The 57671-nt window shown below is 70.6% G+C and carries 46 protein-coding genes (2 of these 46 cut by a window edge); 34 read left to right on the top strand and 12 right to left on the bottom strand.

The window, feature by feature from the left end:
- From eccD to ACH34Q_RS09410, 8 genes are all read left to right on the top strand, one after another.
- On the top strand, positions 1 to 453 hold the 3' end of the coding sequence (gene eccD, locus ACH34Q_RS09445) for a type VII secretion integral membrane protein EccD (RefSeq protein WP_395982411.1). It extends 915 nt beyond the left edge of the window; 453 of the gene's 1368 nt are visible here — the last part of the coding sequence; its start codon lies off the left edge, out of view; its stop codon occupies positions 451 to 453.
- 7 nt (positions 454 to 460) lie between these two features.
- Positions 461 to 1903, top strand: a complete 1443-nt coding sequence (gene eccB, locus ACH34Q_RS09440) for a type VII secretion protein EccB (protein WP_395982410.1) — start codon at positions 461 to 463, stop codon at positions 1901 to 1903.
- A 228-nt stretch (positions 1904 to 2131) separates the two neighbouring features.
- On the top strand, positions 2132 to 2452 hold the full coding sequence (locus tag ACH34Q_RS09435; RefSeq protein ID WP_395982409.1) for a WXG100 family type VII secretion target: 321 nt from the start codon (positions 2132 to 2134) through the stop codon (positions 2450 to 2452).
- Positions 2453 to 2487: 35 nt separating this feature from the next.
- Positions 2488 to 2778: a WXG100 family type VII secretion target gene (locus tag ACH34Q_RS09430; RefSeq protein ID WP_395982408.1), complete on the top strand. Its 291-nt coding sequence runs from the start codon at positions 2488 to 2490 to the stop codon at positions 2776 to 2778.
- A 104-nt stretch (positions 2779 to 2882) separates the two neighbouring features.
- Positions 2883 to 3446, top strand: coding sequence for a hypothetical protein (locus ACH34Q_RS09425; protein ID WP_395982407.1), 564 nt, complete (start codon positions 2883 to 2885; stop codon positions 3444 to 3446).
- 137 nt (positions 3447 to 3583) lie between these two features.
- The gene (locus ACH34Q_RS09420) at positions 3584 to 4714 is read left to right on the top strand and encodes a hypothetical protein (protein WP_395982406.1); all 1131 of its coding nucleotides are present in this window, start codon (positions 3584 to 3586) and stop codon (positions 4712 to 4714) included.
- Positions 4715 to 4988: 274 nt separating this feature from the next.
- Positions 4989 to 6335, top strand: coding sequence for a S8 family serine peptidase (locus ACH34Q_RS09415; protein WP_395982405.1), 1347 nt, complete (start codon positions 4989 to 4991; stop codon positions 6333 to 6335).
- A gap of 51 nt (positions 6336 to 6386) precedes the next feature.
- Positions 6387 to 7484 (top strand): glutamate--cysteine ligase, encoded by a 1098-nt coding sequence (locus tag ACH34Q_RS09410; RefSeq protein WP_395982404.1) that lies wholly within the window; start codon positions 6387 to 6389, stop codon positions 7482 to 7484.
- A gap of 9 nt (positions 7485 to 7493) precedes the next feature.
- Here ACH34Q_RS09410 and ACH34Q_RS09405 read toward each other — a convergent pair whose 3' ends face one another.
- Positions 7494 to 7883 carry a hypothetical protein gene (locus ACH34Q_RS09405; RefSeq protein ID WP_395982403.1) on the bottom strand — a complete coding sequence of 130 codons (390 nt, stop codon included), beginning with the start codon at positions 7881 to 7883 and terminating at the stop codon, positions 7494 to 7496.
- Positions 7884 to 8931: 1048 nt separating this feature from the next.
- Here ACH34Q_RS09405 and ACH34Q_RS09400 point away from each other — a divergent pair.
- Genes ACH34Q_RS09400 through ACH34Q_RS09390 form a run of 3 tightly spaced genes read left to right on the top strand, consistent with a single transcriptional unit; the run spans position 8932 to position 10871 of the window.
- On the top strand, positions 8932 to 9246 hold the full coding sequence (locus ACH34Q_RS09400; RefSeq protein ID WP_395982402.1) for a hypothetical protein: 315 nt from the start codon (positions 8932 to 8934) through the stop codon (positions 9244 to 9246).
- Positions 9247 to 9270: 24 nt separating this feature from the next.
- On the top strand, positions 9271 to 10332 hold the full coding sequence (locus ACH34Q_RS09395; protein ID WP_395982401.1) for a WXG100 family type VII secretion target: 1062 nt from the start codon (positions 9271 to 9273) through the stop codon (positions 10330 to 10332).
- A complete protein-coding gene (locus ACH34Q_RS09390) occupies positions 10332 to 10871 on the top strand; it encodes a hypothetical protein (RefSeq protein ID WP_395982400.1) in 540 nt (179 codons plus the stop codon). The genes ACH34Q_RS09395 and ACH34Q_RS09390 overlap by 1 nt, the downstream gene beginning before the upstream one ends.
- 33 nt (positions 10872 to 10904) lie before the next feature.
- On the opposite strand, the gene ACH34Q_RS09385 is transcribed toward ACH34Q_RS09390, so the two are convergent.
- Positions 10905 to 11423 (bottom strand): hypothetical protein, encoded by a 519-nt coding sequence (locus ACH34Q_RS09385; protein WP_395982399.1) that lies wholly within the window; start codon positions 11421 to 11423, stop codon positions 10905 to 10907.
- Positions 11420 to 11845 (bottom strand): YbaB/EbfC family nucleoid-associated protein, encoded by a 426-nt coding sequence (locus ACH34Q_RS09380; RefSeq protein WP_395982398.1) that lies wholly within the window; start codon positions 11843 to 11845, stop codon positions 11420 to 11422. The genes ACH34Q_RS09385 and ACH34Q_RS09380 overlap by 4 nt, the downstream gene beginning before the upstream one ends.
- Before the next feature lie 320 nt (positions 11846 to 12165).
- Here ACH34Q_RS09380 and ACH34Q_RS09375 point away from each other — a divergent pair, with 320 nt between their 5' ends.
- The 14 genes from ACH34Q_RS09375 (at position 12166) to ACH34Q_RS09310 (ending at position 33351) form a co-directional block, all read left to right on the top strand.
- Positions 12166 to 12561, top strand: a complete 396-nt coding sequence (locus tag ACH34Q_RS09375; protein ID WP_395982397.1) for a YbaB/EbfC family nucleoid-associated protein — start codon at positions 12166 to 12168, stop codon at positions 12559 to 12561.
- The gene (locus tag ACH34Q_RS09370) at positions 12558 to 12857 is read left to right on the top strand and encodes a hypothetical protein (protein WP_395982396.1); all 300 of its coding nucleotides are present in this window, start codon (positions 12558 to 12560) and stop codon (positions 12855 to 12857) included. The genes ACH34Q_RS09375 and ACH34Q_RS09370 overlap by 4 nt, the downstream gene beginning before the upstream one ends.
- Positions 12858 to 12866: 9 nt before the next feature.
- Positions 12867 to 23780 (top strand): ADP-ribosyltransferase, encoded by a 10914-nt coding sequence (locus ACH34Q_RS09365; RefSeq protein ID WP_395982395.1) that lies wholly within the window; start codon positions 12867 to 12869, stop codon positions 23778 to 23780.
- A 31-nt stretch (positions 23781 to 23811) separates the two neighbouring features.
- Complete coding sequence (locus ACH34Q_RS09360; RefSeq protein WP_395982394.1) at positions 23812 to 24678, top strand: hypothetical protein; 867 nt, start codon at positions 23812 to 23814, stop codon at positions 24676 to 24678.
- A 121-nt stretch (positions 24679 to 24799) separates the two neighbouring features.
- Positions 24800 to 25216, top strand: a complete 417-nt coding sequence (locus tag ACH34Q_RS09355) for a hypothetical protein (RefSeq protein WP_395982393.1) — start codon at positions 24800 to 24802, stop codon at positions 25214 to 25216.
- A gap of 9 nt (positions 25217 to 25225) precedes the next feature.
- The gene (locus ACH34Q_RS09350) at positions 25226 to 26269 is read left to right on the top strand and encodes a glycohydrolase toxin TNT-related protein (RefSeq protein ID WP_395982392.1); all 1044 of its coding nucleotides are present in this window, start codon (positions 25226 to 25228) and stop codon (positions 26267 to 26269) included.
- Positions 26253 to 27797 (top strand): glycohydrolase toxin TNT-related protein, encoded by a 1545-nt coding sequence (locus tag ACH34Q_RS09345; protein WP_395982391.1) that lies wholly within the window; start codon positions 26253 to 26255, stop codon positions 27795 to 27797. Before ACH34Q_RS09350 ends, ACH34Q_RS09345 begins: the two co-directional genes overlap by 17 nt.
- The gene (locus ACH34Q_RS09340; RefSeq protein ID WP_395982390.1) at positions 27794 to 28267 is read left to right on the top strand and encodes a hypothetical protein; all 474 of its coding nucleotides are present in this window, start codon (positions 27794 to 27796) and stop codon (positions 28265 to 28267) included. Before ACH34Q_RS09345 ends, ACH34Q_RS09340 begins: the two co-directional genes overlap by 4 nt.
- Before the next feature lie 44 nt (positions 28268 to 28311).
- On the top strand, positions 28312 to 28797 hold the full coding sequence (locus tag ACH34Q_RS09335) for a hypothetical protein (RefSeq protein ID WP_395982389.1): 486 nt from the start codon (positions 28312 to 28314) through the stop codon (positions 28795 to 28797).
- Entirely contained in the window at positions 28794 to 29624 is an 831-nt protein-coding gene (locus tag ACH34Q_RS09330; protein WP_395982388.1) for a hypothetical protein, read from the top strand. Before ACH34Q_RS09335 ends, ACH34Q_RS09330 begins: the two co-directional genes overlap by 4 nt.
- 13 nt (positions 29625 to 29637) lie before the next feature.
- Positions 29638 to 30897 (top strand): hypothetical protein, encoded by a 1260-nt coding sequence (locus tag ACH34Q_RS09325; RefSeq protein ID WP_395982387.1) that lies wholly within the window; start codon positions 29638 to 29640, stop codon positions 30895 to 30897.
- 12 nt (positions 30898 to 30909) lie between these two features.
- Positions 30910 to 31323 (top strand): hypothetical protein, encoded by a 414-nt coding sequence (locus ACH34Q_RS09320; RefSeq protein ID WP_395982386.1) that lies wholly within the window; start codon positions 30910 to 30912, stop codon positions 31321 to 31323.
- Between the two features lie 97 nt (positions 31324 to 31420).
- Positions 31421 to 32941: a MinD/ParA family protein gene (locus ACH34Q_RS09315; protein ID WP_395982385.1), complete on the top strand. Its 1521-nt coding sequence runs from the start codon at positions 31421 to 31423 to the stop codon at positions 32939 to 32941.
- Positions 32938 to 33351, top strand: a complete 414-nt coding sequence (locus ACH34Q_RS09310; protein WP_395982384.1) for a hypothetical protein — start codon at positions 32938 to 32940, stop codon at positions 33349 to 33351. Before ACH34Q_RS09315 ends, ACH34Q_RS09310 begins: the two co-directional genes overlap by 4 nt.
- A gap of 94 nt (positions 33352 to 33445) precedes the next feature.
- On the opposite strand, the gene ACH34Q_RS09305 is transcribed toward ACH34Q_RS09310, so the two are convergent.
- Positions 33446 to 34288 (bottom strand): hypothetical protein, encoded by an 843-nt coding sequence (locus ACH34Q_RS09305; RefSeq protein ID WP_395982383.1) that lies wholly within the window; start codon positions 34286 to 34288, stop codon positions 33446 to 33448.
- A 465-nt stretch (positions 34289 to 34753) separates the two neighbouring features.
- Between ACH34Q_RS09305 and ACH34Q_RS09300 the strand changes: the two genes are divergently transcribed.
- Positions 34754 to 35482, top strand: coding sequence for a hypothetical protein (locus ACH34Q_RS09300; RefSeq protein WP_395982382.1), 729 nt, complete (start codon positions 34754 to 34756; stop codon positions 35480 to 35482).
- Between the two features lie 184 nt (positions 35483 to 35666).
- On the opposite strand, the gene ACH34Q_RS09295 is transcribed toward ACH34Q_RS09300, so the two are convergent.
- Positions 35667 to 36620, bottom strand: a complete 954-nt coding sequence (locus ACH34Q_RS09295; RefSeq protein ID WP_395982381.1) for a DUF6177 family protein — start codon at positions 36618 to 36620, stop codon at positions 35667 to 35669.
- 117 nt (positions 36621 to 36737) lie between these two features.
- Between ACH34Q_RS09295 and ACH34Q_RS09290 the strand changes: the two genes are divergently transcribed.
- Entirely contained in the window at positions 36738 to 38180 is a 1443-nt protein-coding gene (locus tag ACH34Q_RS09290; RefSeq protein WP_395982380.1) for an LCP family protein, read from the top strand.
- Between the two features lie 213 nt (positions 38181 to 38393).
- Positions 38394 to 39362, top strand: a complete 969-nt coding sequence (locus tag ACH34Q_RS09285) for a glycosyltransferase (RefSeq protein WP_395982379.1) — start codon at positions 38394 to 38396, stop codon at positions 39360 to 39362.
- An 8-nt stretch (positions 39363 to 39370) separates the two neighbouring features.
- Here ACH34Q_RS09285 and ACH34Q_RS09280 read toward each other — a convergent pair whose 3' ends face one another.
- A complete protein-coding gene (locus tag ACH34Q_RS09280; RefSeq protein WP_395982378.1) occupies positions 39371 to 42682 on the bottom strand; it encodes a hypothetical protein in 3312 nt (1103 codons plus the stop codon).
- Between the two features lie 122 nt (positions 42683 to 42804).
- On the bottom strand, positions 42805 to 43923 hold the full coding sequence (locus ACH34Q_RS09275) for an alpha/beta hydrolase (protein ID WP_395982377.1): 1119 nt from the start codon (positions 43921 to 43923) through the stop codon (positions 42805 to 42807).
- A 105-nt stretch (positions 43924 to 44028) separates the two neighbouring features.
- Between ACH34Q_RS09275 and ACH34Q_RS09270 the strand changes: the two genes are divergently transcribed.
- Positions 44029 to 45474 (top strand): family 43 glycosylhydrolase, encoded by a 1446-nt coding sequence (locus tag ACH34Q_RS09270; protein WP_395982376.1) that lies wholly within the window; start codon positions 44029 to 44031, stop codon positions 45472 to 45474.
- Between the two features lie 16 nt (positions 45475 to 45490).
- Here the strand turns inward: ACH34Q_RS09270 and ACH34Q_RS09265 are convergent, their stop codons facing one another.
- The 5 genes from ACH34Q_RS09265 to glf form a co-directional block, all read right to left on the bottom strand.
- A complete protein-coding gene (locus tag ACH34Q_RS09265) occupies positions 45491 to 46990 on the bottom strand; it encodes a sulfatase (protein WP_395982375.1) in 1500 nt (499 codons plus the stop codon).
- 8 nt (positions 46991 to 46998) lie between these two features.
- Positions 46999 to 47742, bottom strand: coding sequence for an ABC transporter ATP-binding protein (locus ACH34Q_RS09260; protein ID WP_395982374.1), 744 nt, complete (start codon positions 47740 to 47742; stop codon positions 46999 to 47001).
- Between the two features lie 73 nt (positions 47743 to 47815).
- Positions 47816 to 48688: an ABC transporter permease gene (locus tag ACH34Q_RS09255; protein ID WP_395982373.1), complete on the bottom strand. Its 873-nt coding sequence runs from the start codon at positions 48686 to 48688 to the stop codon at positions 47816 to 47818.
- Positions 48685 to 50718 (bottom strand): glycosyltransferase, encoded by a 2034-nt coding sequence (locus ACH34Q_RS09250; protein ID WP_395982372.1) that lies wholly within the window; start codon positions 50716 to 50718, stop codon positions 48685 to 48687. Before ACH34Q_RS09250 ends, ACH34Q_RS09255 begins: the two co-directional genes overlap by 4 nt.
- A 32-nt stretch (positions 50719 to 50750) precedes the next feature.
- Positions 50751 to 51902, bottom strand: coding sequence for a UDP-galactopyranose mutase (glf, locus tag ACH34Q_RS09245; protein WP_395982371.1), 1152 nt, complete (start codon positions 51900 to 51902; stop codon positions 50751 to 50753).
- Positions 51903 to 52154: 252 nt separating this feature from the next.
- Here glf and ACH34Q_RS09240 point away from each other — a divergent pair, with 252 nt between their 5' ends.
- The 5 genes in view from ACH34Q_RS09240 to ACH34Q_RS09220 are tightly spaced (at most 14 nt apart) and all read left to right on the top strand, a layout consistent with a single transcriptional unit that may run on beyond the window.
- On the top strand, positions 52155 to 53399 hold the full coding sequence (locus ACH34Q_RS09240) for a hypothetical protein (protein WP_395982370.1): 1245 nt from the start codon (positions 52155 to 52157) through the stop codon (positions 53397 to 53399).
- 14 nt (positions 53400 to 53413) lie between these two features.
- Positions 53414 to 54577: a hypothetical protein gene (locus ACH34Q_RS09235; RefSeq protein WP_395982369.1), complete on the top strand. Its 1164-nt coding sequence runs from the start codon at positions 53414 to 53416 to the stop codon at positions 54575 to 54577.
- Complete coding sequence (locus ACH34Q_RS09230) at positions 54570 to 55490, top strand: glycosyltransferase (protein WP_395982368.1); 921 nt, start codon at positions 54570 to 54572, stop codon at positions 55488 to 55490. Before ACH34Q_RS09235 ends, ACH34Q_RS09230 begins: the two co-directional genes overlap by 8 nt.
- The gene (locus ACH34Q_RS09225) at positions 55481 to 56617 is read left to right on the top strand and encodes an acyltransferase family protein (RefSeq protein WP_395982367.1); all 1137 of its coding nucleotides are present in this window, start codon (positions 55481 to 55483) and stop codon (positions 56615 to 56617) included. Before ACH34Q_RS09230 ends, ACH34Q_RS09225 begins: the two co-directional genes overlap by 10 nt.
- Positions 56614 to 57671: the 5' portion of an acyltransferase family protein gene (locus tag ACH34Q_RS09220; RefSeq protein WP_395982366.1), read on the top strand. 103 nt of this gene lie beyond the right edge of the window; 1058 of the gene's 1161 nt are visible here — the first part of the coding sequence; the start codon lies at positions 56614 to 56616; the stop codon falls past the right edge of the window. Before ACH34Q_RS09225 ends, ACH34Q_RS09220 begins: the two co-directional genes overlap by 4 nt.

The raw sequence follows: 57671 nt of genomic DNA, 5'->3' as shown, positions 1-57671 counted from the left end.
ACCGGCGCGGCCGACAAGTACGCGACCGGCCTGGTGGCCTGCATCGCGATCACCGCGCTGGGTGCGCTGATCTTCCTGTTCGGCGCCGGCGGCTGGGCGGCCACCGCCACCACCGCCGCGATGTCGCTGTCGCTGCTGCTGCGCTCGCGGGTCTTCCGCAGCGTCGCCCAGCGGTCCTGGCTGCTGGTCTCCGGCCTGATCGGGCTGGGGCTGCTGACCATCGGCACCGCGCTGGACCACAGCCAGGCGGTCTCGCTGGCCGCCGCGCTCGTCCCGCTGCTGCTGATCGGCGGCATCGTGGTCGGCATCGTGATGTGGCTGCCCGACCACCGGCCGACGCCGTTCTGGGGCCGGGCCGGCGACATCATCGACATGATGGTCGTCATCACGCTGATCCCGCTGGCGCTGGCCGTGCTCGACGTCTACTCCCGCGTCCGCGGGCTGGCCGGGTGAACGGCTGATGCAGAACCGCCGAGACCTCTACCAGGCGCATCGCCTGATGATGCAGCGCGTCGGGCTCGCCCTCCTGCACGGCGAACCCGACGTCGCCGAGTCCCCCATGCGCCGGCTGTCGGTCGGCGTGCTGATCGGAGTGGTGGTAGCGGTCCTGGTGGCCGGTGTGTTCGGCATCATCGGGCTCCTCAAGCCGGGCGGCGCCAAGGGCCTGGACAAGGGCGACGTGGTCATCATCGAGAAGGAGACGGGCACCAAGTACGTCTACGACACCAACTCCAGGAAGCTGCTGCCGGTGGCCAACTACGCCTCGGCGCTGCTGGCCGTCAACAAGAAGGGCACCAAGTCCCGCTCGGTGTCGCGCAACTCGCTGAAGGACTTCGAGCGCGGCCCGATGATCGGCATCTCCGGCGCCCCCGACTCGCTGCCCGACGCCAAGCAGCTGATCCGCGGCCCCTGGTCGGTCTGCGTCCGCGAGGCCGACGGCGGCAACGGCGTGCGCAGGTCGATGACCGCGCTCGCGGCCGGCAAGAAGATCGGCGGCCGTACGCTCCCGGCGGGCGAGGCCCTCGTGGTGCAGGCGGCGAACGAGAGCTGGGTCCTGTGGAAGGACCGGCGGATGAGCCTGAAGCTGCCGGCGGCCCAGATCTCCGCCCTCACCGGCGGTGCCGCGCCCGTACAGGTGGCCCCCGCCTGGCTGAACTCCATCCCGGCGACCGGCGACTTCGCGCCCCCGCAGGTACCCGGCCAGCGCGGTAAGGCGGTCGGCGGCCCCGGCAACCAGCCCGGCAGGATCGGCCAGGTCTTCAAGGCCGACACCGGCGGCGGCACCAACTGGTACGTCCTGCTCGAGGACGGCCTGTCCCAGATCTCCCAGACCCAGGCCCGGCTGCTGCTCAGCGACCCCGTGACCAAGACCGCCTACCCGGGCCGGCTGGCCGAGGCGCTCCCGACCGACCTTCCGTCCGCCACCGCGCTGCAGTCGCGTACCCGCCTCTTCAGCGACGCGCTCCCGGCGGCGATGCCCAAGTTCACGGCGTGGACCCCGACCGAGCCGCTGTGCGCGGTCTACTCCGGCGGCGCCTCGGCGACCGCCCAGCTGACCGTCGGCGGCACGCTTCCCGCACCGTCCCAGACCGCCCTCGGCGTCGGCACCTCGGGCGGCGGCGCGGCGGTCGACCAGCTGGTGCTGCCGCCCGGCGGAGCGTCATTGGTACGACTTACTCAGAGCGGCGGCCAAGCCAATACCGCGGGTGCCGCCGGGTCGTTGTCCATCATCAACGACCAAGGCATTCGATACGCCATTCCCTCGGCCGAAATTGCCGCCAATCTAGGTTATGACGCATCGAAGGCCGCTCCGGTTCCCGCGAGTGTCCTACATCTCATCCCCGCAGGTCCGGCCCTAGATCCCAAGGCGGCCACGATGCCCGTACAAAGGGCCAGTTCATGAGCATGATGGAGTGGCAGGCTGCCTAAGCGACCGGGGCCGTAGCCGGGAAGTTAGAGACCTGTGATGGCTATTTCCCTCGACAATGCGTGTGCTGCCCCCTATCGTGAGTGAGTAATTTGGGTCACCGGAGGCGTCCCCCAGCGGCCTCTCCCCGCCGAGGCGTGCGCGGCTGGTTGGTACGGGGGCATGACGGACCGCGTGATCGAACATCGCAACCGGAGGTGAACCATGGGCCAGCAGTCCGCACAGGACAGAGAGGCCATGGGCCAGGCGGCCCAGCGGATCGAACAGTCCGCCGGCATCGTCAAGGGCCTGCAGACCAAGCTGGACAGCCAGAAGTCCCAGCTGATGGGCGGCTGGCAGGGTGCGGCCGCAGGCTCGTTCGACCGGGTCTTCATGGAGTTCCAGACATCGATGGGCAAGGTGCAGCGCGAGCTGGAGGGGATGTACGAGAAGCTCGTGCAGACCAAGATCCAGTACGAGTCGACCGAGCAGGAGCAGGAGGACGCGGCCAACAAGATCGCGGGCCTGCTCAACGGCACCACCTGATCGTTCCCGACTGGATCTGACATCGGAGGATTCTGATGAGCTACACCAAGGCGAACTTCGGCGCCCTGCAGCAGGCCCAGGCGGACTTCACGCTCGCCTACCGCGCGCTGACCGATGAGCTGGACGACCTCGAGAAGAACCTCGAGAGCAAGCTGGCCCAGTGGGAGGGCGCGGCCGTGGAGGCCTACTGGATCCACAAGCGCGAGTGGGACAAGGCCGCCGCCCACATCGGCACGGTCCTCAACCAGCTGGGTATCGTCATCGGCGACGCCCACACCAACTACTCCGGCGCCGAGCAGGTGAACCGGGGTATCTGGGGAGCCTGAGCCCGCGTGCTTTGCGATGTCGTGCGGATCCCATCGGCGGGTCCGCACGACGTCGTCTACCAGCGAAGGCGACGGTTCCACGGAAGTATTCTGGAGTGTGACCAATGGGTGATCACCGCAGCACGACCGGAACGACCAGCTACACGTACGACGACGACCACCTCCCCGAGTATTCCGACGAGCGGATCAGGGAGCTCTACAACCATTACCAGGAGCAGGGGACGCTCGGCGACCACCCGAGGCTCCAGCACCAGCACAACATCGTCACCATGGGTGAGGAAACCCCCAAGGTCGGCGACTACCAGGGGAACACGCGGACGAGCGACCCCAGCACCAAGTGGGGCAAGGAAGCCAAGGACGGCTACGAAGTCGACCCCGAGGAGCTGCGGAACCTCCGCACCACCATCCTCAACGAGCTCGACGACCTCAAGGGCAAGCTGGACGCCGTGAAGGGCCTGAAGGGCTTCACCGAGGAGAAGGTCGGCGGCGGCTCCATCGGCAACACGTGGGTGGGCATGGCGACGAAGGCCAGCACGGTCTTCGGCGAGAACTACGGTCACATCGTGGCCAGTATCGAAGGCGTCGCGGCGAAGCTGAAGGCCTCCGCGGACGCCTACGAGAACGCTCACGACTCGACGAAGAAGTCGACCGAGAACGTCCAGGCATAGAACTGAACTTGTCGCTTTGTCGGTAGGAGAACCGGACGGGGCGAGCTTCCCGGACGCAGGGAGAACGATGGCTCCCTTCCCTGCGTTCTCGCGGGTGTCCGGGCGAGTGCGGGTGTTACTGCGAAAGGGCAAAGGCGATGGGTGAACAGTGGCTTAAGAAGAACATCTACGACAGCAAGGCGGAGGCCAATCCCCAGGCCGCCGGTGATATCAAGTTCAGCCAGGTCAAGGAGATCTTCAAGAAGATCGACCCCGGACCGGTGAACGACGCCTCCAGCGCGTACATCGCGGCCTCCAACGCTTTGGCCGCGTACACCAAGACGCTGGAGGGTTACGCCGACAAGCTGATCAAGCATTGGCAGGGCGAGAACGCTCAGAAGGCCCTGGACCAGCTCGGGCAGGTGCACCGCACCGCCGCCAGGATGTCGGACATCAGTCTCAAGACGTCGAACTCGTTCAAGTGGTACGGCACCGAGATCCTGCCCCACTACAAGTCCGTCGGCGAGACGATGGAAGACGGCTGGGACGACGACGACGGCGACGACAATCGCTGGGCAAAGGACAAGCTCGAAAAGCTGTACATGCGGACGGCGGAGTCGCATAACAACGTTCCGCCGGAAGTCGAGGAAGACCTGCCGGACACGAAGGGCGGTAACGAGCCGCCACCTGGGGGCGGCGGCATGCCCCCTGGCGGAGGCGGCGGCAGTATGCCGGGTGGTGGCCCCGGTGGCATGCCGGGCGGCGGTTCGGGCCTCGACGGCGGCAAGTTCCCTGGCGGAGATGGCAGCCCCTTCGCCAATCCCGACAGCGGCAGGAACCCCCACCTCAGCCCGAGCGGGATGCCCGACTCCAGCAATCTCGCGGGAATCGGCGGCGATCCAGGTTCCGGCTCCGGCCTCGGCTCGTTCGGCTCGGGCGGAGGCAGCAGCCTGTCGAGCATGGGTGACCCCGGCGGAATGCCTCCCGGTGGTGGCGGCGGTGGCGGCATGCCTTCTGGTGGTGGCGGCAACCTTCCCGGCGGCGCGGGCCCCGGTGGCATGGGCACCGCCGGCGGCGGTATGGGCCCGGGGGCCATGGGCGGCATGGGCGCCGGCCGGGGTGGAGCGGGCGCGGGCCGCATGGGCGGTATGCCGATGGGCGGAATGCCCATGGGTGGTGGCGGCGCCGGCAACCAGGGCGGCCAGGACCGCGAGCGCGAGACCTGGCTGACCGAGGACGAGGATGTCTGGGGTGCGGACGACGACACCGCCCCGCCGGTGATCGGCTGACTGCCATCGGTTGACGGGTTTCCGGGCCGGCTCACGTCGGCCCGGACCGGCAACCTGGCCGGATGGGTGAGTCGGCAGGGTCGGCTGACGCGGCCGATCGACTGGCGGTACGGTGTCGGACGCATGTGGCGGCGAGCGTTCTCGCGCCCACCTCGCGGCAGGGAAGGTTTGGAAAGTGCGAAGGCTGATTCGGTTCGCTTCAGCGGTGTCGGCGATCGCCCTGGTCATGGCTCCGGCGACTGCGGGTCAGGCCGCTGCCGCGCAGGCCTCTCCCTTGACTGAACGCCAGTGGTGGTTCGACACGTGGGGTATCGAGAACCTGGTCTGGCCGAAGACCAAGGGTGCGGGCGTGACCGTCGCGGTGCTCGACACCGGTGTGGAGGCGAGCCTTCCCGACATGAGAGGGGCGGTCGTCCCCGGCAAGGCCTTCCGTGTGAGCGGAGACGGCAGCAGCGACACTGAGGATGACGGAGACTTCGGCCACGGCACGGGCATGGCCAGCCTCATCGCGTCCAGGGGCACCAAGACCGGCTTCACGGGGGTGGCCCCGGAGGCGAAGATCATGCCGCTGGCGACACCGGGGGTCGCCGACTCGTCATCCCCGGACGCGATCCGGTTCGCGGTGGACAACGGCGCTAAGATCATCAGCGTCTCCCTGGGATCGCCTTCGGAGACCCATCAGCACCAGTGCCCGGCGGACCTGCTCTCCGCCGTCGCGTACGCGGCGAAGAAGGACGTCATCATCGTCGCCTCCGCCGGCAACGAGGGTGCCAGCGGCAACAAGCCGATCTACCCCGCCTCCTGCCCTGGTGTCGTCGCGGTCGGCGCGATGGACAACCGGGGGCAGGCCTGGGAGAACACCCAGCGGCAGGACTACGTGACCCTCGGAGCGCCCGGAGTGAACATCCCGGCGCTGAGCCAGGACGGCAGGGTCTGGCCGAACGGCGAAGGCAGCAGCCACGCCGCCGCCCTGGTCGCCGGCGGGTTCGCCCTGCTGCGCAGCGAGTTCCCGCAGAAGTCGGCCAGGGAGATCGTGCAGCTGGCCACCAATACCGCCAAGGACTTCGGCCCGCCCGGTAAGGACAACACGCTCGGCTACGGCGTGCTGAGCCTGCGCACCGCGCTGTCCAAGCAGGTGCCCGCCAGCGCGCCCAACCCGGTGTACGAACGTCTCGACAAGGTCATGGGGCAGGTCAACGCCCAGAAGCCGCCGAACGCCAAGGCCGCGGAGGCCGCTGAAGAGTCGTCAGGGATGAGCCCTCTGATTCTGGTCGGCGGCGCCGTGGTCCTGATCGGCGCGGCTCTGCTGGTGGTCTTCCTCTTCCTGCGCCGTGGCAAGCGCTCCGGACCGCAGATCCCGCCCAGCCCGCCATCGCATCCCGGCTACGGCCAGGGCGGCCCAGGCTCGTTCAACGCGGGTCCGCCGCAGCCGCCCGGTCCGGGTACGGGTCAGCCACAGCCTCAGTACGGGCCGCCCCAGCACGGGCCGCCCCAGCACGGGCCGCCCCAGCACGGGCAGCCTCAGTATGGGCAGCCGCCTCAAGGACAGCCTCCGCAGGGCCAGGCTCCGGTGAGCGGCCCGCCAGGACCTCCTCCGGGTGGTACGCCTCCGCAGGGCTGACCGATGAGCGCGGCATGTCCGTGACCGTCAGGCGGCCGTGAGAGGACGGGCATGCGCTTCGGGGTCGAAGAGGAGTTCTTCGTCGTCGATCCGGCCGACGGCAACGTGGTCCCCAGGGCCGACGCCGTGGTGGTCGAGGCGAAGAAGCCGCTCGGCACCAGGGCCGACGGCGAGGACACCGAGTTGCAGGTGGAGAGCCGGACACGGCCCTGCACCACCGCAGCCGAGGTCACCGATCAGCTCCGCGAAGGCCGTTCGTGGCTGGCGTTCGCGGCGGCTCGGGAGGACCTCGCCGTGATCGCCGCCGGTACACCCGTGCTGGGCGCCGCCATCCCTTCCCCCCTCGTCGCTGGGCCGCGAGCGGAACTCGGCCGTGCGGTCGCCCGGGGCCTGCTCGACGAATACGCCATTTGCGCGGTGCACGTACACCTGGAGATGCCGGACCGGGAGCACGCGGTGCTGATGAGCAATCATCTGCGGCCCTATCTCCCCGTACTGCTCGCCCTCACGGCGAACTCTCCATACTGGTCCGAGCGCGACACCGGATACGCGAGCTGGCGCACGCTCCTGTGGAGCCGTTGGCCGGTCGCGGGGCCGCCTCCTTACCTGCGTTCCGCGGCGCACTACGACGGACTGGTCGAGGCGCTGTGCGAGGCTGAGGCGATCACCAGTGAGCGCGGCGTCTACTGGGACATCCGGCCCTCGGCGCAGCACCCGACGCTTGAGATCCGGGTCGGCGACATCCCCATCACATACGAGGAGTCGGCGTCGTACGCCGCGCTCGTGCGCGCTCTGGCCGTGAGCCTCCTGCCTGCGGTCGAACGGGGTGACCCGGGCCCGGCCCTCGAACCCGAGTTGATGCGCCTCGCCTACTGGCGGGCGGCGCGAGACGGATCGTCCGGGTCTGGGATCGACGTTCGCACCGGCAAGGCGGTGCCGGCCGGGGAGCTCGTACGGCGCCTGGTCGACGCCGCGCGACCGGGGCTGGAGCAGCATGGCGAACTCGGCCTTGTGACCCGCTGGCTACGCCGTCTCGATGAGAAAGGCGACGGTGCGCAACGGCAACGCCGGATCGCGGCCGAGCGTGGGTCCCTCCGCGATGTCGTGCACCATCTCATCGAGCAGACCGGAAAGGGCACGTTCCTCTGATTGCGGGGATCAGCCGACGCACTCCTTGCACGAGGTCAGGGCCGTCAGTGTCTCCCGGGTTGCCGTCTCTGCTCCGGCACGGGCCGTGGGGGTGTCCATCGGCATGACCTCGTCCTTCTCGTCCGCCGGCTGGACGGTTCCCGCGTACTCGACCGTTATCAGTACATTCCGGGAGCGGGCCGTCACGAAGACCTTTCCCGTACGCACGAACGAGTCGCCGCTCTGGATCGGCCGGGCGAACGCCTGCTCACCGATGTCCTTGAGGGGAAACGGCTGATCCAGCTCCAGCCCTACCGAGCCACCCGTACTACGACCCGATCCGGTACGCGCGGCGCCCCATTCGGTCTCGTACGCCTCCTGGGCGCGGGCCGTTCCGCCCTTGTCATCCTCATCCAGCATCAGCCGTACACCGATGTCGAGCTGGTGTGACCTGAGGGTCCCGCTGGAGTCACCTTGCAGGGCTTCTTTCCAGACGCAGGCGCCGGCACGTTCACCGGCCACGGCTTTCAGGCCAGAGGGCTTCTGGACCTCCGCTCTAGGAGCCAACCTCTGCACGGTCCCTGGAGAGAGTGAAGAGCAGATGTCGGGCAGCGAACGGAAACCGGCCTGGGCTGAGCCGCCGTCGTTCCCCGGCCAGAGGAAGGCGACCCCACCCGTTAGGACGGCGACGGCCACGACGGCTCCGAGCCACAACGGGCGCCGCCACAACGGGGTTCGGACCTCGGCCTCGGGCCGGTCGTCCGGTGCCTCGTTCGAGCCGTCGACAAGCCGATCCGGAGCGACGAACAGAGGACGTTCACTCAAGTCCGCCGCCTCGGATGGGCTCGGCTCATTCGTCACAGGTGCTCCAGGAAGTCCACGCCGCCAAGACGCTACGACCCTAGCCTCGTCCAGGGGCCGGCGCGGCGGCGGTCATGACCAGTCATGCGAGCCTCCACAGGACAGGATGGCTCCAGAGACCCGCGCTCGCTGGCGAAGGGTGATGGCCCCTGCTTCGCGGTCCACAGCCCGGAGGGGCCCCGCGATCAGAGCCGGTTGGCAGTAGTCGACCGCGTGCCGTTGGTGGCTGGTCGCCATCCCCAGATGCGGTGGATCGCCCGGTGCCGAGGGGAGGACGGCGCTGCGATACGGCTTCTCCACGCATGACAGGCCCGAGATCACTCGCAGTTCGGCCGCGGATTGTGAGTGGGAGCCGGTGAAAAAAGGAATTGCGTTCGAGGGAACTGGAACCGCTTGATCGAGAGAGGACATCTCATTAGGGTGGTCCGGATCCCCCGCCAATGGAGACATAATGTCGCCACCTGAGAACCGTGTTTCGGACATCATTAATCAGTCCACCCCCGCAGCGCCCCCTCAGCCGTGTTCTCCTGACGGTGGGCCTTCAGCGCCGCCACCGCGGAGCAGCGTGCGGCCGACCCCGCCGACCTCGCCCTTCGGGAGCATGCCGGTGAGCGGCGCGATGGGGGAGTCGAAGTTCAACGCCGACAACATCGAGCGTTTCGGCGGCAAGTTGATCGTCAATGTGGGCGGCTACCTCAAGCAGGCGCGGCTGGACATCAACGATGCTCCCCGCAGGGTCGAAGCCAGTAGTTTCACCACCTTCTGCCCAAATCTCGCACATGCCTACATTCAGGCGACCGAGTATGCGGACGTCGATCTGATCACGAAGGAGCGAGTCCTGCTCGATGTCGACGAGAAACTGAAGACCACCGCCAAGATCCTTCGTGAGGCGGAAAAGAAGAGCACGGTACGCGGCGCCTGACAAGGATTGGACGGACAGCTCCCGATGGACTTCTTCGGCTCTCTCGAGCAGGTTGCCAAGGTCGCATTCTATGAGGCGTCCTTCGGTGCCATATTCGTCTCCGGTGCCTGGCCGAGTGTGGCGATCATCTATGGAGCCCAGTCCAACCCGGGTGAGCTCTGGGAGGCCGCAGGAAAGTGGGGCGACGTTGCCGACCGCTTGTCCGATGCCTCTGACGAAGTGGATGCTCAGCTCAAGACGCTCAGCGAGTCTGACTGGTCGGGCAAGGATCGCGACGCGTTCGAGAAGCAGTTGAACGATTACCAGAACCAGATTTGGCTCTCCCGTGCCTTCGCCTGGTGCATGCAGATGATTCTCAAACTCATGACCCTGCTCATCTCGGCGTTCATCATCATGATGGCCGTGCTCGCAACCATTCTGATGGGTTTTGCGGTCGCGATAATCGCGCTATGGGTGGTAAGTAAGATTCCCTTCCCGCCTACGAAAGCGGCGGCAGAGGCCGCGCTTGCCAGCGTCAAAGCTGCTTCGACCGCATTCTCGATCAAGATGAGGGCCATGTTGCGGGCGGGAGAAAAGGCACTCACCTCGGCAGGCAATGCTGCCGCCGGTACCATCGCCGGGCTTATGGCCATCGATGTCATGGGGCAGATGCTGACCGGGAATACCCGGGCTTACGGCGATTTCGTGCAGGCTACCGTGAAGAGTGCTGATGACGTCGTCGCCGGGCGCCTGTCCTTGCTGGAGCAGAAGCTCACCGGGCAGTTGATGAGGGGCTACACCGTCGGAGGGCTCAAAATCGGCAACAAGATGGTCCTGCCGATCCAGCGGATTCCTCAGCAAATGCGTCCCTGGATCCAGCCGGGCACCGCTTTCACTAAGGGGTTCGCTGATGTGGGCATGCCCTTGGCCGGAACTGACCCCGACAGCCCTATCCAGGTCAATGAGAACAGTCCACTGCCGGGCGGATCTCCCTCCATGACCAGACCATTGACGGACGCGGCGGCCAAGTATGGCGAGGACGGCAGCGAATATGTCGGGGGCAGTGACGCGCTTCCCGGCAACGTCGCCCCCAAGGGGGGCTCCTGATGTCCCATCCCGAGGGCCTCTTTCTCGACAAGGACAGCCAGCCAAGCATCCTTAGTGCGGTCGGCGTCTTTCTTGGTGGGGTGGCGGCGGGTGTGCTCGCCTATTTTGTAGGTGGATGGATCGGTATCGTGATCGCGGTTTTCGCGGCGTTGCTCGCCGCCGCCGGGGTGGCCATATTCTTGGGGACCCGCCATCCTGAGTGGTATCAGAGGACCATGCTGACCGAGCGTGGCCTGATCCAGTCACACAAAGGCAAGCAGACGGAGGTGGTGCCCGTCGAAGCGATCGAGGCGGTAGGGCTGCACGTAAGGTTCGAAGAGCTCGTGCAGCTCGTTCTGTGGTACGACCGCTCGATGGTCACCGAGTTGCCTTTTGCCTGGCGCATCGCCGAGTTCTCCCCCGGCGTGCTTCGTTTGGACGTTGTGAATCCTGAGTTGAAGAAGCGGCAAATGGGCTATCTCGGCCTGGCCGACGTTCGCGAGGTCAGAGAGTTCGTCGAGGCGCATGGCCTTGGGGAGTGGCGGCACGAGCGCGCGTGATGGGTGCCCCAGTATGGGGTTCCGGAACGGACGTCAGATTTGCGGCGGGTTGAGGTCGGCTTCCATGGCGGCGACCGTGAAGCCGACGATCAACCTGGTCCAGTCGTCCGTGAGATTCGGTTCGAGGTCGATCGCCCACGTATCGCCCTGGAGGACGGTGGAGGCCACCTTCTGGTCGTCCGCCTCGAAGACCTCGTACTTCTGCCGGGCATGGCTACCCCGGATGGCGCCCAGGATGTCGCCGGCGCCGTCGAGCACGTTGAAGGCCTCGCTGGTGAGGCGTAGTCCGCCTTGGGATTTGATCGTGCCGACCCGCTGGTCCTGGCCGTCCCACACTGGAACGGTCTTGACCTTCCTGCCCTCCGGCCGTTCGATGCTGAGCAGCACTGAGCCGTCCGGGCGGATGAGCCGTACCTTCTGGTCGGTGGTCATGAAGAGTGTTCGCCATGTACCTCGGGGATAGCGGAGGTCCGCGAAGCTCGTACCGTCCCAGTCCTTGAGGTCGCCGTGTGAGTACAGGAGCTCACGGGTACCCAGGAGCGCGTTCGTCATTTTTCGAAGGTCCTGCGGAGCTGTTCGAGGAGGGCCGTGGTGTCCTTCATCGTGTCGCCGAACATGTCCTGCAGCTCGTCCATCTTGCTCTGCATCTCCTCCTGGTCGGGGACCGCGCTCATCGGGTCGCCGTCCTCGCCGAAGATCTCCTTCATCAGCTCACCGGACCTGCGCTCCAGGTCGGCCTTGGCTTCCCGGGAGGTCTCGACGATGAGCTCGGAGAGCTGGTCGGCTCCCAATCGCATCGCGCGGGGATCGATCTCGATTCGGTGCAGCCCCTCGCCGTTCCACTCCACCGTCACCCGGCCGTCGGCGGATTCGGCGCGTCCGATCAGCTCGGCCGTGCGCTCTTGGAGCCTGTTGGTGTCGGCAAGATGCTGCTCGGAGGCCTTGAGCATCTTCTCGAGATCGAGCTCGAACATCGGATACCTCTCCTGGCGGACAGCGCTGCCCGCATCAAGGTAACGCCACCCCTACCTTCCGTGAGGAACGTTCGACAACTCGGTTCATTTAGCGTGGGCCATGTCACTCGTGTCGCCGGCGGTCGGCCCGAACCTCCATGATCGTTGCTGCGTCCCATGCGGTGGACGGACGTCTCCGTGAGAGGCACACCCCATAGCGTGACGTTTGGCGACATAGAGGTTGCGTGGGGTTGGTCTTGCCGCGAGGATGGCTGACCATCTGTGGACACGGAGGCTTGCGGGCTTCAGGTTGACGATCGGCTTGTGAGGGGTTCTGCTGCATGCGCGAGGAATGGCAGGCGCACATCGATGAGCTGCTCGAACGGTACAAGGAGCAGCGTCAGCAGCTGAAGGACCTCCAGGAGAGGATCGAGTCGCTGGGGGCCACCGGCGAGGCGGCGGACGGGATGGTCAAGGTCACCGTCGGCGCCCAGGGCCAGGTGACCGAGGTGGAGTTCGACCCTCGCGTCTACCGCAAGCTGGCGTCCGAGGAACTGGCCGAGGCTGTGCTGGCGGCCTCGCAGGACGCGAACCGGAAGGTGGCCGAGCAGCGCCGCGAGGCGATGGCCGGCTCTGTACCCGACGAGGTCCTCGACGGGGACGTCGACAAGATGCTTCCCGCGGACCTCACCAACATCGAGGCGGTCGTCCAGCGCTACGGGCTGCGTGGCAAGTGAGCTACGAACTCAAGGTAGAGCGGGATGCGCTCAAGCGGGCGGGCGGCGGTTTCAAGGACGGCGCGCAGTCGCTGACCCAGGCAGGGGCGAGCCTCGACGGCAAGCTGTCGGCCGAGGGCAAGTGCTGGGGCGCGGACGAGACCGGCCAGGCGTTCGAGAAGGACTACCTGAAGAACGCCACGGACGTCATCAAGATGATCGAGTCGGTCGCCAAGAACGTCGCGCAGATGAAAGAGGGCATCGACCGGATGGCGGGCACTCTCGGGGACGCCGAAGACGCGTCCGGGGGTCGATGACCCATGGGGATGGAGATTCCCGACTCGGTCAAGTGGCTCTCCTGGATCGTCGGCTCGGACTGGCCTGAGGGTGACGAGACCGCGATGCGCCGCTGCGCCGACGCCTGGCGGGAGGCCGGCGTCGACGTCAAGGAGATCGCGGACGAACTGACGACGGCGGCCACCAAGGTCCTGTCGACCGTCGAGGGCGATGGGGCCGACTCCTTCCGGGCCAACTGGGAGAAGTACGTCGATGTCGATCCCCAGATCTTCCCCAAGCTGATCGAGGCGTGCGACCAGCTCGGTGAGGCCCTGGACGGCGGCGCACTCGAGATCGAGTACGCCAAGTACATGTTCATCGCCCTGCTGATCATCACGGCGATCGAGATCATCATGCTGATCAACGCGGCGTTCGTGACGTTCGGCGCGTCCACGGCGGCGATCCCCGCCGCCCAGATCGCGGGGCAGATCGCCAGCCGTGCGATCAGCCAGACCCTGCTGAAGGCCATCGGCCGGGGCATCCTGATGGGCGTCATCGAGGGCGTCGGCCTCGACCTGGCGATCCAGACGCTGCAGATCGCTCAGGGCAACCGCGACGGCGTCGACTGGCAGAAGACCGGCATGGCCGCCCTCGACGGTGCCATCGGCGGCGCGATGTCGGGCGGCATCGGGCACGGACTGGGCAAGACCGGCCTCGGTGACAACGCCGCCGACAGTGCGCTGGGTGCGATGGGGCGGGGGGCACTGCGCGAGGGCCTGTCCGAATCCCTCAGCGGCGTCGGCTCGACCGTCGCCTCCGCGGCGATCAGCGGCGAAGCACTCACGGCCGAAGGGCTGGCCAAGGGTGCCACCTCCGGCGCCTTCGGTGGCGCGGTAGGCGGCGCCAAGGGCGGCCTCGACCTGCACCTTCCTAACACCAACCCCGAAGGCAATGGTCCGGGCCCGGGACCGGAGCCGGGACCTGATCCTGGTCCGGAGCCAGGGCCGGATCCTGCGCTTGGGCCGGAGCCTGGACCCGGACCCGGACCCGAGCCTGGACCTGGGCCTGGGCCTGGGCCTGGGCCTGGGCCTGGGCCAGATAATGGTCCGGGTCCGGCTCCCGGCCCCGGTCCGAGTAGTGGCCCAGGCACCGATCCAGTGGGCGGGCCCGGCGGCGGCCCGAGTGGCGGCCCGAGCGGCGGTCCTGAAGGTGGTCCGGGTGGTGGCCCCGGCGGCGGGCCAGGTGGTGGCCCGGGCGGCGGACCGGGTGGCAACGACGGAGGAGGCGGCCCACAGGGCGGAAGCCAGCAGGGCGGCGGCCCGCAGGGTGGCGGCGAGGGTGGCGGCAACCGGATCGCGGCTCTGCTGGGTGGCGAAGGCGGAGGAGGCGGCGGCGGTTCCTCGCTTGCCGGCGTCGGTCCGTCCGATGGCGGTGGCGGCCCCGCGGCAGGTGGTCCCGGAGCTGGTGGCGGTCAGCCCGGCGGTGGCGGTGTCCCCGCTGGAGGTGCCGCGCCGGCGGCCGGTGGCGGCGCCCCAATGGGTGGGGCTGTCGGTGGCGTCATGGGTGCCCCCGCAGCCGGACCGAACGTTGGAGGTGCTCCTGCCGGAGGTGCTCCGGTAGGTGGAGCGGCTCCTGGCGGTGCCGCACCAGGCGGTGGCGGCGGACGTTCTACGCCCACCCCCTCCTCCACTAGTTCTCCTGGATCCACCAGTGGTGCCGGGAACGCGCCTTCTTCCGCTAGTGATCCTTCGGGTACGTCGACGCAGAATCCTGCCGATGGCCCCGGCCCGCAGCCTTCGGCAACTCCCGAGACCGGTCCGTCCCAGGATGCTTCGGACGGCGACGGCGCCCACACCCCCGACCGTTCGACGGACTCCGCCACTCCGGGCGCCGAGCCCAGGAGCGAGAACGGTCCGGGTGCCGATCGGCCTGGTGACGCCGACCGTACGTCCGACACTGAGCGTCCCGGCGACACTGACCGGCCTGGTGACGCGACTCGTACACCGGAGACGGACCGCACCTCGGACAGCGACCAGGCGGGCGAGCCGGATCGCACCCCGGATTCCGAGCGCACACCCGAAGGGGACCGCACGCCCGAGCGCACGCCCGAGCGCACGCCCGAAGGGGAGCGCACACCCGAGCGCACGCCGGATTCCGAGCGTTCGGACACGGAACGTACGCCCGACCCGGAACGGGCGCCGGACACGGATCGCACGCCGGAGGCGCAGCGGTCGGAGTCGGATAGCGACCGGGCGACCGAGCCGGACCGCACTTCCGATCCTGAGCGGACGCCGGATTCCGAGCGCGCGCCGGAAGGGGAGCGGACACCGGACTCGGAGACGTCCGAGCCGGAGCGGGCGCCGGAGGCCGAGCGCACACCCGAGCGCACACCCGAGGGGGAGCGCGCGCCCGACACCGGCGGGGAGCCGGACGGCTCGCGCGAGCCTGATCGGCTTGCGGACGGTCCGGACCAGACGGACGGATCCTGGTCGTCGCCGAGTGGGGCTCGGACGGATTCCGAGGCCGATGGTCCGGGGACCTTCGGCGTGTTCCCGATGCCTATGGGTGGCATGCCGGGATCCACGCCGGGCCGCCCGTCGAGCGGGACGCCTGCCGGGCGTTCCACGCCTCCGTTGCGTACGACGCCCACGGAGCCGAGCGGTATCGGCATGCCGGAGCCCGCGAGGGCGGACGCGTCGCGGACGGACGCTCCCGAGGAGACGCCGCAGCAGCCTTCGCCGGGACGGGACGAGCGCGACGGCCGGCAGGACGAACCCGGCCGGCAGGACGAGACCGCGGCGCAGCCCGCGCGGCCGCTCACGACCGATGAGCGGATGCAGGACGCCCACGACGCGATGTCGCAGGGCGCGGTCACGTTCCCCGACAACGAGGCCGCGAGCCGGTACGGCGCCGATCACTGGAACGGCTATGCCGACGGGCTGCCCGAGGCGCAGCGGGACGCGCTCCGCGACTACACCGACTCGCCGCCGACGAGGCCGACGTACCAGGACATCAACGGGCAGCTGCGGGACGGCGGCGCGCTCGATGAGGATGTGCGGAATCACATCATCCAGCTGGACGAGGCCCTGGCCGGGAATCCGGTACCGGAAGACGTGGTCATCACGCGCGGTACCGGTCTCGGGCACATCGACATGGACCCGGCCGACATGGTCGGGCAGACGTTCAGCGATCCCGGCTACATGTCCACGTCGCTCGGCGGTCCCGCGGGCGCCTTCTCCGGCAACGACGCGATCCTGCACATGCGGGTCCCGGCGGGGACCCCTGCGCTGTGGGTAGAGAACGTTTCCGCCTTCGGTGGTGGCGAGCGCGAGCTGCTGCTCGGCCGCGGCATGACGTTCCAGGTGGACGACGTCGTCTTCGCCGATGGGCAGTGGCAGGTCTACGGCAGCTTCGTTCCGACCGAGGCGCCGGCCATGTCCGATGGCGGTACGTCGGGTGCGGCCACGCCGGAGGGGGACGGCCCGCCCGCGAGGACGGGAGACGACGCTTCGGAGGGTGAGACCGGCAGTGGAGCGCCGTCGCCTGATTCGGACGCGGCGTACTCGGACGGCCTGCTGAGGGGCACTGGTCCGCTGGACGACGCGCCTGCGGATCCGAGCACCACTCCGAGTCCTGACCGCGCCGACCCCTCCGCTTCACGCGAGGAGTCCGCAGAGTCGGCCACGCCTGGTACGGACCCGAATCGGGCCGAGACGCCCGGTACGGATCGGGACAGGACCGATGAGGCCGCCGGTGCGGACCGGGAACGGTCGGAAACGCCTGAAGAGGGCCGGCCGGATCCCAGGGAAGGTGGGCAGACTCGTACGCCCACGCCTGACCGTACGGACGCCGACCCCAGCCGGACCGACGATGTCGACCCCGACCGGGCTGATCCCAATCGGACCGACGACGCCGAGCCCAGCCGGACCGACCCCGATCGGACCGACGACGCCGACTCCGGCCGGACCGACTCCGGCCGGACCGACTCCGACCGGACCGACAACGTCGATCCTGACCGGACCGACGATGCCGATGGGACGCCTCCGCGGCAGGACGTGCCGGAAGGTCTGCCGGACCGTCTGCACGACGCGTGGCGCAACAGCGATGAGACGCCGGCGGGACGGGCGTTCTATGGTCCGGACGAGCCGGGCATGCGCGGGCTGGCGCGGACGGTCCAGGCCGATCCCCACCGGTTCGTCATCGACGGGCATGGTGACCGGGACGGGCTGATCGTCGACGGCCGGCGGCTGAGCGCGGCGGACGTCGCGGATCTCGTCCGCAGCGACCCGAACTGGAACGGCCGTGATCTGCTCATGATCACGAACGAGTCCGGTAGCGGGCGGTTCACCACGGATCTGGCCCATCAGCTCGGTGTACGGGTCGTCGCGCCCACCGGAGCCGTCGATCTGGACGCGGCCGGAAACGTCACCTCGAACGGCTGGACGGTGGCGGGCGACAGGCCCCCGGCCCCGACGCCCAGCGCGCCCGTTCAGGATCCGGTGCAGCGGTTCGGTACCGACGAGGAAGGCCAGGCGTACGGCGACGCGCGGCTCGCGGACGTCTACCCCAGCCTTCCGCCGCACCTGCAGAACGCGTTGTACCAGTACACGGTGCAATCGATGGTCAACGGGTTCCTGCGGCCGGGCACCGATCTGCCCGGTTACCTGAACTTGCTGCGGAGCGATGACCAGAGCGCCCGGGCGCTGTGGAACATGAACGGCGGCTCCTGGCCGACGGTGGACGGCCTGCGGAACATGCAGGCCAATCCGAACCTCACCCCGGAGCAGCGGGGCCTGATCGACCATGTGCTGAACTCGCCGGAAGCGCGGGAGCGGCTCCAGCAGATCATCACCAACGGCCAGTACCACAACTTCCTGCACGGGCACTTCGGCGAGCCGCCGACGGTGGACGCGTTCAACCGGCGCATCGCCGAGCTCGACCAGGCACTGAACCAGCCCCTGCCGGAGCCGCTGCAGACCGAGCGCGGCCTGCACGACGTCAACTTCATGACGCTTCCCGACGGCACGCCGCTGGGCGGTCGCGACGCGATGGCGCTGGTCGGTTCGATCCAGACCGAGCCCGGATACATGTCGACCTCGCTCGGGCGGGATCCCGCCGTCGTCGACGACAACCCGTTCACGTACCGCCTGCACATCGACCTGCCGGAGGGCTCGCACGGGGTCTGGATGGGGCTCAACAGCCACTATTCCGACCAGCGCGAGCTGATCCTGCCCCGGGGCGTCCGCTACCAGATCACGCATGTCGATCCCGATGCCAGGGATGCCGACGGCAATCCCATCGTCGAGATGCGCGCCACGGTGATCCCGCCGGGCATGCCGGATCCGCCTCCGCCGGGGTCGGCCGACACGTCCGCTCCGCACTCCGGTACGGATCCGTCCGCGGCTCCGCGCGGTGGCGACGGCGCGGCCCCACGGGGTGGTGACGGCGCCGCTCCGCGTGGCGGTGACGGCCCGGCCTCGCGTGGCGGTGACAGCGCGGCCTCGCGGTCCTCTGACGACGGCGCGGCCTCGCGCGGCGACGGGGCGGCTCCGCGGTCGTCCGCCGGCGACGGTACGGGGCGTGCCGACGATGACGGGGCCGATCCTCATGACGGCGACACGGGCGGGACGCCTCCGGACGGACTTCCCGATCATCTGCACGACGTCTACCAGGGCAGCCAGGAGACTCCGGCGGGGCGCGCGTTCTATGCCCCCGGCGAGGGGCCGATGCGGGATCTGGCCGGGCGGGTGCCGGCCGACCCTGACCGGTTCATCATCGACGGCCACGGCGATGCCGACGGGATGCGGGTCGGCGACCGCCGGCTCAGCGTGGACGATGTCGCGGACCTGATCCGCAGCGACCCGAACTGGAACGGCCGCGAGGTCATGCTGCTGTCCTGCGAGACGGGCGAGGGCGGCTTCGCGTCCGAGCTCGCGCAGCGGCTCGGTGTGCCGGTCACGGCTCCGCGCGGGCTCGCGTGGTCCGACAACGACGGCAACGTGTACGCCTCGTCCGGCCACCAGGGCCCGGACGGCCGTACGCGCCCGGACCTGCCGCCGAACGGCGGTTGGACCACGCACACCCCGGACGGCGGGCGCGTCCAGGCGGGCCGGGACGGTCATGCCCCTGGGCACCCGGTCTCCGACCCGGTCGCCGCGTCCAGGCGGCCGGACGCGGGTGAGACGACGCGTGCCTCGCCGCAGCAGAATCCGTGGAATCCGCCGCCGGGGGCGAACCGGGCCCAGACCGCGGACCGGAGCCTGCGGCCCGACCAGCGTGCCGCGGACATGACCGGCCTGCCCGAACGGGCGGCCAGGTACCGCGTCCTCGCGCTGGACGAGCACGGTAATCCCGTCATGGAGAACGGGCAGCCGGTCGTTCGTTCCATCGTCTACACCGATGAGACCGGCCAGGTCACCCACGTCACGAACCCTCAGGCCGAGGGCGAGCCGAACGCGCTGCGCAACCCCAACGAGAACATCGACCTCACCCAGCCGGAGCCGGGTGTCGTCCATCAGATCGACTTCGGCCGCGGCGACCCGCATGTCTTCGTCGGTGGGGACGACGGCCGCTCACCGGCGGCCGCTCCCTTCGATCCGCCGACCCACGTGCTGGGGACCGACCCGCCGCGGCCGCTGAACGACGCGACGGTCAACGACTTCGATCCCGCCACGGGGCCGTACAGCGCGCGGCAGCCGCTGCCGGAGAATTCCAGGATCGCGGTCTACGACAATCATCAGCCTCCGCGCCTGCACGGCATCTTCTGGACGGACGGGAACGGCGAGATAACCCACGTCCGTACCTGGTACGGCGATGAGGACGGCGCCGCCAATTACAATCCCGAGCTCGGCCTGCTCAAGCACAAGTCGGCCGGGGTCCCGCTGCCGAACGCGCATTACATGGTCGAACCGCGCGACCGCTTCAAGGACGTCCAATCGGCGGACTTCGATCCTGGTGACGCCGTTCGCCGCGGCGACCTGGGTGCCCAGGTCAAGCGGGACGACGACCCGGACTCGATCGATCTCGGAAATCCGGACGCCGGCAACACCCGGGCACAGCCGGACTACCAGGTCGCACCGGGCACCTTCCTGTTCCATACCGACGCGAACGGGCAGGCCGACGCGGCGACCGGACGCCCCGATTTCGAGGGTGACGAGGGTGCCCGGTACGGGGCGCAGGGCAAGGTCGGCAAGCTCGGCCCGGGCGAGTATTCGGGGACGCCCTTCAACGGTGGCCATATCTTCGGCCACCAGGGAATGGGCCCCAGGGAGCGCATCAACTACTTCCCGCAATGGGAGGTCGAGAACCAGGGGAAGAACGAGCAGCAGGTCACGCGTCCGCAGAGCTGGTACGGCCTGGAGGAGCATCTGGCGGGCCTCGCCAACGACCAGGGCAACAGCATCGTGGTCGACCGGTTCGAGTTCTTCGCGGAACCGAACACGGGGCCCGACGGCAGGCTCGCCTACACCCCGCAGGTCGTCCATGCCCGCTGGGCCCAGACCGATTTCAGTACCGACCCGCCGACCACCACCGTTCACTACCGGACGTTCTACAACCTGCCGCCCCATCAGCTGGGGACGTCGCCGACGTTCCCCGCCGATCCGGACAAGACGCCGTCGCGGCCGTTCGGCTACGCGGACCCGGCGCCCCGGTCGAGCGATTCCGGCAACACCGGCAACACCGGGGACTCCGGTGAGCCGCCGCAGGCCGCGGCGCGTTCGGCGGATCCGGTCCCGGAGGCGGAGGGGGCCGCTCCCAGGCAGGCCGCGGACGACGGCCCCGCCTCCGATGGCGACACACCGGACGGCCCTGCTTCCGAAGGCGGAACACCGGACGGTCCCGTCCCGGACGGGCGTACACCCGACGAGGTGATGCGCCGTATCCACGAGGACCCGCGCGTCCAGGACATGCTGGATCGGGCCGCGGCCGCCGACGGCAACCTGCACTCCAATCTGCAGGCGCAGCTGCGGGACGTACTGCCGAACCACCCGGAACTCGCCCGGATCATCGCCGGTGACGGGCTCGGCAGCCTTGAGGGCTCGCTTCGCGATTCGCTGCTCGCGCGTCCCAAGACGCTGCACAGCCTGCTGAAGCACCCCGAGGCGATCGCGATCCTGAACGACTCGGTCGCCGAGGTCGAGCGGCGCGGTCCCCAGGCCGTGCTGGACGATGACGGGTCGCGCGCCCAGCCGACCCCGCTGACCGACGAGCAGAAGGCGATCAGCGAACGGCTGACCGAGTCCGTCGCCCAGAACCGGGCCGAGGGGGAGATCCAGGATCCCGCCAAGGCTCCGTCCCAGCCCGGGTTCGATCCGCCGGACGACTACCGCGCCATCGACGTCAAGAGCGACCCCGAGGCCGCGCGCGGCCACCCTTACCTCGACGGGTATCTGGACGGGCTGTACGACGCCATGCGGCAGTCCGAACCGCTGCTGCGCGCTCTGGTCAACGACCCCCGGATCCGCGAGCTCGGCGGCGACCCGCACATGCGGCCCGACGAGAAGGACCGGGGACGCGCCCTCGACAAGATCATCGGTGACTACACCGGCGACGCGAGCAGGCTCAGCGACCTGCTCGGCGGCAAGATCCAGTTCGCCACGGTCGACGGTCTGTACCAGGCGCTGGGCAGCATCCAGGACATCGCGCGGTCGCACGGCGTGGAGATCGTGTCGATCAAGGACCGGATGCAGAACCCGGTCCCGAGCGGTTACCGCGACGTCCAGCTGACCGTACGGATGCCGAACGGGCACATCGGTGAGCTGCGCCTGCACCTGTCCTCCATCGACGACGTCGCCGACTACGAGCACTCGCTCTACGAGGTGCGCCGGGACCTGCCGGTCATCGCCGCCGAGCAGGGAAGGGCGATCACCCCGGAGGAGGACGCGCTCAACCAGGCCATCCAGCAGCGGGTGATCGACCGGTTCCAGCACGCGCTGGACCTCGCGCTCGACCCCTCCGCCACCCGCGACCGCACCGAGCCTCAAGCGGACCGTACGGAGACCCCGGCCGATCCTGCCGCGTCCCAGGCCGACCGTACGGAGCCCCCGGCGGATCGTACGGAACCCCAGACGGAAGCGCCCGCGCAGGAGCGGGGGCCGGATGGGCCTCCGGACCGGCGCGAGGAGTCCTCGTCCGGTGATGACGTGGGCGACGGGCCGGGGGAGACGCCTCGTTCGGCCCCGGCTCCCCGCCCGGAGGTGGCCTCCCAGTACGGCTGGTACCAGGAATCACCGATGACCACGGGGAACCCGCCGGCGTCCTCCGCTCCCGCCTCCCCCGCCACGCCCGGCGTGACGCCTGAGGAGACGGGCCGGGACGTCCGCGACCAAGACGCCGGTGGCCCGGAGGTCCGGGATCAGGCCGATCCCGCTTCACATGACGCTGACGGCGACCAGGCCGATCCGAACTCGCGCGACCAGGACCAAGCCCAGGACGAGGACCAGGGGCAGGGCCAGGGCCAGGGCCAGGACTCCTCGGACGGGGTGCCGGCGGACCTGCCGCAGCACCTGCATGACCTGTACCGCGACAGCGAGGGCACTCCGGCGGGCCGGGCGTTCTTCGGCCCGGACGAGCACGCGATGCGCGATCTGGCGCGGCGGGTGGCACCCGATCCGGACACGTTCGTGGTGGACGGCCACGGCGATCCGGACGGGATGCGGGTGAACGGGCGGCGGCTGAGCGTCGACGACATGGCCGCGCTCATCCGCAACGATCCGGGCTGGAACGGCCGCCAGGTGATGCTGCTGTCCTGCCGTACCGGAGAGGGCGACTTCGCATCCCAGCTCTCCCAGCGGCTCGGCGTGCCGGTGATCGCTCCGAACGGCCTGGCCTGGTCCGACACCGACGGGAACGTCTTCGCCTCGTCCGGGCGGCCGGGTCCTGACGGGCAGCAGCGGCCCACCTGGCCGCCGGACGGTGGCTGGAACACGCACCGTCCCGACGGCAGCACCGTTCTCGCAGGCCAGAACGGCTACGCGCCCGGCCATGGGGATCGCCAGGCGGGCGCGCCGCGTCCCGACGAGGCGGGCGCGCGCGGCCTGGGCGACTGGTGGCGGCGGATGACGGGTTCCGACCCTGACGCCGACCATCCGGAAGGGCGCGTGGACAGGAACGGCGTCCGGCGCTTCGACACCGACGCGCAGGGCGAGCGGTACGGGGAGAACAGGCTCGGGCATGTCCTCCGCAACCTGCCTCCAGTGCTGCGGCAGGCCGCGCACTGGTACACGGTGCAGTCGTACCCCAACACCTTCCTGCGTCCGGGATCGCCGCCCATCCAGGCGTCCCTGGACCACCTGGAACGGGAGTACGGCAACGCGTACCACCTCATGCATCTCAACGGTGGTGCCATGCCCACGATGGCGGATCTCCCGCGCCTCGCGAGCATGCCGGGGCTCGATCCGTTCCAGCGCGATCTGCTGCGCGGCGTGATGGCCTCGCTGTCGCCTGCGAACCGGCTCGAGGAGCTGGGAGGCAACTTCGCCCAGTGGGGCCTTCTGCACTCCTACTTCGGTCAGCGGCCGAACGAGGCGCTCGTCCTGCAGCGGATCAACGAGATCGACCACGCGCTGAACCAGCCGCTCCCCGAGCCGGTCCAGGCGCTGCGCGGGCTGCACGACGTGCGGTTCATGATGGCGAGTGACGGGCAGCCGCTGGGTGACCGGCATCCGTCCCTGCTGCTGGGCGAGGTACAGACCGAGCACGCGTACATGTCGACCTCGCTGGGGACGAACACGACGACCGTCGACGGCAAGGGCTTCGACTACACGATCAGGTTGTCGGTGCCGGCGGGGACGCCCGGCCTGTGGATGGGGACCGGCAGCGCGTTCCCCGACCAACGCGAGCTGATCTTGCAGCGCGGCGCCCAGTACCGCGTCACGGAGGTCGTGCAGACCGGGTATAACGACCGGGGACAGCCCACCTTCGAGGTCCATGCCCAGGTCCTGCCGCCGGGGGGCGCTCCATGAACGACGACGTCGAGTTCGGAGGGTGCGCGCGATGAGTGACCTGCCGCCGCCGGGAGCCCCGGGGGGTCCGGGAGCCCCGAGTGCCTTCCCAGGGGTCCCCGGCCTGCCGCCGCTCCCTTCCGGCGGGGCGAAGCCGCCGCGGGAGAACTATTCGGGCTGGACCCGCGACCCCGTGGTCCATCTGCCCGTACTGCTGAGGGGCAGGGAGATCGGGCGCCTGTGGGCCTCCAAGACCCGGATGGCGGCGGGCTTCCTGCGCCTGCCCGAGGTCGTGGACGAGGTCTGGGACGCCCTGGTCGTATGGTCGGACCGGCTGCACGAGGACTACGCGAAGGGCCTGCCCGCCCTGGAGGCCGTCGAGCGCTGGCGCGGCGTTCCGGAGGATCCGGCCGGTGGCGGTGTCCCGGCGGACGCCGAAGCGCGGGAGGCACCGAGCCTGGCGGCGCTGTACGCGCTGATCGATCCGGCGAATCCGCCGCCGCCGGGGCCGCTGATCCAGGACGGGACGTTCCCCGACGGCACCCCGGCGGACCGGTCGCAAGGCTGGGGCCCGCTGATCAGCAGCGCGCCGCCGACGTACGCGCGGGAGACCGGCGGCCCGATCCGGTACGTGCCGGTGATGCTGCGGGACACCGTCGCCGGCTATCTCTGGGCGTCGGCCGACGGGCGGGCCGCCGGTTACCTGGAGCGGGCGGCGGCGGGCGAGGCCGGACAGGTCGCGGGCGGTCTGTGGCGGCTGCGGCTGAGCCGGGCCTTCGCCGCGGGCGTGCCGGCGTTCGAGGCGCTGCGGCGCTGCCGGGAGTCCGCGGCGGACGAGCTGTCGGGGGTCATCGGCCCGGAGGCCCGCGAGCAGGACCTGCCGGATCTGGCGGCGTTGCGGGAGCTGGCCCGGCGGTAGCCTCACCGCGTCGGCCGGCGCCGTCCTGAACGGGCGCCCGCCGGGACGGCCGGGGAAGCGCCGGGACGGCCGGGGAAGACTGGAGGCCGATCGTCTCCGGAGCGGAATCAAGGAGCGGATCGTGGCGGCGAGATATCCCGAGTATTACCTGTACGAGGAGACCCCGGTCGTCTTCGTCGAGCCTCCGGGCGGCGGGCTCGACTGCCTGGTCCTGTCGTCGAGCACCGGCGGGTTCGAGCGGGATCTGGAGTACGTGACCAAGATCCGGTTCGGGACGACCGCCGATATCCGGACGCTCTCGCGGACGGAGTTCGTCCAGCGGGTCGAGGAGTTCCGCGGCCGGTGGCTGCGCGGCGACGGGCCGGTCTTCGCCCTGTACGAGACGATCGGCGGAATCGAGCAGAACGCGCGCGACGAGGCCCGCCGGCTGACCGACGAGGAGGCCGCGCTGGTCCATACGCTCCGCCTGCGTACGCACGAGCTCTTCGAGGCCGGTCTCCAGGCAGAGGGCCGTCCGGGGACTCCCGGGGAATCCTGAGTCTTGTCCATGGTCCAGGGCAGAGAGCCGGATCCCGTGAACCCCGCCGTCGTCGGTGCCGACGCCCTTCCGGCGGTTCCGCAGGACGAGCACGAGCTGGCGGGGGCGCTTCGTCCGGAGAGCGCCTGGATGTTCGTCTGGGGCCGCCGGGTATTGCGCGACCTGGTGGGCGACCGGGTATCGCGCTTCCTGGTCGGCCGACTGGAGCCCGGTCACTGGTCGGTGCTGCGCGGCGATGCGGTGTGGCTCGCGGTCCGATGCGCGGACGACGTCCTACCGGCGGAGCCTTCGCACGCGGTGTCGTTCGGTACGGCCCAGGCGGCGGTCGCGTATGCGGCGGCCGGGCTGATCGTCGACGAGAAGGTGACGGTCCACTCCTACCTCCTGCGGGACCTGGACATCGTCGAGCATGTCCATGATGCGGAGCTCGGCGGTACCTGGGGGGTGACGGAAGAGGGACGGCGCGCGGCGGATGCCGCGCGCGTCGAGGAGCGCCCGCGTTACGGGCGTACCGGCATCGCGCTGGAGCCCATCATTGGACGCCCCGCGGCCTATCGGGTGCTTCGCCCCGGCCCACCATCGACAGGGAACGGCCCGTTCATCGGCACGCACGAGATCTTCCTGCGGCTCGTCGAGCCACGCCTCCCCGGCGACTTCGGCGCGAGCACCGGCGAGGAACTGCCTGAAGGCACTCTCCTGGAGGGCTTCGGAAGTACGGACCAGGAGTACCTGTTCACCATGGGTACGCCGTTCGAGCGGCGCGGCCTGTCCCAGACCGGGATAGCGCACACCCGTCACTTCTACGTCGTACGGCGGCCTCTGTGGGTCTACCAAGGCTTCCCGGTCAAGGCGACCCCCGTACCGGCGTCCGGGCTGCAACACCTCCACGAGCCGTCCGACAAGGGACGCGGCTACCTGATGCACGGTTCGATCGCGGCCCTGCTCGCGTCCGGCGAACTCGCCGAAGTCCCCGTGTGGGAAGCCGCACGCATCCTGAACGAGCGGCGAGAGCGGAAGAAGGCGCGGGAGGTGAAGGATGCTGGAACGGGCTGAGGAAGACAGATGTCTCGACGACATCGCTTCGCTGCTGGTTCACCTCATGCCCGGCGGCTGGGAACTGGCCTCCCTCTCCTACCGCGCGGTCGGTACCTCGTTCGAGTACGCCGTGATCGGTGGCGGGCTGGTGCACCCGAGGCTGCCGAACAGGCACAACGAGGCGACGCCCACCCGGATGCGGGAGGCGGAAGAGCTCCTGCCGCTGTCGGGCGTGCACGAGCTCCTTCGGGACTTGCGGTCACGGATGCACGAGAAGGCGCGCGGTACGTGGCTGGAGATGAACCTGAAGGTTCGCTGCCGCGCCGGTGAGACGTCGGATCTCGACGGCCCGAGGCCGCTGTGGGGCGTCAGCTACAAGTACGCCGACGAGATCTCCTGGGCTGACGAAGTCCCGCCTGCCGCCGCCGCCGAAGAACTGCTGGCGCATCCCCAGGACGCGCAGGACGTTCCCGAGTGGCTGGGACGGCTGGCGATGGTGCAGGCACCGGCGGACCGCTTTGACTCTGGGGAACTCCTGCGGTCGCCGCAACGCGAGAGTGATCTCGTCGCGGCGCTGCCCGAGGGCCTCGCGGACCTGTTCGCGGCGTCGCGCGCTCTCCTGCTGGACGTGCTGGAGCCCGAGGAGGCGGACCGCTTCCTGGTGGGCAGGCTCGCCGATGGCCACTGGTCGGTGGTCCATGCGGCTCCGTCCTGGCTGGCCGTACGGATGGAGGACGGGGCAGGCGCCGAGGTCCACGCCTTCGAGGAGGCCCGTTCCGCGGCGGCGTTCGCGATCGGTGCCGTGCTGGCCGAGGCGGGGGCGGAGGTCAACAGCACGGTCCTGACGGCGGCCGGCGTCCTGTCCATGCTGACGGCCCCCCGGAAGGGCGTCGACACCTGGACGCTCGGCGACTACCAGCAGTTCGGGACCAAGCAAATGCGGCGTTCACGGAGCGTCGAACGGCCGAGCGGTGCCGCCGCGCGAGGGCGCCGCTACATTCGGCTGTCGACCCTCCACAACCGTCCGGGCGGCTACTTCGTCTGCCGGCCCGGCCCGGTGCCTTCCCGGGGCGATTTCGTCAGTACCCATGAGATCTTCCGCCGGTGCGCCGAGAAGTGGCTGCCGAAGGCGAGGCCGCCCGTACGGGAGCGGCCGGTGGCGGAGACCTTCCCCACCGAGGTCCTGGAACCGGGTACGGAGTTGGACGCGTACGGCGAGCCCGACCGGGATGTCCTCTTCACCATCGGGACGCCGTTCTCCAGGCGCGGCCTGTACGGGACGCCCGAGCAGTACGCGTATCACGTGTACCGCGTCCAACGGCCCTTCGAGGTCTCGCCCGGCCTGTTCACCGCGACGCCGATCTTCCCGACCGGGCAGGACCGACCGGCAGAAGAGGAGCGGCCGGCCGGTACCGACGGCCGGGGCTTCTACGTGTCCCGCCCGATCGCCGACCTGCTGCGGTCCGGGGAACTGGTCGAGATCACCGGGCCCGGCGGCGAGCCCGTCCAGCCGGCCGGGAACCCGACCGGGAGCGCGACCCCATGACCCCACGACCAGAGCCACGGCCGTACGACCGGGATCTCCACGCCCGGCTGATCGAGCGGCTGGAACGCGCCCTCGCACGGGACGCGCCGGCGGACTGGCGGCGCATCGATCTCAAGATCCGGATGACGGGTGAGGTCTCCGACGTCGCCCTGACCGTGGTCCTGAAGACCGGAGCCGTCCCGCCGGTGGAACCTTCGGGAGAGCTCACCGAGATCGCGGCCGAGCTGCGGTCGATCATGTACCGGCCGGGCGAGGGCACCTGGTTCGGGATGCGCTTCATGATGGATCCTCCCGATACCCGGTGGCCCGATCCCCACTGGGTGAGCTACAACCGCGCCTTCGATCCGCTCTGGGATCCGCCCCTCCCGCGCGAGGAGTGGGAGCGGGATCTGGCCGCGTTCCCCCGTACCGGCGAGCACGTCCCGAGGTGGCTCCGCGACCGGCTCCAGGGGCCTGTGCATGGGCAATAGACTCGCCCGAGGACCCGCCCGAGGAAGAAAGGAGCAGCGACCCGATGACCCAGCCCCCACCCGAGGTGCCGGTCCCGTGGCAGCAGCCGCGCCCGTACGACCAGCAGCGCTACGAGGCGCTCGTCCAGCAGCTGGGCCGGAGCATGCTGCAGAACGTGCCGCCGGACTGGCGGCGGATCGACCTGAAGATCTTGATGCTGACCGGGGTCTCCGACGTCCGGCTGACCGTGCTCACCAGGGACGGCGGCTCACCGGCGGTGGACCCGCCCCGCGACTGCGTGCCGATCGCGGTCGAGCTGCGGTCGATGATGTACCGGCAGGGCGAGGGCACCTGGTTCGGGATGCGCTTCATGATGGACCCGCCGAGCGCGTACTGGGTCAGCTTCAACGGCGACTTCGACCCGATGTGGGACCCGCCGATCGCGCCCGAGCTCTGGACGCAGGACCTGGCCGCGTTCCCCCGTACGGACGAGCACGTCCCCGGCTGGCTGCGCGAGCGGGCACAAGGGATGGAGGCAGGTAAGTGGTGAGCGAGAACGGGCCGCTGAATCCCGCGGAGCGGCTGAATCCCGTGGAGCAGAACGACCTGCTCCAGAAGATCACCCTGCTGCTGACGCACGCCCTGCCCGCCGGGTGGGAGGAGTGCACGGTGGTGCACCGCGCGCTCGGCTCGCACAGCGAGACGCTGGGGCAGATCCGCCGGGTCACCGGCCCCGGGCTGCCCAGCCCGATCGACGTCCCTGCCGAGCTCGGCGAGCTGTTCGAGCGGCTGCGCGCGGGTATGTACAGCCCCGGCCTCGGCACCTGGTTTTCCGCCACCTTCAAGCTCACGTTCCCCTTCTCCTACGAGATCCAGTACATCCGCGACGAGGAGCCGAGGTGGCAGAGCGCGCCGCCGCCCGCCGCGTACGAGGAGGAGCGCCGGCGCTTCCCGCGCGAGCCGCGGCACACCCCCGAGTGGCTGGACGGCCGCGACGGCGCCGGGCGGGAGATGCGGATGGCCAGGCCGTTCGACTCCACCGAGCCCGACGGGCGGCCGGTGGTCCAGCGGCCCGAGGTCCCGGCCGGTGACCGCGACGCGATGGTGCGCTACCTGGAGCAGGCCCCGATCGTGCTGGCGGCGCGGAGCTACGAGGGCGACATGCTGGACCCCGAACGGGCCCGGAACGTCCCGCTGACCTACCACACCGACGGCACCTGGATCTGGCCCGGAGCCGTCGGCTACTACCTGCGCGCCCACGGTGTCCCGCCGGAGCCGGAGCTGGCCGACCACATCCGGGCCGGCGAGTTCCGCGTCCCCGAGGTCGCCGACGACGTCCGTTCCGCCGCCGTCGCCGCCATCACCGGCTCCTCGTGAGGATGAGGTCGTCATGAGCAATCCCTACCCTCCGGGCGGCCAGAGCGGTCCCCCTCCCGGGCCGTACGGGCCGGGGTCCTCCACCGGGCCGGGACAGTCCGCCGGGCCGTACGGCGCCGGTGCGTCCGAGCAGCGCTACGCGCTCTCGACCAAGCGGCCCATCGTCCATCTGCCCGTGATGCTGAACGGTCACCACGTCGGCTACCTGTGGGCGGGCGTGGACGACCGGTCGGCGGGCTTCATCCGGCGCAACGAGTTCCTGGAGGAGGCGTACGAGGCTCCCTTCGTCTGGGGCCACCGGCTCGACGCCGCGTACGCCGAGGGGACGCCCGCCCGCGAGGCGATCCGGAGCTGGATCGGCCGGCCCGAGGACCCCAAGGGCGGCGGGGTGCCCGCGGGCGCGGAGGAGCGGCCCGCGGTCCACCTCAAGGATCTCCGCCTGCTGGCCAACCCCGACATCCCGCCGTCCCCGTGGGGCTCGATCGCGGACGGGGAGCTTCCCGACGGTTCCCCGATGGACCGGTCGGAGGGCTGGGGCCCGCTGCACATGGAGCTCCCGCCGGGCTATGCCCTGACCACCGGCGCGCCGGTCCGCTACCTGCCGGTCGCCAAGGACGCCGTGGTCCTGGGCTACCTGTGGGCGGCGGTCACCGGCGGCGCGGCGTTCTTCGTCCCGCGCGAGGACGCCGGTGCGCCCGGCAACGCCGCCATGGGCTCCTGGGTCCTGCGGCTCCGCGAGCTGTACGCGCAGGGCGTTCCCGCGTCCGACGTGCTCTCGCGTTGCAGGACCATGCCCGAGGACCCCACGGCCGGAGGCGTACCGCTGGACGCCCACGTGGAGGAGCTGCCGAGCCTGGACGACCTGCGCCGGCACGCCGCCGTCTACGAGCAGTCGCTGCGCGTCTCGTACAACCCCGTCCAGGACGAGCCCGGCGTCGTGATGCGCCCCGCGCTCGCACCCGGCGAGCGTGACGAGGTGCTGCGCTACCTGCGCGAGGCGCCCGTGGTGTACGACAGCGGCAACGTCTTCCCGGACGGTTTCGATCCGGCCCGCCCGGCGCGGGTCCCCGACACGTACCAGACCGATGGCACCTGGATCTGGCTCGGCGGCGTTCCGTACCACCTGGAGGTCCACGGCGTCCCGCCCGAGCCCGACCTGGTCGCGCACATCCGGGCGCACCGTTTCCAGGTCCCCGCGCTCGACGCCGTCGACCGCGACCGGGCCAAGCGCACGCTCCGGTGGCGCGGCATTCTCGTGCCGCCGCCGGTGTAAGGGGGAGAACGAATGGCCACCGATCCGCGGGACGCGCGGCGAACGACCGAGGACCTGCCGTTCAAGCCCGCCGGTCCCGGGCCCGCCAGGTACGCCGCGACGACCGGCCGGCCCGTCCGCTACCTGGCGGTCGGCGACGGAACCGGGACGATCCTGGGCTACCTGTGGGTCGCCGACGGCGAGGAGGCGGCCGGTTTCGTGCGGCGCCCGGCCGCCGGCGACGACGGCGGCAACGAGGCCGTGGCATGGTCGGCGGAGTTGCGCGACGCCAAGTCCCGGGGCGTCCCTGCCGCGGGGCTGCTGGCCGAGTTCGCCCGGGCCGAGCTTCCGATCGCCCAGAACGCCCGCCACCTGGGCGCGGTCATCCCCGGCTCGGAGGCCCGGGCCGACGACCTCGACGACCTGAAGCACCTCGCCGCCCGCTAGGGTCCGCGGGTACCGGCGATCTTCTCGGGCGAGGCGAGGCTCGCGCTGCGTAAGGGTTCGCGAGGGTCGTAGGCTTGTGGCGAGGAAAGGAGGGCCGGTGTCCGACCCGAGCTGGCAGAGCACCGTACTGAGCGAACTCGGCGTGTCCCAGACCGGACTGGCCGTCCCTGACATCTCCGCCCATGACGGTCCCGCGGCCAACTCGGGCATGGCTCCGATCCACGACGTTCCGCCTGCTCCGCAGAGCGCCTGGGGCAGCGGCTCGACCGCCGCCCAGGAGGCGCCGCAAGCGGCCCAGGCGGCCCAGCCGGCGGCCGCGCCGGAGCCCGTCGCTCCCGAGCCGGTGGCTCCGCTGCCCGCCCCCGAGCCGCCCGTTCAGCAGCCCCCGCAGCCGCCGCAGCCGTACGCCCAGCCTCAGCCGCCGGCTCCCGAGCCGCCCACGTTCCCGGCCCCGCCCCCGCAGCAGCAGCCCGCTCCGGTCGCGTACGAGGAGCCGCCCGTCCCCGAGGCTCCGGCTCCCGAGGCTCCCGCTCCAGAAGCGCCCGGCCCGCCGGCGCCCGGCGCGTTCGAGATCCCGCTCGTGGGGTTCCCGCAGGAGCTGCTGGGCGATCCGGCCGCGCCGGGGCCCGACATGGGCGGCCCCCAGCCGGACGCGCCCCACCCGGGCGCGCAGCAGGCGCCTCACCCCGGGCCGCCCGGTCCCGGCGGGCACCGCGTGGACGCGGAGGACCTGGTCGCCAAGAACCGGCACGCCGATCCGCTGCTCCGCCGCATGGGCCGTGGAGTGATCAAGGGCCTCGGCTCCGGTGCCCAGGGCATCCGCGAGATGGGCGAGGTCGCCGATCTGCTCGGCCGGCAGGTGCCCAGCTACCGGCAGATCGCCGTGGTCAGCGTGCGCGGCGGCGCGGGCAAGACGACGATGGCGGCGCTGCTGTCCACCGAGCTGGCCCGCCAGCGCGGCGACCGGGTGCTGGCGGTCGACGCCGACGCCGAGCTGGGCTCGCTGCCGCTGCGGCTCGGGGTGCGGTCGGAGTACTCGCTGTTCGATCTCGCCGGCCGGCAGCCGCAGACGTTCGAGGAGGCGCTGCCCTACCTGTCCCGTACGCAGGACGGCCTGTGGGTGCTGCCCGCCAGCCGGAACGGCCGGATCGCGGGCGAGTTCACGCTGGAGACGTTCCAGGCCGCGCTCGGCGCGGTCAACCGCTACTTCGCGGCGGCGGTCGTCGACTGCGGCGCGGGGATCCTCACCGAGTTGCACGGCGGCATCCTGGCCACCACGCACGCCCAGGTGCTGGTCACCCCCGGTACGGTCGACGGCGCGCTGAGCGCCCGCGGAGCGCTGGAGTGGTTCACCGCCAACGGGCAGGCCGCGCTGCTGTCGCGCACGGTGATCGCGATGGTGACGCACGCGCCCCACGGCGGCGCCGACATCGACCGCGCGGTGGAGATGCTCAACGAGGGCGGCATGCAGGTCGTCCAGGTGCCCTATGACCGGCATCTGGCCACCGGCGGCATGGTGAGCCTCGACAAGATGGGCGCCGGTACGCGGAACGCCGTCACCCGTGTCGCCGCCGAGGTCTTCGCCCGTGCCCTCGGGCTGTCGGGAGTGGCGCAGTGAGCAGCGATCTGGTCGCCCTCGTACGGCGGGAGCCCGACGTCTACGCGGTGGCCGACGGACTGGTCGCGATGGGCGAGCCGCTGGAGCTGCTCGGCGGCGAGTTCCAGGCCGTGCGGGTACGGGACGCGGGCGGCCGGGTGCTGGTGTCCATCGAGGACCCGGTGCTGGTCGAGGCCCCCGGCGAGGTGGCGCGGCTGCTGGGACGGCCGGCCGCCGAGCGGTTCGGGTCGCCGGTCTGGTGGGTCGATGTCCGCGCCGTCGCCGACGTTCCGGACGCGGCGCGGGTGGCGCGCCGGTTCGCCGAGGCGCTGGTGCACTATGCCGGCGGTACGGTCTGGCCCGAGCTTCCGGCCGAGCCGTCCGCGCTGAGCTGGAAGGCCACCGGCGCGGTGGCCGGTCCCGGGCAGTAGCCGGAACGACCGCCGCGCGGCGGGTGATGCGGGGCCGCGCGGCGGAACGTGCTCGCCGCGCGGCGGAGGCGTAGGCCTCCTCACTCCTCAGGGGCTAGCGCAGCTGGTCGACGACTTCCTTGCCGAGCTCGCCGGCCGCGTTGTAGACCGAGCCCTCCCGGCCGCCGGTCGCGCCGCCCCTGGCCCAGTACGACTGCGCGTAGACCACTTGCGAGCCCGTGGTCCAGGCGCGGGTCCAGAAGTCGGGCTCCTTGTCCAGCGTCGGCAGGCCTCTGCCGGGTGCCGGCTTGAGCAGCTTGGGCCAGCCCTCCGAGTTGACGGCGCTGCTCACCGCGCTGGCGTCCGTGGACGAGCCCACCTTCATGATCGAGATGACCGTGATGATGTTGCGGGTCGGGCTGGCGTAGACGCCCGAGTACAGGCTGTCGGTGCACGGGTAGGTCCGCAGCCGGGTGGCGAGCGTGGTGTTGGCCCGTGAGGTGCAGGTACCGGTACGGGTACCGACCTGGGTGTACGTGCCGCCCGTGGTGCGGATGGTCGACGCCAGGATCCCGGACGGGTCGGCGCCGCCGCCCGTGCTCGTGGTCGGGTCGTCGGTGGGCTCCGACGTGTAGCCGCGGGTCGGCGAGGTGATCGGCGGGGGGTCGTCATCGTCGCCGCCGAGGATCACGAAGGCGCCGACGCCGATCAGGACCAGGAACAGCATCGCGCCGGCGATGAGCAGCGCGATGAGCGCGCCGCCACCGCCGCTCTTGCGCGGCGGCGGCATGCCGGGGCCCGGCATTCCCGGGCCGGGCATACCGGGGCCGGGCGGCATGCCCGGGGGCATCCCCATTCCAGGGGGGCCGTGCATGGGCGGGCCCGAGGGCGGGCCGGGCGGGCCGGGCGGGCCGTAAGGCGAACCCGGGTTCTGGCCGGGCCACTCGGGGGGGTTCATGTGCTCTCCAAAGCCGATTGCAGATCAGCGGTTCGCTGTCAAGATCAGGTCAGGGTACGACACCTTTGCGGCGGATTTCGGGTGGACCGAACACCGCGCCGGCTCTGGGGCCGCGAACTCCTTGCGTGCAGGGCGCTCCGGAGGGTGAGAAATGTGTCACATCCCCCACTGGAAGCCCGTTCAGGATCTCAGACGCTGCGCCGCCATGGACCGTTCCGTCCCATTCCGTACGATTTAGAATTCGCGCCCGCAGCTCGCACGTCCGGCACCGCACGCCGGAACGCCCGATCGTCGCAATCCACTCCGTTCAGGACGAAACGGGGATGATGTCGGCCGGGATCGATAGAGTGCCCGCAGTGTTCCGAGCTCACGGATGAGGATGCCGAGTTGAGCGCTCCACCCCCCTATCAACCCGGGCCGCCGCCCCCTCCGTACGGACCGCAGGGACCGTACGGAGGCGGCCCGATGCCGCCGTTCCCCCCGCCCGGTGGCGGGCCGCCCGGTGGCGGGCCGCCCAAGGGGAACGCCCTCGTGGGCATCATCATCGCCGGAGCCATGGGCGTGCTGGCCCTCATCGGCGTCGTGGTGTTCGTCGTGGTGGTGAGCGACGACGGCCCCGAGCGCCGGCGGGCCGGCAGCGGCATCGTCGTGCCGTCGATCACCGCGTCGGTCCCCGAGCCGCCGACCTCCGCGCCCGAGCCGACCTCGACGGGGCCCAGGACGGTCGACCTGAGCCCGTCCTTCTTCGCCACCAGCGTCGAGACGAGCCGTGGCGAGTACCGGCAGTCGAGCCGCTGGACCAGGAGCTGCTCCGCCGAGGCCAAGCCGCGGCTGGCGACGCTGCTGCGCCGCACGCCGTGCGCCGACGACCTTCAGGGCGCGATGTACCAGAGCCCCAACAAGAAGGTGTACGTGCAGATGACCGCGATGAAGTTCGAGACGCCCGAGGACGCCAGGCGGGTCTCGCGGGCCATCAACGACGACGTCGCACCGAAGATCCGCGTCGCGTACGGGAACGAGCCCGGCCACTGGTGGTCGTCCTCGTCCTCGGGCGAGCACGTGCTGATCCGGCAGTCGTTCGTCAACGAGTCCCGCGTCCCGGGCCCCCGAAGCGGTCCGGCGCAGACCTACGGCGACACGCTCATCCGCAGGTTCCACGCGACCCTGAGCAACCTCTACACCATCGGCGACTAGTCGCCTATTTTCAAAGTCCCGGCCTGCGGTGCTCGCCTGGCGGCTCGCACCGCAACCGTGCCTTGGCGAGCGCGACATCGCTTCGCGATCCGCCCGGTGAGGCTCGCCTTCGGCGTCGCCTCCCCGTGCAGGTAGCGCGCTCGCGGTGGCTGGGGCCTGTGACACGCCCTAGGCGCCTGCGCGTTCAGACGGAGGCGTGGGCCGTGCGCAGGTGCTGCATGAGCATGCGGTGGCGCTGCCAGCCCTCGGGGGAGCGGCCGTCGCCCAGGGGGAAGAACGTCAGCGGACCGCGGGTGGGGCCGACCTGCTGGCCGGGCAGCCCGGCCGGGCCCGCCACGGTGCCGCTGACGGCCATCGCCAGCGGGCCGGGCGCGCCGGTCCAGCGCGGCTCGGTGGTGAGATCGCTGCGGCCGGGGATCAGCTGGGCGAACAGCGACAGGATCGGCTGCTCGCCGGCCAGCGCGCCGACCAGCGAGGGCAGATGCTGGACGGGCGGCGGGTCCTCGGGGCTGTAGCCGACCGTGGCGGTGCCGACCTCGGCGATCGCGCCGCCGCCCGTACCGGAGAACTCGCAGATGGCCTGGGCCGGGCGCGGACCGTCCCCGACGATGAACAGTCGGGCGCCGTTGCGGCCGCGGGCGTACTCGGTGAGCAGGTCGGGGCGCCAGGTGTGCGCCAGCGGCTCGGCGGGACCCCAGCCGGTGGGGGCCGTGCCGGTGAGGAGCTTGAGGAGCCGGTCGACCGCGCCGCCCAGATCGCCCTCGGCGCCGTACCGGATCCGGTACGTCAGGCTCAACTGCGCGCCGATCGGGGCACTGGGCCGGGTCGTGAAGCCCGGCGCGTAGTCGCGCGCGTCGGGCACGGGGACGAACGTGCCGCCGCTCCACCGCAGCGGGCGGCCGGTGAGGCCCTCGTAGTAGCCGTTCACGTCCCGGACGACCCATTGCATGCCGGAACCGGCCGCGGCGGCGCGCAGCGGCAGGGACACCCGCGAATCCAGGGGGGTGACCAGCTGCAGGGTGCGCCCCGATTCGGCGCAGTCGGCCAGCGCCTCGGCCAGCCAGGCGCTCAGCGGCACGATCGGGCGGTCCTGCAGCACGACCATGGACTGGTCGGTCAGTACGTCTACGGTGCTCATCTCGACCCGAGTCTAAGGCCTGCCCCGGCCGCGTCCGGGGCGGAGGCGGACGGGGCCCGGGACGAAGTTTCGCGTGACCGCCGTGGCCCGTGTCCTACTTGTGCTGAAATGTGACGGATGCAGCCGCTCGCCGCGCCCGACCGGGTGTACTTCACCGGGACAGCGCCCCCGCCACCGGAACCGCCGGAGCGGGGGCGCGGCTGGCGCGTCCTCGGCTGGGTGTCGACCGTCATGTCGGTGCTGCTGGTGCTCGGCAGCCTCACCGCGTACGGGTTCTGGCGCCGGATCGACGGCCAGATCACCCGCGAGAACGTCGACGGCAAGCTCGGCGACGACCGTCCGGCCAAGCTCAACGGCGCGATGAACATCCTGGTGATGGGCTCCGACAGCCGGGCCGGGGAGAACGCCGGGTACGGCACCGAAGAGGGCCAGCGGTCCGACACCACGATCCTGCTGCACCTGTCCCCGGGCGGCGAGCGCGCCATCGGGATGAGCTTCCCGCGCGACTCCATGGTGCGGATCCCGTCCTGCAAGAAGACCGGCGGCGGTACGGTCCCCGGCCGGCTCGACATGATCAACTCCGCGTACGCGCAGGGCGGCCCCGCCTGCACCTGGAAGACCATCGAGTCGATCACCGACATCCGGATCGACCACTACGTCGAGGTCGACTTCGCCGGCTTCAAGCGCGTGGTGGACGCCCTGGAAGGCGTCGAGATCTGCGTGCCGAAGGCCATCAACGACCCCAAGGCCGAACTGCGCCTGCGCAAGGGCCGCCAGACCGTACGCGGCGACCAGGCCCTCGGCTACGTCCGGACCCGTACCGGCGGCCTGGGCGACGGTTCGGACCTGTCCCGGATCCAGCGGCAGCAGGCGTTCATGGCCTCGGTGGTCAAGAAGGCCACCGACAAGGGGATGCTGGCCGATCCCGGCAAGACCTACAACTTCCTGTCCGCGGTGGCCGGCTCCATCAAGGCCGACGACCGGCTGACGCTGTCGGCGATGCAGAAACTCGCCGGCGGGCTGCGCGGGATCAGCGCGGGCAAGGTCCGCTTCGTCACCGTTCCGGTGCAGGCTTATCCGCCCGACCACAACCGCGTCCAGATCAACCCGGCGCAGGCCGCACCGCTCTTCGAGGCGATCCGCAAGGACAACGCCGTCCCCGAACCCGCGCCGGCCCCCCCGCCGCAGGCGGCCAAGCCGATGCCTCCGGCGCAGGTCAAGGTCGCGGTCTACAACGCGACCCGTACCGATGGGCTCGGGCAGCGCACCGCCGACCAGTTGAAGGAGAAGGGCTTCACGGTCAACAAGGTCGGGACCCGCAAGACGCGTACCGACGGCGCCAAGACCCGGATCCTGTTCGGCCCGGGCGCCCAGCGGCAGGCGGCCGCCCTGGCGGCGGCCATGCCCGGACATCCACCCAAACCATGGGCGGCGGGGAAACCGGGCCAGGTCTACTTGATCGTCGGAGCCGACGGCGCGGTGCTGCCGGGAGCGGCCGCACCGCTCCCCAAGGTGGTCGGCGAGATCCGCGCCGATCAGGACGTTTGCGCCCAGGCCTGAGCAGAGCTGAGCGCATTGGTCCGGACCCGGTATCTTGGCCCCGCTCAACCATAAAGACCTCTCATGCGTCCCACCTAGGACGAACAACTACATCCCGTTCGACCCCCTGTCCCCTCCCTGCCCGCTCCCCGATCGCCGTTCTTCCGTCTCCGGAGCCGAACCCCGTCCCGGGCTCCGCCGGACCGACCACGGCCCGCTGCCGGAAATGGACCCATGCGCCCGGAACCGTTCGCCCTGCTCATGACCGTGTACGGCGGTGACCGGGAGGAGTATGTCCGGGCGGCGTTCCAGAGTGCGGTGCAGGCCCAGTCGCTGCGGCCCGACCAGGTGGTCCTGGTCCAGGACGGACCGGTCGACGCGGAGCTGGGCCGCTGCCTGGCCGAACTGGTCGCAAGCAGCCCGGTCGAGGTGACGTTCGTCCAGCTGGCCGACAACCGCGGCCTGGGCCCGGCGCTGGACGCGGGGCTGCAGGCCAGCCGGTACGACATCGTGGCCCGGATGGACGCCGACGATGTGGCGATGCCGCACCGCTTCCGGCTCCAGGTGCCGCTGGTGGTGAACGGTGCCGACCTGGTCGGCGCCGGGCTGCTGGAGTTCGGTACCGACCTCGACGACATCGTCGGCCGCCGCACGCCGCCGAGCGACCCGCACGACATCGCCCGCTACTCGCGGCTGCACGACCCGTTCAACCACCCGACGGTGGTCTACCGGCGCAGCGCGGTGATCGCGGCGGGCGGCTACGGCGACCTGCCGCTGATGGAGGACTACTGGCTGTTCGCCCGCATGATCGCGAACGGGGCCCGGGTCGAGAACGTCGCCGAGCCGCTGGTCTACTACCGGGTCGGCGACGGTGCGTACGAGCGCCGCGGCGGCCGCGCGCTGCTCCGTTCCGAGCTGCGGCTGCAGCGCGAGATGCGCCGCGAGGGCTTCATCTCGCAGCCGCAGTACGTGCGCAACGTCGTTGTGCGCGGCGGCTACCGGCTGGTGCCGACGCTGATCCGGCGACCCGTCTACCGCTGGATCGTGGCCCCGTACGGGGCGCGCCGCAACCGCTCGCGCCTCCACGACACGGCGGTCGGTGACCACGCCGGGAGCAGGGCCGCCCGGCCGCGCGAGGCGTACGCTCCGCGCCACTCGCGCAGCCCCGCGGCCGAACCCAAGCCCACCACGGACCGCACCTAGGGCCTGCCCTAGGGGACGGGACGGTCCCAGAGGACGGGCTGCTCGCCGGTCGTGCCGCTGCTGCGGCCCACGCCGAGGAGCCGGTCCTTGAACGTGACCAGCCCGAGGATCGCCTGCTCACCGCCGCCCGCGAGGCCCTCGCCCTCCTGCTCGGCGCCCGTCCAGGACGTGCCGTCCGCCGAGGTCCACGAGACGACGTCGGTGTCGTTCGGCGGGCCGCTCGTTCCGGTGAGGGCGAATCCCTTCGGGGTGGCGGTCAGCGCGGTGACCTGGAGGTTCGTGGTGCCCTCCGGGTTCGCGAGGGGAGTCTGCTTCCACGTCTTGCCGCCGTCGGCGGAGATGTAGGCGAGCGAGGCCGCTCCCGCGACGCCGGCCGCGACCACCACATCGCCCTTGGCCGCGACATGGGTCAGCGTGCCCTCGGCGACGCCGCCGGGGAGTTGCAGTTGCTGCAGCGTCCACTGCTTGCCGTCAGGCGAGGTCCACACCGCAGGGCGGGCTCCCGGGCCGCCGCCGGCGGCGGGATCGCGCAGGCCGCCGACCGCGACGTAGCCGGACTGCGCGGCGGTGACGCCCCGCATCCAGCGGTTGGAGTTGGGCAGGGCCTCCAGGCCGTTGTTGCCGACGCTGGCTCCGCGTTCCCACGTCTTGAGGTCGGCCGAGAACCAGACGGCCGCGGACAGGCCGTCCTCGCCGGCGATGACGTAACCGGACGGGCCGGACGTGGCCGCGTAGGTCGCCAGCGACGTGTTCTTGGCGGGCCGGAACTGCTCGGCGGCATCGGCCGCCTGCCAGGCGGCGCCGTCCGCGGAGGTGACGACCAGCGGGCGGCGCGGATTGACCTGGTCGGACCCGACCGCCAACCAGCCCGCCTTGCCGGACGTCACGCTCGTCAGCTGCTGCGTGCCCTTGCGGGACAGCACGTTCTGCGCGCCCTGCCCGCGGGTCCAGGCGGTGCCGTCCTGCGACGTCCACACCGCGGCGTCGCCGCCGGTGCTGCCCACCGCGACCGCGCGGTCGGCGGAGGCGCCCACCGCCGTGACCGCATGGTCGGGCCGGACCGCGCCCGGGATCTTGCCGAGGTCGACCGGGACCTGCGCGCCCGAGCCGTCCCAGACCCCGAGGAGCGCGTCCAGTTCGCCGGTTCCGCTGTCGGAACCGACCATGACGGCCTGTCCCTCGCTCAGCGTGGACGACAGGAGGCTGCGGCCCTTCTGCATCGGAACGGCGCCCGCGTCCTGCCAGGTCGCTCCGTCCTGGCTGCGTGAGATCGCCACGTCACGGCCGCGGACCACCACGGCGGCGTATCCCTGGCCGGAGGCCAGGACGCTGCTGGTGCGCTGGTAGCCGGCGGACTCCAGCCGACCGGTCTGCGTCCAGTCGCTGCCGTCCTTGGACGTGAACGCCTGGCCGTAGGCCTTGCCGCCGGCCCGGATCTCGCGGATCGCGAGGAAACCGCCCGGGCCGCCGCCGACCATCAGCCCGCGGGTGCCCTTGGGGACCGGGACCTTGGACTCGGTCCAGGTGGCCCCGCCGTCGTCGGAACGGAAGGCCCGCCGGCCCACCTGCGGCTTCCCGCCGCCGGGATTGGCGGTGTGCAAGCCTTCGAGCAGCACCACGTTCCCGCTGGTGGCCGCCTCCAGGAACTGGATCTCACCGCGTTCGAACGGCAGGCCCATCTTGTTGCCGTTCTTGACCTCCCAGCGTGTGCCGTCGGCGGAGGTCCACACGGCCGGCTCGGCGTCCTTGAAGTCGCCCTTCTTGGAGGTGGTGCCGATCGCGAGATAGCCGGAGCTCGACGCCACCACGCGCCGCACGCGGGAGTTGGCGCCGAACTGCTGTCCGGCCATGTCAGGCAGCCGTCGCCAGCTCGTACCGTCCTGGCTGGTCCACACGGCGCCGCCGCCACCGGCACGGACACCGATCGCGATCCAGCCCTTCTCCGAACCCGCGACCACGCGCGGCAGCTCGCCGGGGCCGGGCTCGCCGCCGCCCGCGTCCTCGACCTTGGCCACCTTGAACGTACGGCCGCCGTCCCCGGACACCAGGAACCGGCCGCGGGCCGCGCGGGGATCGGCCTCGTAGCCGACCGCGACGACGGTCGCACCGGCCGACGCGACCGAGGTGAGCTGCTGGTCGCGGCCGTCGGTACGGGTGGCCGGGTCGGCCGCGAACACCGAGCCGGCCAGCTTGGCGCCGGCCTCGCCGCCGCTGTCCCCGCCGACCATGTTCACCACGAAGAAACCGCCCCCGGCCACGAGCGCGGCTGCGGCCAGGCCCCCGACGCCGATGAACAGCCCCTTCTTGACGCCCTTGCCCTTGCGCTTGGGCGGGGCCGGGGTACGCCAGGGCTCTTCGATCTGGGGCGGTGGCGCCACCGGCTGCGGGGACGCCTGCGCCTGCATGTACGGCTGGGCCTGCGGCTGCGGCGCGTTGGGCATCTCCTGCGCCCATGGCTGGTTCGCCATCGGATGCTGCTGCGGGGGACCCGGGACTTGCTGCGCCCAGGGGAAGGGCTCCGGCGCCGGAGGAGCCGGAGCGGCCGCCTCGGGCGCGGGGGTGCCCGGGATCTCCTGAGCCCACGGGAACGGCTCGGGCGGGGCCGGAGCCTGGTACGACTGCGGGCCCGGGGTGTCGGGGATCTCCTGAGCCCACGGGAACGGCTCCGGCGGCCCCGGGGGCGCGGTCGGAGCCGGTGGGGGCGGGGCCGGCAGGGGAGCCCCGGGGATGTCCTGCGCGTACGGGAACGGAACCGGAGCCGAGGGAGCGGCCGGAGGAGCGGGGGGCTCCGGGGACTTGGCCGCGGATTCGGCCACCGACCTCGCCTCGGGGATCTGTTCCGTGGCTGGCGGCGGAGGCGTGCTGGAGAAGACGGAGGTCTTGTCGCTGTCCGGTGAGGCCTCGGCCTCGGGCTCGGCAGGCGCGGCGGACTTGTCGGCGAACGGCATGAAGTCCGCCAGATCGGTCACCGTCATGTTCGGGTCGGCGGCCGGAGGGCCGCCGCTGCCCGCGGCGGTACCCCGGTCGAAGACCTGGGTGCTGCCGTCGTCGACGTCACCGATCGTCTGGTCGGCGAGCGTCTGGTCCTCTGGCCGCACGGCCTCGCTCGCGCCCTCGGTCCCGCCGCCTTCGGGTGGGAGGGGCGGTGGCTCGGGGAGCAGATGCGCGCCGGGCGGCGCCTGTCCCTCGTCCAGCCACTGCGGCGGGGGCGGTGCCGCGGGCCCGCCGGCGGCGGGTTCCTCGGCCGGCCGCTGTTCGGGCGACTCGGTCTGGGGCCGGTCGCCGCCCGGCTCTTCGTCCGGAGTCCTCGGTGAAGTCACGCCCGTCGTCTCCCCGTGTTCCCTGAGTCGTGGTCGTGGTCAGAGCGCCGTTGACTGGGGGCGTCGATTGCGCCGCATCGGATCATATCGGCGCCGATGACCCGAACCCGTCGTACCGCCGTCTAGCCGACCTTCAGTCGGCCGCTCATCCAGCGTAGGAGCTCCGGCGTGAGCCGCTGGAAGGTGCGCAGATTATGGCCGCCATCGGGCAGGAAGAGCGTCGACACCTGGAGCGGCGGCTTGGCGAGCTTGACGAACCGTTCCGCCTGGTCGAACTCCGGTCCCTGCTCGGTCTGCGCGAGCAGCAGCGACACGGGCGGCGGCGGCAGATGCTCCAGGCGCCAGATCAGGTCGTGGGAGTCCCGGACCCGGTCACTGCCCCCGTACAGGTCTCCGGTCGAACCGTCCTTGACGGACCGCAGATAGCCGCCCATCGAGGCGCCCGCGGCGAACCGGTCGGAGTGCCGCATCGCCAGCTTGGCCGCGCAGTAGCCGCCGGTGGACTGGCCGATGACTCCCCAGCCGCGCAGGTCCGGGGCCACCCGGTAGGTGTTGGCGATGGCCTGCGGAACGTCCTGGGCGAAGAACGACTCCGCCTGCGGCCCGCCGGGCACGTCGGTGCACTCGGTGTCGCGCGGCGGCGCCACCATCGAACGGGTGATGACATAGATCGTGGGCTGGATCCGGCCCGCCTTGATGCCTCCGCTCGCCTCCTTGAGCAGCCCCTGACGCTTGATCATGCCGCGCGGATCGCCGGGGTAGCCGGCCAGCACCAGCACCACCGGGAAGCGGCGGTCCCGGAACTCCGGCTTGAAGTACTGCGGTGGCAGGTAAACGAACGTTCTGGCCTGGAGCCCGGTGCGCGGTCCTTTGATCAGTACCTCGTCCAGCTGGCCGTCCCGGTCCCGCGCGCGCAGGCCGGACGCCGCGCCGAGCGGCGAGATCGTGTGCGGCAGCGGGCGGTTGGCGGCGAGCCCGGTTCCGCCGCCCTTGACCGTGCCGCCGCCTCCGGTCGTGCCGAGCAGGTCGCCCCACGTGATGTAGAAGAGGAAGTAGCCGTTCATTCCGGCGGCCAGGGCGGCGACGAGGGAGACCTGGCAGGCCGCCAGCAGCCCCAGCCGTACGGCGGCGTGCTTGGGGTCACGGCGGCTCACCCGGGGAAGCAGCCACACGGTCAGGCCGGTCACCACGACGGCCAGTACGATGAGCGCCCCGATCAGCCAGCCGCTCGTCAACCGCACACGCAACACCTCTCGTACGCCCCGCCCGTCGCGGAGAATGATCGGCTAGTTTGCCCGAGATCATCCAACTGTAGGGGTCCGACGTCATCCCGAGGGGACGGTGGAATGAGGCACCGGCCGCTCGTCGCCGTCGCCGTGGGCGCGCTGGTCAGCCTGCTCGTGGCGCTGGTGGGCGCGCTCGCGGCGTCCGGGGGCGAGGGTTCCGGAACGGGGCGGGGCCCGTCGGCCGGCGCCACCGGCCCCTCCGGGAGCCCGTCGGTGAGCCCGCCGGCGCAGCAGCCGATGAGCGGAGGGCGGCCTGAGCCCAAGCCGGTCATCGACTCCAACTTCCCCGATCCGGAAGTCATCAAGGTCGGGGCCACCTACTACGGCTACGCCACCAACGACAACGGCAGGAACGTCCCGGTCGCGACCGCGCCCTCGCCCATCGGTCCGTGGACCCGTACCGGCGGCGATGCCCTCCCCGGGCTTCCTGCCTGGGCAGAACTAGGCCGTACATGGGCACCGGACGTCTCGGTCCGCGCGGACGGCTCGTACCTGCTCTACTTCACCGCGGGCCGTAAGGGCACCGACTACCAGTGCATCGGCGCTGCCGTCGCGGCCACTCCGGCAGGTCCGTTCTCGCCTGACACGGCGGGCCCGCTGGCCTGCAAGGGCGGCAAGGACACCATCGACCCGGCCGCGTTCGTCGACGCCGATGGCACCCGATACGTCCTGTACAAGCAGGAGGGCGACGGCCGGAAGGCCCCGGGCGGGCTCTTCGTCCAGCGCACCACCCCGGAGGGGCTGCGTCCGCAGGGCGCGCCGACGCGGGTCCTGGACAAGGGCAAGGACGAACCCAATCTGATCGAGGCCCCGGCGCTGGTGAAGCAGGGCGGACGGTACGTGCTGTTCTACGCGGCGGGTGTCTTCTATGACGCCCGCTACCAGACGCGGTACGCCACGGCGTCCTCGATCACAGGCCCGTACACGAAGGCCGGGCGGCCGCTGCTGAGCACCGAGGGGTACGGCAAGCAGATCACCGGGCCGGGCGGGGCCGACATCGTGCACGACGGAACGAACGCGCACCTGGTCTTCCACGGCATCACCAAGTTCGTCGGCGGTAACACCGTGCTGCGTTCCATGTACGTCGCGCAGCTGGGCTGGGCCGACGGGAAGCCGGTCGTACGGGGCAGCCCCGTCCGCTACGAGGCCGAGAACGGGCGGGTGTACGGCGCTCAGGTGCTCCGCGATGTGGACGGCGCTTCCGGTGGGGCCGTGGTCGGCTACATGGACAACGCCCAATGTCTGGTCGACATCGACGTCTACGCCCCTGCCGCCGGGACGTACCTGCTCAGGGTCCGGCACAACAACCGCACCGCGGCAGGGGGACAGGCCGAGCACGTACTGACCGTCAACGGCGCCGCCCGGACCACCGTGCGCTACCCACCTGACTCGTCCCCACAGTGGAGGGACGCCACGATGGAGGTCAGCCTCCGCGCGGGCTGGAACACATTGCGCCTCGCCTACAGCAGCGGTTTCGCCGAGGTCGACCACATAGACGTGTCGTGAGCTCTCCCAGGCGCCGTCAGGAGCCGTGGTCCGCCGTACGGCATGAGGCGCCCGAACACGTCCTGAGGGCGTTCACGAGCGCGGAGAGCTGGTCGCGGCGGGGGACGGGCAGCCGTGCGGCGCTGTTGTTGAGCGACGACGGGTCGAGATGGAGGTTGTAGTACTCGCGCTCGCCAGCGTCGTATTCCAGGTAGAGATCGTTGAGGGTCCGTACCGCCGCGTACGACGGCGGGTTGCCCCAGCCGCGCCCCGGATAGTCGGGGTCCTTCGGATCCTTGACCGGCCCCGCGTGCTCGATCAGGATCGAGTTGCGCCACTCCGGATCCGCGCCGCGCAGGAACGGGGCCAGCGAGCGGCCGTCCACCTGCGGGGGCGTCTTGACGCCCGCCAGTTCCTCGAACGTGGGCCGCAGATCGGTGTTGGCGGCGAGCTTCCCGACGACCCGCCCGGCCGGGATGCCGGGCCCGGTCACGATGAGCGGGATCCGTACGTCCACGTCGTAGGCGGTGCCCTTGCCCTCTACCAGCCGGTGCTGGCCCATGTGGAAGCCGTTGTCGGAGCCGAAGACGATGTAGGTGTTCCGGTCGAGCCCGCGGTCCACCAGCGCCTTCTGGACGCGGCCGACCATCTCGTCGACCGCCTGCACCATCCGTACCCGGCCCCGGTACTTCTCGTCGATGGTGCGGACGCCCTGCGGGGTGATCTTGGGCCAGTCGTGCATCCAGGCGGGCTTGTCGGAGAGGTCCGCCTCGTTGAACGACGGGCCGCGCGGCGCCTGCACGTTCTTGAACAGGTTCGCGTGCCGGGGCGCCGGCGTGAACGGCGCGTGCGGCGCGAACGTGGAGAGCTTCAGCATGAAGGGGCGTGCGGTGGTGGACCGGTTGACGAAGTCCACCGCCTTGCCCGCCAGGACGTCCGTCAGGTAGTCGGTCGGCTTGTTCCCGTACTTCACGGGCCGGCCGTTCTCGCTGAGCGTGTAGTTGTAATGCTGGTAGCCGAGGCTGGTCGCGTACCACTCGGTCCACCCGGGCGGCACGAAGGCCTGCGCGCCCGCCTGGACCTGCGCGGGGTCGTAGCCGTTGAGGTACTTGCCCATCAGGGCCGTCCGGTAGCCCGCCGCCTCCATCGTGGTGGCGAACGTGTCGCGCTCGCCCCCGTTGGCGTTGAAGCGTTGCCACCCGCCGTTGGGCGGCTCGTTGGTCAGGACCTGCGTGTTGTGCGGGTACTTGCCGGTCAGGATCGTGGCGCGGGACGGGCAGCACAGCGTGTTGGTGGCGATGAAGTTGCTGAACGTGACGCCCTGCTCGCGCATCTTCTTGACGCGCGGCATGTAGTCGACCAGGTCCCAGCTCAGGTCGTCGGTCAGGATGAACACGACGTTGGGCTTGGCGCCCTTAGAAGGGGGCGCGCCACCGGATCCCTTGCGCGGCGCCTCGCCGAACCCGCATCCGGCCAGGACCAGTACCGTCGCCGTGAGCGCCGCGTACCAGCGCAGCCTGCGGGAACGCGAGGCCATCCGCACGCTCACCGGCCCTCGGGCGGGGTCCCGGCCGCGGCCGGCGGTCGCCCGACGGCGGCGTGCCGGGTCTGGCGGTCGCCCCGCCACAGCTTGCCCGCCTCGGCCACGTCGCCGTCGAAGATCTTGCGGCCGCCCCGCATCATGACTCCTCGGTCGCACAGTTCGATCAGCATCCTGATGTCGTGGGCCACGATCACCATCGTGCGGCCCTCGTCGCGCAGCTCACGGATCCGGGCCAGGCACTTGTCCCGGAACGGGGGATCGCCAACGGCCAGCACCTCGTCGATCAGGAAGATGTCCGGTTCGGTGTGCGCGGCGATCGAGAACGCCAGCCGCATGAACATCCCGGACGAGTAGAACTTCACCTGGCTGTCCAGGAAGCGCTCCACCCCGGAGAACTCCACGATCGCGTCGAACTTGCTCCGGATCTCGGCCTCGTCCATGCCGAGGATGGCACCGTTCAGGAACACGTTCTCGCGGCCGGTCAGCTCCGGGTGCAGGCCCGCGCCCACGTCGATCAGCCCGGCGATGCGGCCCCGTACCCGGACCGACCCGGCGTCGGGGATGAGCACCCCGGAGATCAGCTTGAGCAGCGTGCTCTTGCCGGAGCCGTTCAGTCCCATCAGCGCGACCGTTTCGCCCTGGCCGATGGTGAGGCTGACCTCGTCCAGCGCGTTGAACGTCTCCGACAGGCTCTGCCGGCGTACGGCCCGTACGGTGATGTCCTTGATCGAGCGCGCGTGCCGCATCGTGAACTCCTTGCGTACGGAGTCCACCACAATCGAAGTGAGTGGGGTTTGGAAGGTATTCCCTGAGTTCACGTCACAACTCCTGGGCGAAGCGCTTCTGGAGCGTGGCGAACGCCCAGTGCCCGACGAGGAAGACGGCCACCGCGAAGCCCAGTGCGGCGGCGGTGTGCGCGCCGAGCGAGGGCACCGGTGGCAGGGCACCCGGCGCGCCCGGCTCCCAGAACGCGCGCTGGAACAGCGAGACGGCGCTGACCAGCGGGTTGGCGAGGTAGACCTCGAGCAACCAGTCCGGCGCGTGGTCGCGGACATGGGTCCAGGGATAGATCATCGGGACCGACCAGGTGACGACGATCATGGTGATGTCCACGACCTGCTCCATGTCGTGGAAGAACACGTTCACCGCCGCGCACAGCAGCCCGAGGCCGATCCCGAACAGCACCACGATGGCCAGCCCGACGACCGCGCCCGCCAGGCCGCTCAGCGAGGGCCGCCAGCCGAACGACAGCGCCCCGCCCAGCAGGATCGCCATCCCCGGCCCGAAGTGCACCAGCGACACCAGCAGCGACGCGGTCGGGAACAGCTCGCGGGGCAGGTACACCTTCCGGACGAGCGGTGCGTTCTGCAGCACGGACTTGGTCGCCGACTGCAGCGTCTCGGTGAACAGGTTGACCAGCACCATGCCCGAGAACAGGTAGACCGGGAAGTTCTCGATCAGCCGGTCCATGCCCATGAACACGCCGACGACGAAGAAGTACACGGCGAAGTAGACCGCAGGCCGTACGTACGACCAGCCGAGCCCGAGCAGCGAGCCCTTGTAGCGGGCCTTCAGCTCGCGCCGTACCAGCAGCCGCAACAGGTAGCGGCGGCGCAGCACCTCGCGGAATCCGCCGCCCGCCGCCGGATCGCGCATCTCCGGCGGCGGCTGCACCGCGGTCACGGCCGTCATGTGGAGGGGCGCGAGGCCTCGAAGGTCTCGCGCCACCGCTCCGCCGAGGTCAGCTCGTCCATGGCGGACCGGTACTCCTCGGAGAGCCGGGGCCACTCCTTGTAGAGCCTGCCGTGCAGCGCGCTCGTGCGCTGCATGAGCGAGCGGAACCGCTTGGGATCGCGCTGGTACCAGGCGGCGCCGGTGCCGTCGGCCGCCGACACCAGCGCGCTGTCGAACTGCGACAGCTTCCACCACCGCAGGTCGATGTGCGGGACGAGCGCCTGCGGGTTGCGCGCCGCCGCCGTGTCGACCGGCTTCAGCTGCTTGATCCCGCCGACCACGGCCGCCTTGATCAAGCCCTTGCGGCTCTGCGGTGGCGCGGCCTCGCGTCCCTTGCGCGGCGGCCTGGTCCGCCGGATCGCCGGGAAGTCCTCCAGGTCCTCCTCGTACTTGGCGTCGCTGAACCGCCGCCTGAACTCGCGGATCTCGGCCATCTTGGTGACGATCGAGGTGTGCATGTGATCGGGCCCGCGCAGCACGTCCTCGATCGCCATCAGCATCAGCTCGGCCGCCGAGTACTGCATGGCCAGCGCGTGCTTGACCGTGACGAACAGGCTCTCCTTCAGCAGGTTGCCGCCCCGGTCGTACGGGGAGTGCACCAGCGCCGACACCAGCCGGTTGCGCTCGTGGAAGTAGGCCTGCCAGTCGATCGTGTCGTCCTTGTCATGCCACGGCACATGCCACACCGCGCTGCCCGGCAGCGAGACGGTCGGGTAGCCGGCCGCCCGCGCCCGTACGCCGTACTCGGCGTCGTCCCACTTGATGAACATCGGCATCGCCAGCCCGATGTCCTTGATCACGGCGGTCGGGACCAGGCACATCCACCAGCCGTTGTAGTCCACGTCGATCCGGCGGTGCAGCCATGCGGTCTCGCGCATCCGGTGGTAGCCGAAGTCGTGCCCGTGGAAGGTGTGCTCCGCCGGGCCCCAGAACCACCGGTACGGGGCGAGCGTCTCGCCGTAGGCGTGCAGCACCGACCGGTCGTACAGGCTGAACATGTGCCCGCCGACGATGGTCGGCTTGCGGGTGAGGTCGCCGAACGTGACGGCCCGAAGGATGCCCTCGGGCTCGGTCACCACATCGTCGTCGAGCAGCAGCACGTAGTCGCTGGCCCCGGCCCGTACGGTCTCGTCCATGGCCCGCGCGAAGCCGCCGGAGCCGCCCAGGTTGCCCTGGCCGATCACCCGCAGCCGGCCGCCCAGCCCCTTGGCCGCGTCGGCGAAGCCCGGATGGTCCTCGACCCGCTTGTCACCCTGGTCGATCACGTAGATCTCGTCGATGACCTCCAGCACGTCGGCCGCCCCGGCCAGCGCGACCAGCTGCTGGACGCAGAAGTCGGGACGGTTGAACGTGGTGATCCCGATGCTGGTGCGGCCCCGCGGCGCGTCGGTCTCGGCGCACCATTCGGCCTGTTCCAGTACGGCGGGGCCCTTTCCGGCGACCAGCTCGAACCAGTACCAGCCGCCGTCCACGAACGGCTTGAGCGGCAGCGTGAAGCGACGCTCCTCGGTGGTGGCCGCGCTCACCTCGTGCGCCTCGAGCCGCTGGGAGTGGCCCTTGGCGTTGGACCGGTAGATCAGGATCTTGGCGTCGCCGCGGATCCGGATCCGCAGCACGACCTCCTCCAGCCGGGTCCAGCGCCGCCAGTAGCTGGCGGGGAAGGCGTTGAAGTAGGTCAGGAACGAGGCGCGCCGCCCGGCCGGGACGACGACGCGGCGCCGGTCGTGGGCGGCACCGGACTCGTCGTCCGCGCGGTCGGAGCCGTCCCAGTGCTCGGCGGGCTGGAACTCGGCCGATTCCGACCCGGGCGAGGCGAGCTGCTCGGCGGACAGCCTGGCGACACCGCCGATGAGGCCGGCGGCCTGTTCCTCCGGCTCCGCCTGCCGGGTACGGACGATGTTGCCCTCGATGTAGAGCTTGAGGATGTCCTGATCGCGATCGACCGGCATCACGACCCGATGCAGAACCCGCAGTTCAGCTGCGCTCATTGGCTCACTCCGTTCGCCGGCGGGCCTCGTGCTCACTCGTCCGTCCCTCCGCTGGTGAGCGGCGCTCCCTCGGTGAAGTGGGGGCGCAGCCTGTTGTCGACCATGTTCAGCGCGCTCGCGATGGCCATGTGCATGTCGAGGTACTTGTAGGTGCCGAGCCGTCCGCCGAACAGGACGCCGTCCTCGCGCCGGGCCAGCGCCCGGTAGCGCAGCAGCCGGTCGCGGTCCTCGGCGGTGTTGACCGGGTAGTACGGCTCGTCGTCCCGCCCGGCGGAACGGGAGTATTCCCGCATGATGACGGTGCTGTCGGCGGGATGGGAGTCACGCTCGGGGTGGAAGTGCCGGAACTCGTGGATCCGGGTGTACGGGACGTCCTCGTCGGCGTAGTTCATCACCGGGGTGCCCTGGAAGTCGCCGGTCGGCTTGACCTCCACCTCGAAGTCGAGCGTCCGCCAGCTCAGCTCGCCTTCGGCGTACCCGAAGTAGCGGTCGAGCGGGCCGGTGTAGACGACGGGCACGTCGCTGGGGATGTCGTCGCGGACGTCGAAGTAGTCGGTGTTCAGCCGCACCTCGATGTCGGGGTGGTCGGCCATCCGCTCCAGCCAGGCGGTGTAGCCGTCGACCGGCAGGCCCTCGTAGGTGTCGTTGAAGTACCGGTTGTCGAAGGTGTAGCGGACCGGGAGCCGGGTGATGATCTCGGCGGGCAGGTCGCGCGGGTCGGTCTGCCACTGCTTGGCCGTGTAGCCGCGGATGAACGCCTCGTACAGCGGCCGCCCGATCAGCGAGATCGCCTTCTCCTCAAGGTTGGCCGGATCGGTCACCTCGGCGGCCTGCTCGGCGACCAGGGCGCGGGCCTCGTCGGGCGTGAAAGAGCGGCCGAAGTAGGAGCAGATCGTGCCGAGGTTGATCGGCAGCGGGTAGACCCGGCCCTTGAACGTGGAGAACACCCGGTGCTGGTAGCCGGTGAACCGGGTGAAGCGGTTGGCGTACTCCCACACCCGCTCGTTGGAGGTGTGGAACAGGTGCGCCCCGTACCGGTGGATCTCGATCCCGGTCTCCGGCTCGGGCTCGCTGTAGGCGTTGCCGCCGATGTGGTCGCGGCGGTCCAGGACCAGGACGCGCAGACCCAGCTCGGCCGCGCAGCGCTCCGCCACGGTCAGGCCGAAGAAACCGGATCCGGCCACTACAAGATCGAAATTCACCAGGCAACCCCGAAAGCCGACGGCACCGAACCCGCCTCAGCCCAGGGATGCGCCAATGCTTGCCTGCGGTGCTACCTGGGAGCCGGTGGCTGTTGCAGAGAACGGGATTAATAGGGCAAGTGCGCAGCTAAGATACCCGCTGGTCGATGCTCGCGCGGGCCGTTCACCGGCATGGTGATCCTTATCCCGTTCCAACGCCCTCTCCGTTCCCCCGATCCCCGTGGGTGGTGATCCGTGACCCCTGTCGTGTACGTGCACGTGGGCGCCCCCAAGAGCGGTACCACCTACCTCCAGAACGTGATGTGGCACAACCGCGACGCCCTGGCCGGGCAGGGGATCCTCTATCCGGGCGACGACTTCTCCTCGCACGTCTGGGCCGCGTTCGATCTGCGCGGCGCGTTCTTCGACGGGGCTCGCATCCCGGAGACCGCCGGGGCATGGCACCGGATGGTCGAGGAGATCCGGAGCCGGGACGGCGGGGCCGCCGTCATCTCCCAGGAATTGCTCGCCTCCGCGTACCCGAGACATGTCGGCCGGGCACTCGCCGACCTGGAGTTCGCCGAGGTCCATCTCGTCTACACCGTCCGCGACCTGGCCCGGCAGATCCCCGCGCACTGGCAGGAGGACGTCAAGAACCGCGCCGCGCTGACGTTCGGCGACTTCGTCGCGGGCCTGCGCGACCCGGATCGGTCCCGGTCTCCGTGGGTCCGCGAGTTCTGGCGGATGCAGGACGCCGCCGCCGTCCTGGAACGCTGGGGCACCGGCATCCCGCCCGAGCGCGTCCACGTGGTCACCCTGCCGCCATCAGGCGGACCAAGGGGACTGCTGCTCGAACGCTTCTGCGAGGTCATCGGCGCGGATCCGGCCGGCCTGGACACCTCCCAGGCGTTCGGCAACCCGTCGCTCGGTGTCGCCGAGACCGAGCTCGTCCGCCGGATCAACCTCGCCACCCGGGGCTCCGTCGAGTGGCGCACGCACGAGCAGTACGTCAAGCACGACCTGGCCCAGTCGCTGCTGACGTCCCGTACCGGAGCCGTCCGGATCCAGCTGCCCGAGGCGTACCGGCCCTGGGCGCTGGAGCGGTCGCGAGAACTGGCCGAGGCCCTGGCGAAGGCGGGTTACCGGATCATCGGCGATCTGGACGACCTGCTGCCCGCAGTCTCCGACACCCCGTTCCCCTCCGACCCCGATGAGGCCCCGGAGACCGAGGTCCTGGACGCCGCCCTGGACGCGGTCGCACACCTTCTCGGGCACTGTGCCGCGGATCTCCGCGAGGGCACCCGCGGCGCCTCGGCCGATGAGCTGCGTGACCAGGTGACCCGGCTGAGCGCGGAGACGGCGCATCTGGTGTCGTTGTCCTCGTCCCCGGTCAAGGACGTGGTTCGCAGCCTGAGCGAACGCCACGGTCTCGTGATGAGAGCCCGCCGGCTCTACTGGCTCCTCGCCGGGAGCCGCCGTACCGACGACGCAGAAAAGTGAGGCCCCGACGCCTTATGGACAAGCAGATCTACCTGCACATCGGCGCGCCCCTCGTGGGAGCCGATGCGTTGCAGGCAGTGCTGTGGCACCACGGCCCCACCCTCGCGGCGCACGGAGTCTGCTACCCGCTCGAAGGCCCGCACCAGCATTTCGCCATGACCATGGACCTGCGCGAGATGGCCTGGGGCGGCCACCGCGATCCCGCCTGGACCGGCGTGTGGGACCGCGTGGCCAAGCGGGTCCGCGCCTGGGACGGTGACCGTGTCGTCCTATCGCACGAACTGCTGGCGGGAGCGACCGAAGCGCAAGCCGCACGGGCGGTGGAGTCGCTGGGACCGGGCGAGGTGCACATCGTCTTCACCGCCCGCGACCTGGCCCGGCAGATGGCCGTCGACTGGCAGGAGCACATCAAGCACGAGCACACGGTCACCTTCGACCGGTTCGTCGACGACCTGGTGATGAAGGGCATCGACGCGCCCGCCCCGTTCGGCGAGATGTTCTGGGGCCTGCACGACCCCGTGCGGGCGCTGCGCGCATGGGGCACCGCCGTACCGGCTGAACGGGTGCACGTGGTCACCGCCCCAGCGGGCGAGCGCGCCGGAACCGCGCTGTGGCGGCGGTTCGCCGACGTCACCGGGATCGCGCCGGAGTGGTGCGACCTCGCTGGTGTCCGCGAGCAGGAACCGCTCGGCCTGGCCGAGGCCGAACTGCTGCGCCGGCTGAACGAGCGGCTCGGCTCCACCCTGGGCGCCGAGTACGAGCCGCTGGTCCGCCGCCACCTTGCGCACGAGGTGCTGGCCGATCGCGTGGAACGTACCGAGATCGTTCTCCCCGTACGGCACCACCCCTGGATGCGCGGCCGTTCGCAAGAGCTGGTGGACGGCCTGCGCGCGGCCGGCTACGACATCGTGGGCAAGCTTGACGACCTGATGCCGGACTTCAGTGGCGGCGAGCCCGCCGAGCCGGTGGAGCCCACGGAGCTGACCGGCCCGGCCGTCCAGGTGATCGAGGCCCTGCTGCGCGATCTGGCCCGGTCCCGCGAGCGCACCCAGCTCTCGGAGATCAACCACGAGCTGAGCCAGGTCCGCGAGGAGCTCGCCCGGCTGAGTGCGCCACCGATCGCCAGGCCCTCGGCGATGCGCCGCGCCGCCGGTCGATTGCGGAGTGGCCGTGGCTGACACGCCCCGCGTACTCGCCGTCGTCGTCACGTACGACCGGCGCGAGCTGCTCACCGAGGCGCTGGCCGCGATCAGGTCCCAGACCCGCGCGCCCGACGCCGTCATCGTCGTCGACAACGCCTCCACCGACGGCACGGCCGATCTCGTACGGGACCGGTTCGGCGACGTCGAACTCCTCGCGATGGCCCGCAACACCGGTGGCGCGGGCGGATTCGCCGCGGGCACCGGCCTGGCCCTGGAACGCGGCGCCGACCTCATCTGGCTGATGGACGACGACACCGTTCCAAAGCCGGATGCGCTGGCCGCGCTCATGGACGCCCGGGAACGGATTCCGGGACCGCCCGCCCTTGTCGCCAGCCGGGTCGTGTGGACCGACGGCCGCGACCACCCGATGAACACTCCCCGCCCCAAGCCGCGCACCCGCCCGGCCGAGCAGAAGGCCGCCGAAGCCGCCGGATGCGTCCCGGTCCGTTCCGCCTCCTTCGTGTCGGTCCTGGTCGAGGCGGCGGCGGTACGGGAGCGCGGCCTGCCCATCGCCGACTACTTCCTGTGGAACGACGACTTCGAGTTCACCACCCGGCTGCTGCGCGGACGGACCGGGGTGCTGTGCCCGGCGAGCGTGGTCGTCCACAAGACCAGGACGTTCGGCTCAACGGATGTGGACCCCGGCGAGCGCTTCTTCTACGAGGTCCGCAACAAGGTCTGGCTGTTCACCCGCAGCCGGGGTCTGGCCCCGGCCGAGCGCGTCCTCTACGGTGGCTCGACGCTCCGCCGCTGGACGCTGACCTTCGCCCGTTCCCAGGACAGGACCGTCCTGCGCCGGGGCCTGTTCCGCGGCCTCACCGCAGGGCTGCGCGCGGGCCCGCGCCCCAACGACGAAGCCCTCGCAGACTTGGACGTCGAGTGGAAGTAGAAGCCAAGCCGGGCCTGACCCCGGCCCCCGACCGGCTGCGCGTCCTGGACCTGCTGCGCTTCGTCGCGGCGATCGCGGTGGTCACCCACCACTTCACCGGCGTCTACTGGGAACCGTGGGGCGGCGACTCGCGCCTCATCTTCCCGTCCTTGTCGCCGCTCACCCGGCTCGGCTACCTCGGCGTCGACCTGTTCTTCGTCATCAGCGGCTTCGTGATCCTGATGAGCGCCTGGGGACGGCGACCCGGCGACTTCGCGGTGTCACGGGTGTCGCGGCTGTTCCCCGCGTACTGGTTCAGCGTCGTGCTCGCACTCGTCGTCATCACCGCCACCGGCCTGAGCGACGGCAAGCAGGACATCCTGCAGCGCTTCTTCCCCAACCTGACGATGCTGCAGGAAGGCCTGCGAGCCGGCTCGATGGAGAACGTCTACTGGAGCCTCTGGGTGGAGCTGCACTTCTACGCGCTGATCATGCTCCTGGTCTGGCGCGGCGTGACGTACGCGCGGTGCATGGCCTTCATGGCCGGCTGGCTGCTGCTCGGCGCCTTCGCGATGGAGGGCGGGCTGGGCACGCTCACCGCCATCCTGATCCCGACGTACGCGCCGTACTTCGTCGCGGGAATGGCGTTCTTCCTGATCTACCGGTTCGGCTCCAACCTCGGCCCCTGGCTGATGGTCGCGATCTGCTGGGCGCTGTCGGTCCACCACGCTCGGCAGGGCGTTCACCCATGGCAGGCGTGGCCGGGCGTCCAGGACTGGGCGATCCCCGCCGTGATCACCGCCATCTACCTGATCTTCGTACTGGTCGCCACGCACCGGCTCGACCGGATCGACTGGAGGGGATTCACCGTGGCGGGCGCGGTCACGTACCCCCTCTACCTGATCCACCAGACGGTGGCGCGCCCGCTGATCGACCGCCTGTACCCGGCGCTCGACGGCCGGCTGGTCCTGGCGATCGCGCTCGCGACCGTGCTGGTGGCCGCGTACCTGGTGTACCGCTTCATCGAGGACCCCGCCCAGCGCCGGATGCGGGCCATGCTGAGAAACGCGGCCGACCACATCCGTTCCGCCGACCCACCTACCACCGCTCCTGCGAAACGTCCCGCCCCGGCGGTGAGCCCCCGATGACGCTGAACGCCCCGTCCCGCACCCAGTCCGCGACGCCTGAGCCTGCGGCGACCCTGCTGCCTGCCCCGGCCGAACGGCTACGCATCCTCGACCTGCTGCGCTTCATCGCGGTGGCCGCGGTGATGATGTACCACTTCACCGGCGTGCCCACCACCGTGTCCTGGGGCCGGCAGGCGCGGCAAGTCTTCCCCGAGTTGGCATCGGCGGCCTACTTCGGGCAGTACGGTTACGAGCTTTTCTTCATGATCAGCGGCTTCGTGATTCTGATGGCCGCTCACGGCCGCGGTGTGGGCGAGTTCGCCATCTCCCGGATCGCACGGCTCTACCCCGCGTACTGGTTCGCGGTCTCGCTGGCGCTCGTCCTCTACCTGGTGACCGGCGTGAAGTCCGGTACGACCGGGGACCTCGGCGTCGTCCGCAGTTACCTGCCCAACATGACGATGCTGCAGGCGGGCGTCGGCGTCCCGCACATCGAGATCGTCTACTGGGCGCTCTGGGTCACGCTGCACTTCTACGTCCTCGTCGCGCTGCTGGTGTGGTCCGGAAGGCTCACCTATGCCCGCTGCGTGGTCTTCATGGGCGGCTGGTTGCTGCTGAGCGTCTTCGCGCTCGAAGGCGACATGCGTTTTCTCGACATGGCGCTGATCGCCACATGGTCGCCGTACTTCGTCGCCGGGATGGCCTTCTACCTCATCTACCGGTACGGCCCCAATCCCGTTCCGTGGCTGATCGTCTTCTTCTGCTATGGACTGGGCGTGCACTTCACGCTCAAGCGGATCAAGCCGCCGCTCGACTGGCCGGGCGTGGACGAGAAGGCCGTACCGCTTCTGCTCGCCGCCTTCTTCCTGGTCATGGCCCTGGTCGCGACCCGGCGCCTGCGCTGGCCGAACGGGCGCCTGCTGACCGCACTCGGTGCATTGACGTACCCGCTGTACCTCGTCCACGAGACGGTGTCCCGGCCGCTGATCAACAGCCTGTTCCCGTACTACTCCAGGTGGGCGGTGCTGGCCGTCGCGATCGCAACGTCGATCGCCGCCGCGTACCTCATCCACAA

Origin of the sequence: Actinomadura sp. 9N407 (assembly GCF_044326315.1) — a bacterium.
In the GTDB taxonomy this organism is placed as follows: Bacteria; Actinomycetota; Actinomycetes; order Streptosporangiales; family Streptosporangiaceae; genus Spirillospora.
Note: the sequence above shows the minus strand (reverse complement) of the source record. Positions and strands in the feature narration are given on the sequence as shown.

Coding starts and splice junctions, on each gene's coding strand:
- ACH34Q_RS09425 (WP_395982407.1), top strand. CDS start 2,883: ATGGGTGATCACCGCAGCACGACCGGAACGACCAGCTACACGTACGAC.
- ACH34Q_RS09270 (WP_395982376.1), top strand. CDS start 44,029: ATGAGGCACCGGCCGCTCGTCGCCGTCGCCGTGGGCGCGCTGGTCAGC.
- ACH34Q_RS09360 (WP_395982394.1), top strand. CDS start 23,812: ATGAGTGACCTGCCGCCGCCGGGAGCCCCGGGGGGTCCGGGAGCCCCG.
- ACH34Q_RS09390 (WP_395982400.1), top strand. CDS start 10,332: ATGTCCCATCCCGAGGGCCTCTTTCTCGACAAGGACAGCCAGCCAAGC.
- ACH34Q_RS09295 (WP_395982381.1), bottom strand. CDS start 36,620: ATGAGCACCGTAGACGTACTGACCGACCAGTCCATGGTCGTGCTGCAG.
- ACH34Q_RS09380 (WP_395982398.1), bottom strand. CDS start 11,845: ATGTTCGAGCTCGATCTCGAGAAGATGCTCAAGGCCTCCGAGCAGCAT.
- ACH34Q_RS09435 (WP_395982409.1), top strand. CDS start 2,132: ATGGGCCAGCAGTCCGCACAGGACAGAGAGGCCATGGGCCAGGCGGCC.
- ACH34Q_RS09285 (WP_395982379.1), top strand. CDS start 38,394: ATGCGCCCGGAACCGTTCGCCCTGCTCATGACCGTGTACGGCGGTGAC.
- ACH34Q_RS09395 (WP_395982401.1), top strand. CDS start 9,271: ATGGACTTCTTCGGCTCTCTCGAGCAGGTTGCCAAGGTCGCATTCTAT.
- ACH34Q_RS09255 (WP_395982373.1), bottom strand. CDS start 48,688: ATGACGGCCGTGACCGCGGTGCAGCCGCCGCCGGAGATGCGCGATCCG.
- ACH34Q_RS09300 (WP_395982382.1), top strand. CDS start 34,754: ATGCCGCCGTTCCCCCCGCCCGGTGGCGGGCCGCCCGGTGGCGGGCCG.
- ACH34Q_RS09325 (WP_395982387.1), top strand. CDS start 29,638: ATGAGCAATCCCTACCCTCCGGGCGGCCAGAGCGGTCCCCCTCCCGGG.
- ACH34Q_RS09290 (WP_395982380.1), top strand. CDS start 36,738: ATGCAGCCGCTCGCCGCGCCCGACCGGGTGTACTTCACCGGGACAGCG.
- ACH34Q_RS09365 (WP_395982395.1), top strand. CDS start 12,867: ATGGAGATTCCCGACTCGGTCAAGTGGCTCTCCTGGATCGTCGGCTCG.
- ACH34Q_RS09430 (WP_395982408.1), top strand. CDS start 2,488: ATGAGCTACACCAAGGCGAACTTCGGCGCCCTGCAGCAGGCCCAGGCG.
- ACH34Q_RS09250 (WP_395982372.1), bottom strand. CDS start 50,718: ATGAGCGCAGCTGAACTGCGGGTTCTGCATCGGGTCGTGATGCCGGTC.
- ACH34Q_RS09350 (WP_395982392.1), top strand. CDS start 25,226: ATGGTCCAGGGCAGAGAGCCGGATCCCGTGAACCCCGCCGTCGTCGGT.
- ACH34Q_RS09335 (WP_395982389.1), top strand. CDS start 28,312: ATGACCCAGCCCCCACCCGAGGTGCCGGTCCCGTGGCAGCAGCCGCGC.
- ACH34Q_RS09320 (WP_395982386.1), top strand. CDS start 30,910: ATGGCCACCGATCCGCGGGACGCGCGGCGAACGACCGAGGACCTGCCG.
- ACH34Q_RS09340 (WP_395982390.1), top strand. CDS start 27,794: ATGACCCCACGACCAGAGCCACGGCCGTACGACCGGGATCTCCACGCC.
- ACH34Q_RS09260 (WP_395982374.1), bottom strand. CDS start 47,742: ATGCGGCACGCGCGCTCGATCAAGGACATCACCGTACGGGCCGTACGC.
- ACH34Q_RS09410 (WP_395982404.1), top strand. CDS start 6,387: ATGCGCTTCGGGGTCGAAGAGGAGTTCTTCGTCGTCGATCCGGCCGAC.
- ACH34Q_RS09235 (WP_395982369.1), top strand. CDS start 53,414: ATGGACAAGCAGATCTACCTGCACATCGGCGCGCCCCTCGTGGGAGCC.
- ACH34Q_RS09375 (WP_395982397.1), top strand. CDS start 12,166: ATGCGCGAGGAATGGCAGGCGCACATCGATGAGCTGCTCGAACGGTAC.
- ACH34Q_RS09405 (WP_395982403.1), bottom strand. CDS start 7,883: ATGCTGGATGAGGATGACAAGGGCGGAACGGCCCGCGCCCAGGAGGCG.
- ACH34Q_RS09420 (WP_395982406.1), top strand. CDS start 3,584: ATGGGTGAACAGTGGCTTAAGAAGAACATCTACGACAGCAAGGCGGAG.
- ACH34Q_RS09385 (WP_395982399.1), bottom strand. CDS start 11,423: ATGACGAACGCGCTCCTGGGTACCCGTGAGCTCCTGTACTCACACGGC.
- ACH34Q_RS09265 (WP_395982375.1), bottom strand. CDS start 46,990: ATGGCCTCGCGTTCCCGCAGGCTGCGCTGGTACGCGGCGCTCACGGCG.
- eccB (WP_395982410.1), top strand. CDS start 461: ATGCAGAACCGCCGAGACCTCTACCAGGCGCATCGCCTGATGATGCAG.
- ACH34Q_RS09345 (WP_395982391.1), top strand. CDS start 26,253: ATGCTGGAACGGGCTGAGGAAGACAGATGTCTCGACGACATCGCTTCG.
- ACH34Q_RS09305 (WP_395982383.1), bottom strand. CDS start 34,288: ATGAACCCCCCCGAGTGGCCCGGCCAGAACCCGGGTTCGCCTTACGGC.